This is a genomic window from Promicromonospora sp. NPDC050262, assembly GCF_040655935.1.
Taxonomy (GTDB): Bacteria; Actinomycetota; Actinomycetes; order Actinomycetales; family Cellulomonadaceae; genus Promicromonospora.
On record NZ_JBFAKX010000001.1, the window covers coordinates 1 to 57,020 of the forward strand.

Annotated in this window: 53 protein-coding genes (1 of these 53 running past the window's edge); 13 read left to right on the top strand and 40 right to left on the bottom strand. The window is 72.7% G+C overall.

The window, feature by feature from the left end; translation table 11 throughout:
* Positions 1-86 precede the first annotated feature (86 nt).
* The 5 genes from AB0I29_RS00005 to AB0I29_RS00025 form a co-directional block, all read right to left on the bottom strand.
* Positions 87-1,394: an alginate lyase family protein gene (locus tag AB0I29_RS00005; RefSeq protein WP_285102391.1), complete on the bottom strand. Its 1,308-nt coding sequence runs from the start codon at positions 1,392-1,394 to the stop codon at positions 87-89.
* Positions 1,394-2,725 (bottom strand): ricin-type beta-trefoil lectin domain protein, encoded by a 1,332-nt coding sequence (locus AB0I29_RS00010; RefSeq protein WP_357476510.1) that lies wholly within the window; start codon positions 2,723-2,725, stop codon positions 1,394-1,396. Before AB0I29_RS00010 ends, AB0I29_RS00005 begins: the two co-directional genes overlap by 1 nt.
* A 194-nt stretch (positions 2,726-2,919) precedes the next feature.
* Positions 2,920-3,933: a chitinase gene (locus AB0I29_RS00015; protein ID WP_357476514.1), complete on the bottom strand. Its 1,014-nt coding sequence runs from the start codon at positions 3,931-3,933 to the stop codon at positions 2,920-2,922.
* Positions 3,934-4,020: 87 nt separating this feature from the next.
* Entirely contained in the window at positions 4,021-5,691 is a 1,671-nt protein-coding gene (locus AB0I29_RS00020) for an ATP-binding cassette domain-containing protein (RefSeq protein WP_357476517.1), read from the bottom strand.
* Positions 5,692-5,925: 234 nt separating this feature from the next.
* The gene (locus AB0I29_RS00025) at positions 5,926-6,498 is read right to left on the bottom strand and encodes a TetR family transcriptional regulator (RefSeq protein ID WP_357476520.1); all 573 of its coding nucleotides are present in this window, start codon (positions 6,496-6,498) and stop codon (positions 5,926-5,928) included.
* Positions 6,499-6,602: 104 nt separating this feature from the next.
* Here AB0I29_RS00025 and AB0I29_RS00030 point away from each other — a divergent pair, with 104 nt between their 5' ends.
* Positions 6,603-8,009, top strand: a complete 1,407-nt coding sequence (locus AB0I29_RS00030; protein WP_357476524.1) for an FAD-dependent oxidoreductase — start codon at positions 6,603-6,605, stop codon at positions 8,007-8,009.
* 45 nt (positions 8,010-8,054) lie between these two features.
* Here AB0I29_RS00030 and AB0I29_RS00035 read toward each other — a convergent pair whose 3' ends face one another.
* From AB0I29_RS00035 to aspS, 6 genes are all read right to left on the bottom strand, one after another.
* Entirely contained in the window at positions 8,055-8,603 is a 549-nt protein-coding gene (locus AB0I29_RS00035; protein WP_357476527.1) for a DUF4190 domain-containing protein, read from the bottom strand.
* A 61-nt stretch (positions 8,604-8,664) separates the two neighbouring features.
* Positions 8,665-9,273, bottom strand: coding sequence for a DUF4190 domain-containing protein (locus tag AB0I29_RS00040; protein WP_357476530.1), 609 nt, complete (start codon positions 9,271-9,273; stop codon positions 8,665-8,667).
* A 124-nt stretch (positions 9,274-9,397) separates the two neighbouring features.
* The gene (locus AB0I29_RS00045) at positions 9,398-9,982 is read right to left on the bottom strand and encodes a DUF4190 domain-containing protein (protein WP_357476533.1); all 585 of its coding nucleotides are present in this window, start codon (positions 9,980-9,982) and stop codon (positions 9,398-9,400) included.
* A 131-nt stretch (positions 9,983-10,113) separates the two neighbouring features.
* Positions 10,114-10,737, bottom strand: coding sequence for a DUF4190 domain-containing protein (locus AB0I29_RS00050; RefSeq protein WP_357476536.1), 624 nt, complete (start codon positions 10,735-10,737; stop codon positions 10,114-10,116).
* Between the two features lie 103 nt (positions 10,738-10,840).
* Positions 10,841-11,620 carry a GNAT family N-acetyltransferase gene (locus AB0I29_RS00055; protein WP_357476539.1) on the bottom strand — a complete coding sequence of 260 codons (780 nt, stop codon included), beginning with the start codon at positions 11,618-11,620 and terminating at the stop codon, positions 10,841-10,843.
* A complete protein-coding gene (gene aspS, locus AB0I29_RS00060) occupies positions 11,617-13,416 on the bottom strand; it encodes an aspartate--tRNA ligase (RefSeq protein ID WP_357476542.1) in 1,800 nt (599 codons plus the stop codon). Before aspS ends, AB0I29_RS00055 begins: the two co-directional genes overlap by 4 nt.
* 109 nt (positions 13,417-13,525) lie before the next feature.
* Between aspS and AB0I29_RS00065 the strand changes: the two genes are divergently transcribed.
* A complete protein-coding gene (locus AB0I29_RS00065) occupies positions 13,526-13,996 on the top strand; it encodes a PPOX class F420-dependent oxidoreductase (protein WP_357476545.1) in 471 nt (156 codons plus the stop codon).
* A 22-nt stretch (positions 13,997-14,018) separates the two neighbouring features.
* Here the strand turns inward: AB0I29_RS00065 and AB0I29_RS00070 are convergent, their stop codons facing one another.
* From AB0I29_RS00070 to AB0I29_RS00080, 3 genes are all read right to left on the bottom strand, one after another.
* Positions 14,019-15,725: an insulinase family protein gene (locus tag AB0I29_RS00070; RefSeq protein WP_357476548.1), complete on the bottom strand. Its 1,707-nt coding sequence runs from the start codon at positions 15,723-15,725 to the stop codon at positions 14,019-14,021.
* 77 nt (positions 15,726-15,802) lie between these two features.
* Positions 15,803-17,512: a hypothetical protein gene (locus AB0I29_RS00075; RefSeq protein WP_357476551.1), complete on the bottom strand. Its 1,710-nt coding sequence runs from the start codon at positions 17,510-17,512 to the stop codon at positions 15,803-15,805.
* Entirely contained in the window at positions 17,509-18,495 is a 987-nt protein-coding gene (locus AB0I29_RS00080) for a hypothetical protein (RefSeq protein WP_357476554.1), read from the bottom strand. The genes AB0I29_RS00075 and AB0I29_RS00080 overlap by 4 nt, the downstream gene beginning before the upstream one ends.
* 191 nt (positions 18,496-18,686) lie before the next feature.
* On the opposite strand from AB0I29_RS00080, the gene AB0I29_RS00085 reads away from it, so the two are divergent.
* Positions 18,687-19,901, top strand: a complete 1,215-nt coding sequence (locus AB0I29_RS00085) for a pyridoxal phosphate-dependent aminotransferase (protein ID WP_357476557.1) — start codon at positions 18,687-18,689, stop codon at positions 19,899-19,901.
* Between the two features lie 102 nt (positions 19,902-20,003).
* Here AB0I29_RS00085 and AB0I29_RS00090 read toward each other — a convergent pair whose 3' ends face one another.
* From AB0I29_RS00090 to AB0I29_RS00105, 4 genes are all read right to left on the bottom strand, one after another.
* Complete coding sequence (locus AB0I29_RS00090; protein ID WP_357476560.1) at positions 20,004-20,603, bottom strand: GNAT family N-acetyltransferase; 600 nt, start codon at positions 20,601-20,603, stop codon at positions 20,004-20,006.
* Between the two features lie 86 nt (positions 20,604-20,689).
* Positions 20,690-21,706 (bottom strand): phosphotransferase, encoded by a 1,017-nt coding sequence (locus tag AB0I29_RS00095; RefSeq protein ID WP_357476563.1) that lies wholly within the window; start codon positions 21,704-21,706, stop codon positions 20,690-20,692.
* Positions 21,706-22,818, bottom strand: coding sequence for an Rv2578c family radical SAM protein (locus tag AB0I29_RS00100; protein ID WP_357476566.1), 1,113 nt, complete (start codon positions 22,816-22,818; stop codon positions 21,706-21,708). Before AB0I29_RS00100 ends, AB0I29_RS00095 begins: the two co-directional genes overlap by 1 nt.
* Before the next feature lie 78 nt (positions 22,819-22,896).
* Positions 22,897-23,535 (bottom strand): hypothetical protein, encoded by a 639-nt coding sequence (locus AB0I29_RS00105; protein WP_357476568.1) that lies wholly within the window; start codon positions 23,533-23,535, stop codon positions 22,897-22,899.
* Between the two features lie 270 nt (positions 23,536-23,805).
* Here AB0I29_RS00105 and AB0I29_RS00110 point away from each other — a divergent pair, with 270 nt between their 5' ends.
* A complete protein-coding gene (locus AB0I29_RS00110; RefSeq protein ID WP_357476571.1) occupies positions 23,806-24,957 on the top strand; it encodes an endonuclease in 1,152 nt (383 codons plus the stop codon).
* An 82-nt stretch (positions 24,958-25,039) separates the two neighbouring features.
* Here the strand turns inward: AB0I29_RS00110 and hisS are convergent, their stop codons facing one another.
* From hisS to AB0I29_RS00125, 3 genes are read right to left on the bottom strand one after another with little or no spacing between them, the layout of a single operon-like run.
* Positions 25,040-26,419, bottom strand: coding sequence for a histidine--tRNA ligase (gene hisS, locus AB0I29_RS00115; RefSeq protein ID WP_357476574.1), 1,380 nt, complete (start codon positions 26,417-26,419; stop codon positions 25,040-25,042).
* Between the two features lie 30 nt (positions 26,420-26,449).
* On the bottom strand, positions 26,450-26,596 hold the full coding sequence (locus AB0I29_RS00120; RefSeq protein ID WP_357476577.1) for a hypothetical protein: 147 nt from the start codon (positions 26,594-26,596) through the stop codon (positions 26,450-26,452).
* Entirely contained in the window at positions 26,593-27,255 is a 663-nt protein-coding gene (locus AB0I29_RS00125; RefSeq protein ID WP_357476579.1) for an MBL fold metallo-hydrolase, read from the bottom strand. The genes AB0I29_RS00120 and AB0I29_RS00125 overlap by 4 nt, the downstream gene beginning before the upstream one ends.
* A 204-nt stretch (positions 27,256-27,459) precedes the next feature.
* On the opposite strand from AB0I29_RS00125, the gene AB0I29_RS00130 reads away from it, so the two are divergent.
* The 4 genes from AB0I29_RS00130 to AB0I29_RS00145 all read left to right on the top strand — a co-directional run bounded on the left by AB0I29_RS00130 (position 27,460) and on the right by AB0I29_RS00145 (position 32,101).
* The gene (locus tag AB0I29_RS00130) at positions 27,460-28,236 is read left to right on the top strand and encodes a peptidylprolyl isomerase (protein ID WP_285102423.1); all 777 of its coding nucleotides are present in this window, start codon (positions 27,460-27,462) and stop codon (positions 28,234-28,236) included.
* Positions 28,233-30,308 carry a DUF349 domain-containing protein gene (locus AB0I29_RS00135; RefSeq protein ID WP_357476584.1) on the top strand — a complete coding sequence of 692 codons (2,076 nt, stop codon included), beginning with the start codon at positions 28,233-28,235 and terminating at the stop codon, positions 30,306-30,308. Before AB0I29_RS00130 ends, AB0I29_RS00135 begins: the two co-directional genes overlap by 4 nt.
* A 65-nt stretch (positions 30,309-30,373) precedes the next feature.
* The gene (locus tag AB0I29_RS00140; RefSeq protein ID WP_357476587.1) at positions 30,374-30,988 is read left to right on the top strand and encodes a hypothetical protein; all 615 of its coding nucleotides are present in this window, start codon (positions 30,374-30,376) and stop codon (positions 30,986-30,988) included.
* A gap of 9 nt (positions 30,989-30,997) precedes the next feature.
* Complete coding sequence (locus tag AB0I29_RS00145; RefSeq protein WP_357476590.1) at positions 30,998-32,101, top strand: DNA primase small subunit domain-containing protein; 1,104 nt, start codon at positions 30,998-31,000, stop codon at positions 32,099-32,101.
* Between the two features lie 33 nt (positions 32,102-32,134).
* On the opposite strand, the gene AB0I29_RS00150 is transcribed toward AB0I29_RS00145, so the two are convergent.
* The gene (locus AB0I29_RS00150) at positions 32,135-32,404 is read right to left on the bottom strand and encodes a Rho termination factor N-terminal domain-containing protein (protein ID WP_285102429.1); all 270 of its coding nucleotides are present in this window, start codon (positions 32,402-32,404) and stop codon (positions 32,135-32,137) included.
* A gap of 111 nt (positions 32,405-32,515) precedes the next feature.
* Here AB0I29_RS00150 and AB0I29_RS00155 point away from each other — a divergent pair, with 111 nt between their 5' ends.
* Positions 32,516-33,079, top strand: coding sequence for a dihydrofolate reductase family protein (locus AB0I29_RS00155; protein ID WP_357476594.1), 564 nt, complete (start codon positions 32,516-32,518; stop codon positions 33,077-33,079).
* Positions 33,080-33,094: 15 nt separating this feature from the next.
* Complete coding sequence (locus AB0I29_RS00160; RefSeq protein ID WP_357476597.1) at positions 33,095-34,255, top strand: ATP-dependent DNA ligase; 1,161 nt, start codon at positions 33,095-33,097, stop codon at positions 34,253-34,255.
* Between the two features lie 51 nt (positions 34,256-34,306).
* On the opposite strand, the gene AB0I29_RS00165 is transcribed toward AB0I29_RS00160, so the two are convergent.
* The 13 genes from AB0I29_RS00165 to hrpB form a co-directional block, all read right to left on the bottom strand.
* Positions 34,307-36,643 carry a bifunctional (p)ppGpp synthetase/guanosine-3',5'-bis(diphosphate) 3'-pyrophosphohydrolase gene (locus AB0I29_RS00165; protein ID WP_285102433.1) on the bottom strand — a complete coding sequence of 779 codons (2,337 nt, stop codon included), beginning with the start codon at positions 36,641-36,643 and terminating at the stop codon, positions 34,307-34,309.
* Between the two features lie 76 nt (positions 36,644-36,719).
* Positions 36,720-37,292 (bottom strand): adenine phosphoribosyltransferase, encoded by a 573-nt coding sequence (locus AB0I29_RS00170; RefSeq protein WP_357478075.1) that lies wholly within the window; start codon positions 37,290-37,292, stop codon positions 36,720-36,722.
* Between the two features lie 22 nt (positions 37,293-37,314).
* Complete coding sequence (gene secF / locus AB0I29_RS00175) at positions 37,315-38,406, bottom strand: protein translocase subunit SecF (RefSeq protein ID WP_285102434.1); 1,092 nt, start codon at positions 38,404-38,406, stop codon at positions 37,315-37,317.
* Positions 38,406-40,298 carry a protein translocase subunit SecD gene (gene secD, locus AB0I29_RS00180; RefSeq protein ID WP_350224560.1) on the bottom strand — a complete coding sequence of 631 codons (1,893 nt, stop codon included), beginning with the start codon at positions 40,296-40,298 and terminating at the stop codon, positions 38,406-38,408. Before secD ends, secF begins: the two co-directional genes overlap by 1 nt.
* Before the next feature lie 81 nt (positions 40,299-40,379).
* Positions 40,380-40,811, bottom strand: a complete 432-nt coding sequence (gene yajC, locus AB0I29_RS00185) for a preprotein translocase subunit YajC (protein ID WP_285102489.1) — start codon at positions 40,809-40,811, stop codon at positions 40,380-40,382.
* 139 nt (positions 40,812-40,950) lie between these two features.
* Complete coding sequence (gene ruvB, locus AB0I29_RS00190; RefSeq protein ID WP_357476603.1) at positions 40,951-42,030, bottom strand: Holliday junction branch migration DNA helicase RuvB; 1,080 nt, start codon at positions 42,028-42,030, stop codon at positions 40,951-40,953.
* Entirely contained in the window at positions 42,023-42,649 is a 627-nt protein-coding gene (gene ruvA, locus AB0I29_RS00195) for a Holliday junction branch migration protein RuvA (RefSeq protein WP_357476606.1), read from the bottom strand. The genes ruvB and ruvA overlap by 8 nt, the downstream gene beginning before the upstream one ends.
* A 102-nt stretch (positions 42,650-42,751) precedes the next feature.
* Positions 42,752-43,318, bottom strand: a complete 567-nt coding sequence (gene ruvC, locus AB0I29_RS00200) for a crossover junction endodeoxyribonuclease RuvC (protein ID WP_285102437.1) — start codon at positions 43,316-43,318, stop codon at positions 42,752-42,754.
* A gap of 61 nt (positions 43,319-43,379) precedes the next feature.
* Positions 43,380-44,141 (bottom strand): YebC/PmpR family DNA-binding transcriptional regulator, encoded by a 762-nt coding sequence (locus AB0I29_RS00205; protein ID WP_285102438.1) that lies wholly within the window; start codon positions 44,139-44,141, stop codon positions 43,380-43,382.
* Positions 44,142-44,209: 68 nt separating this feature from the next.
* A complete protein-coding gene (gene pdxT, locus AB0I29_RS00210; RefSeq protein ID WP_285102440.1) occupies positions 44,210-44,845 on the bottom strand; it encodes a pyridoxal 5'-phosphate synthase glutaminase subunit PdxT in 636 nt (211 codons plus the stop codon).
* 108 nt (positions 44,846-44,953) lie between these two features.
* Positions 44,954-45,862: an Abi family protein gene (locus AB0I29_RS00215; RefSeq protein ID WP_357476611.1), complete on the bottom strand. Its 909-nt coding sequence runs from the start codon at positions 45,860-45,862 to the stop codon at positions 44,954-44,956.
* A gap of 313 nt (positions 45,863-46,175) precedes the next feature.
* The gene (locus tag AB0I29_RS00220; protein ID WP_357476614.1) at positions 46,176-46,823 is read right to left on the bottom strand and encodes an NUDIX domain-containing protein; all 648 of its coding nucleotides are present in this window, start codon (positions 46,821-46,823) and stop codon (positions 46,176-46,178) included.
* Positions 46,824-47,011: 188 nt separating this feature from the next.
* Positions 47,012-49,546, bottom strand: coding sequence for an ATP-dependent helicase HrpB (hrpB, locus tag AB0I29_RS00225; protein WP_357476617.1), 2,535 nt, complete (start codon positions 49,544-49,546; stop codon positions 47,012-47,014).
* Between the two features lie 43 nt (positions 49,547-49,589).
* On the opposite strand from hrpB, the gene AB0I29_RS00230 reads away from it, so the two are divergent.
* Positions 49,590-50,480 carry a hypothetical protein gene (locus tag AB0I29_RS00230; RefSeq protein WP_357476620.1) on the top strand — a complete coding sequence of 297 codons (891 nt, stop codon included), beginning with the start codon at positions 49,590-49,592 and terminating at the stop codon, positions 50,478-50,480.
* Complete coding sequence (locus AB0I29_RS00235; protein WP_357476623.1) at positions 50,477-51,172, top strand: hypothetical protein; 696 nt, start codon at positions 50,477-50,479, stop codon at positions 51,170-51,172. Before AB0I29_RS00230 ends, AB0I29_RS00235 begins: the two co-directional genes overlap by 4 nt.
* A gap of 37 nt (positions 51,173-51,209) precedes the next feature.
* On the opposite strand, the gene AB0I29_RS00240 is transcribed toward AB0I29_RS00235, so the two are convergent.
* Positions 51,210-52,616: an FAD-dependent oxidoreductase gene (locus AB0I29_RS00240; protein WP_357476626.1), complete on the bottom strand. Its 1,407-nt coding sequence runs from the start codon at positions 52,614-52,616 to the stop codon at positions 51,210-51,212.
* A gap of 150 nt (positions 52,617-52,766) precedes the next feature.
* On the opposite strand from AB0I29_RS00240, the gene AB0I29_RS00245 reads away from it, so the two are divergent.
* Entirely contained in the window at positions 52,767-54,266 is a 1,500-nt protein-coding gene (locus tag AB0I29_RS00245; protein ID WP_285102449.1) for an SDR family NAD(P)-dependent oxidoreductase, read from the top strand.
* Positions 54,267-54,314: 48 nt separating this feature from the next.
* Here the strand turns inward: AB0I29_RS00245 and AB0I29_RS00250 are convergent, their stop codons facing one another.
* From AB0I29_RS00250 to AB0I29_RS00265, 4 genes are all read right to left on the bottom strand, one after another.
* On the bottom strand, positions 54,315-55,190 hold the full coding sequence (locus AB0I29_RS00250) for a S41 family peptidase (RefSeq protein WP_350224561.1): 876 nt from the start codon (positions 55,188-55,190) through the stop codon (positions 54,315-54,317).
* Positions 55,191-55,291: 101 nt separating this feature from the next.
* Entirely contained in the window at positions 55,292-56,194 is a 903-nt protein-coding gene (pdxS, locus tag AB0I29_RS00255) for a pyridoxal 5'-phosphate synthase lyase subunit PdxS (protein ID WP_199718178.1), read from the bottom strand.
* A 150-nt stretch (positions 56,195-56,344) separates the two neighbouring features.
* Positions 56,345-56,932 carry a hypothetical protein gene (locus tag AB0I29_RS00260; protein WP_285102451.1) on the bottom strand — a complete coding sequence of 196 codons (588 nt, stop codon included), beginning with the start codon at positions 56,930-56,932 and terminating at the stop codon, positions 56,345-56,347.
* Positions 56,929-57,020 carry the end of a glycosyltransferase family 4 protein gene (locus AB0I29_RS00265; protein ID WP_357478080.1) on the bottom strand. Its footprint extends 1,105 nt past the window's final position, so the window shows 92 of its 1,197 coding nt (coding positions 1,106-1,197); its start codon lies off the right edge, out of view; its stop codon occupies positions 56,929-56,931. The genes AB0I29_RS00260 and AB0I29_RS00265 overlap by 4 nt, the downstream gene beginning before the upstream one ends.

A 57,020-nucleotide genomic window follows, 5' to 3' on the forward strand; every position in this document is an offset into this window, starting at 1 on the left:
GAGATCGGCACAGGCCTGTGCCGATCTCGAAGCCGACTACCGAACTGGTGGGGCTGACTGCCTGACTGCCGGCCGGAAGACCGGCGTCAGGGCAGCACGTTCGGGTTGTTCGCGTGGGTCAGGGTCTCCCAGGCCACGAACAGGTTGTTGGTGCCGGCCGGGCGGGTGGACTCCGTCAGGGCCTGCGTGTTCGACATGGCGTGACCCTGCCGGTTGTGCAGGGCGTTGAACCCGACCTCGGTGACCGGGCCGAGGCCCAGGTGCACCGACCCGCCGCAGAGCCAGGACGGCACCGCGGTGCCCCGCTGGTAGGTCGAGTGGAACCCGAGCGCGTGCCGCAGCCGCTCCCCCACCTGCGGGTACAGGTCGTCGCCCTGGATCGCGGCGGTCTCGGCGACGTGCGAGATCGCCGAGATGCCGTAGCCGGTGTGCGTGAAGTCCCGGCAGGTCTCCTGGGACAGCCCGTTGACCAGGGTGCGCTGGTTGTGCCAGTAGGCGAAGATCTGGTCCGGGGTGTCCCGGCCGGAGCCGGGCACGGTGCGCGGCACCGACCCGTCGGAGGTCAGGTAGATGAACGCGGGCACCCGCACCAGGAACCGCTGCCGGGCGGACGCGTAGGCGGTGCGGTCGTCGAGGAAGATCGCGATGCCGACGGCGGCCTCCATCATCGACAGCTCCCAGTTGCCGTTGCTGTTGGACCCGTTGATCACCTCGGGCAGGTAGACGTTCCGCAGCATCGTCTCGAACCGGTCGACGTCGGCCGCGGCCCAGCCGGCGCCCGTGTACCGGATGATCTCCGCGGCCCGCGGCCACACGGACCCGGCCCACGCCGTCTGCAGCGGCGCGTTGGAGTTGGTGTGGTCCCGGATCACCGGCGACCACGCGTTCATGATCGAGATCGCCTTGTTCGCGTACCGCGTGTCCCGGGTGACCGACCAGGCCAGGGCGTGGGTGTACGCCGCGATCGCGTCCTCCCGCTCGTCGGTGCACCCGTAGTTCGGGTTGGAGTACGACCCGCACTCGACCACGGCCCGCGGGTGCGGCGTGTAGGACAGCGACGCGTACCGGCTGCCCATCATCGAGTCGTAGGCGCTGCGCCAGGGCTGGGCGCCGGCCTGCACCTGCTGCCGGATGTAGTCGAGCTGCGGCGCGCTGACGTGCACGCCCGGGTGCGTGAACGTCGCGGGCACGTCGGCGGGAGCGGCCACCGGCGCGGCACCAGGAGCGGCGTCCGGCACCGCGTCGGGTACAGCGGGCGCCTGCTGCCCGACGGCGGCGCGCGCCCCGGGCGCGGCGCTCGCCGTGCCCGCGGCGGCCGCGGGCAGGACGAGCCCCACGGCGACGGCGAGCACGACCAGGGTGCGGGCGGATGCCTTGCTGCTGCGGATCCCCATCAGAAGCCTCCCGTGATGCGCGTGAACTCGAACCCCGGCTGGTCCCGGTTGACGGACCAGAACGCCAGCCGGGTCAGCCCGTTGTTCCGCGCGTAGTCACGGATCTGCGTCCAGGCGGCGGTGGTCGTGATCTCGCCCTGGTCGGAGCTCCCGTTCATGCCGGAGATGCCCATGTGGGCGTACGCCTGGGCGTCCGTCCAGCCGCGGGCCGACTTGAGCTGGTTCTTCAGCCCCTCGGACGCGTTGATCGTGTCCTGCGCGATGTTCGAGGAGCCGAAGTTGAACGGCATGATCGTGTAGTTGTCGATCGGGACGCCCAGCTGCGCGGCCCGGTTGATCAACCGGGTGCCCGCACCCTCCGGGCCGCCGCGGCCCGTGCCGATCGTGACGGCGATCTTCACGTTCGGGTTGTTCTGCTTGACGATGGTCAGGCCCTGCAGGATGCGGTCCTGGACGGTGTAGTTCTCGAACTCGTCGGAGTTCTCGATGTCGAAGTCCACGACGTTGGGCTGGTGCGCGTTGATGACCTGCTGCACGGCCCCGGCGTACGCGGCGGGCGTCGAGCAGTTGGGGCCCAGCTTGTTGCCGGACCAGCCGCCGAACGAGATCTGCACCTGGCCGCCGGCGGCCTTGATCGCGTTGATGGTCTGCTGGTCGACGCCGCCGGTCAGCGGGCGGCTGCCGTCCCACGCGGGGTTGCAGCCCCCGGACGAGAGGATGAACGCCATGGTGAACGCCCGCACGCCCGTCTGGCTCATCACCGACGTGGCGCTCGGCGGGTTGCCCCAGCCCAGGTACAGGTAGGGCGCGCCCGGCATCTTCGCCGGGTTGGGCTCGGGGTTGCCGCCGCCGGACGGGAGCGTCCAGCGCTGGTTGGCGCCCGCGAAGCAGTCCCAGAGCTGCAGCGGCGTGCCGTCCGCGGAGCTCGGGCCGGTCGCGTCGAGACACTTGCCGAGCGCGCGCAGCGTGCCGTCAGCGCCCGCGGTCCAGGTCTGCGCGGCGCTGCCGTTGCAGTCCCAGAGCTGGATGCGGGTCCCGTTGGCGGTGCTCGCGTCCGCGACGTCGAGGCACTTGCCGAGCGCGCGGACCGTGCCGTCGGTGCGCACGTCCCAGCTCTGCGCGTTCGTGCCGTTGCAGCCGTAGAGCTGGATCTGCGTCCCGTTCGCGGAGCTCGCCGCCGCGACGTCGACGCACTTGCCGCCGTACCCGGTGATCGCCCCGGTCGCGGCCTGCGCGGGCAGGGCGCCCCCGCCGAGCGCGAGCGCGGTGGCGAGGGCCAGGGACAGTGTCGCGAGGCCGCCGAGGACACGGCGCCGTAGACGTGCTTGCATGGTCGTCCTCCTCATGAACTTTCAAGCCTGTAAGTGAGGAGAACGTACGACTTCCTTGCCACCCGCAACATTGGGGCTAACCCGTACAGGTACCACACAGGTTCGGCCGGCCGACGGCAGCGGGCACCGGCGGGACGACGTCGGGCACCGGCTCGCGGACCGCGAACCGGTGCCCGACCACTGCGCGGCGGGGGTCAGAACCCCGCGGTGATCCGCGTGAACTCGAGGTCCTGCTGCGCGATGCCGCTGCAGTTGGACGTCACGCCGCCGCCCTCGCAGCCCCGGTCCCGGTTGACCGCCCAGTACGCGAACCGGGACAGCCCCTGGGCGTTCGCCCAGTCGCGGATCTCGGTCCACTGCGCCGGCGTGGTGGTCTCGCCGACGTCGGACAGCCCGTTCATGCCGGAGATCCCGGAGTACGAGTGCGCCTCGGCGTCGGACCAGCCGTGCGCCGCCTTGAGCTGGTCCTTCAGGCCCTCGGCGGCGCTGATCGTGTCGGCCACCATGTCGGAGCCGCCGAAGTCGAACGTCATGATCGTGTAGTTGTCGATCGGCGTGCCCAGCTCGGCGGCCCGCGCGATCAGGCGCGAGCCGGCCCCGCCCGGGCCGGTCGTGGTGGTCGGGATCGTCACCACGGCCTTGACGCCGGGGTTGTTCTGCTTGACGATCGCGATGCCCTGCAGGATCCGGTCCTGGACGGCGTAGTCCTCGTACTCGTCGGTGTTCTCGATGTCGAAGTCCACGACGTCGGGTCCGTGCGCGTCGATCACCTGCTGCACGGCCCCGGCGAACGCCTCCGGGCTGGAGCAGTTCGGGCCCAGCTTGTTGCCCGAGTAGCCGCCGAAGGAGATCTGCACCTGGCCGCCGGCGGCCTGGATCGCGTCGATCGTCTGCTCGTCGACGCCGCCGGTCAGCGGACGCTGCCCGTCCCACGCCGGCGTGCAGCCGCCGGACGACAGCATGAACGCCATGGTGAACGCCGAGACCCCGGTCTCGCTCATCACCGAGGTGGCGTTCTGCGGGTCGCCCCAGCCCAGGTAGAGGTAGGGCGCGCCGGGCAGCTTCTCCGCGGCGGCCTGCGGCTCGGACTGCCCGGCGGCCCGGGCCCCGGCGACCTCCGTCGCGGCGGCGCCGACCATGCCGCCGGCCGCCAGGACCATCGCGGTCACGGAGCTGAGCAGGGCGAGGCGCCTCGGGTTGGTCTTCATCGTCGTCTCCCGAAGATGTCGGTCGGATGCGTACCGAGACCGTACACAGCGGGTGAAAAAGGGCGCATCAGGGTTAACCCGTACACGTCACCGGCGCACCTGCGTCAGGTTTCCCTCCGGATCCAGCCGGATCTCCGCGTCCAGGCCCAGCCGCTCCAGGAACGCGCCGTCGTGGCTCACCACGAGCAGCGCACCCCGGTAGGCGGACAGCGCGTCCACGAGCTGGTCCGTGCTCGCGATGTCGAGGTTGTTCGTCGGCTCGTCCAGCACCAGGAGCTGCGCCGGCGGGTCCGCCAGCAGCAGGCGCGCCAGCGCCACCCGGAACCGCTCGCCGCCCGACAGCGTCGCCACCGGCCGGTCCACCGCGGCGCCCCGCACCAGGAACCGCGCCAGCCGGTTGCGCAGCTCCCCCGGCGGCACGTGCGGCGCGCCCTCCCGCACGGCGTCCAGCACGGAGGACGCGTCCGGCAGCACGTCGACCCGCTGCGGCAGGTACGCCGCGCGCTCGGTCAGCAGCTCCCCGTCCGCGAACCCCTGCCCGTCCCGCCCAGCTCCTTGAGTGCTGGGTGTCTGCGGCCCCGAGGGGGTCTGGCCCGACACATACCCAGCACCCGACGGGGCAGGGGCGGGTATCGAGAGCAGGCGCTCCAGGAGGGTCGTCTTGCCGACGCCGTTCGGGCCCGTCAGCGCGATCCGCTCCGGACCCTGGATCACGACCTCCCGGCCGTCCGCGCCCCGCAGCACCGCCAGCCGCCGCCCGGCCGGCACCCCCGGGTCGGGCAGGTCCACGGAGATCCGGTCGTCGTCGCGCACCGCGCGCTCCGCCAGGTCGACGGCGGCCCGTGCGGCGTCCACCTTGTCGTCCAGCATCCCGCGCCGCGCACCTGCGGACTTCTCCGCGCTGTTGCGCCGGTCGTTGATCACGGCCTTGACGTACTTGCTGTTCGCGGCGTCCTTGCGGCCCTTGCGCTCGCTGTGCGCGATCCGCTCCTCGGCCTCGATCCGCTGCCGCTTCTCGCGGCGCAGCGTCTGCTCGGCCGCACGCAGCGTCTGCGCCGCCGCCTCCTGCTGCACCTGGAGCCACGCCCGGTACTCCGAGTACGGGCCGCCGAACGTCGTCAGCGACCCGGCACGCAGCTCGGCCGTGTCGTCCATCAGCTCGAGCAGGGCCAGGTCGTGCGAGACGACCACCAGCGCGCCCCGCCAGCCGCGGACCAGCTCGTACAGGCGCTCGCGGGCGGCGCCGTCGAGGTTGTTCGTCGGCTCGTCGAGCAGCGCGACGGCGGCGCTCCCGGTCGACTGGCGCAGCCGCACACCGGTGATCGCCGTCAGCATCGTCTCGCCGCCGGACAGGGTGGCGACCGACCGGTCGAGGCCGGTGGGCAGGCCGGTCGCCGCCAGCAGCGCGACGGCCCGCTCCTCGACGTCCCAGTCGTCGCCGACGACGTCGAAGTGCGCCTCGTCGACGTCGCCGGACTCGATGGCCCGCAGCGCGCGCACGACGGGCGTGATGCCCAGCAGGTCGGCGACCGTCGCGTGGACGTCGAGCGTGATGCGCTGCGGCAGGTAGTCGGCGGTGCCGCTCAGGGCGACCCGGCCGGAGGTGGGCGTGAGCAGGCCGGCGACGACGCGCAGCAGGGTGGACTTGCCGGCCCCGTTGAGACCGGTCAGGCCGGTGCGGCCGCGGCCGAAGGCGCCGGAGACGTGATCGAGCGCGACGGCGCCGTCGGGCCAGGCAAAAGTGACGTCGTGCAGCACGACAGAAGGGTTGGACAACACAGCAGGGACTCCCGGGAGGTGGCGTGGTGCCGACGCCCGGAGCCCTCGTGGAGGGCAGGCGTCAGCGCGAGGTGTTCTCGTACCGGGAGATGCCCGTCATCACAGTCCTTGTCCGTAGCTCCCTCACACGCGCGGCACACCCGCAGGAGCGCACACAGCCTGACATGGGACGACGCCGGGGCGCAACGTGAATCACGGCACCCCCGCCGCCCGTCACGGCCGCGGTGCCGTGAGGTACCGCTGCACGGTGGGCCCCAGCCAGGCGACGACGTCCGCCCTGGTCAGGTCCGCGGCGGGGCCGAACCGCAGCACGTACCGCACCAGCGCCATGCCGAGCACCTGCGAGGCGACCAGGGCGGCCCGCCGCGCCGCGTCCTCGCCGGCCCCGACGAACCGCTGCGCGAGCGGCAGGATCTGGCCGGAGAACACGTCGCGCATCCGCGCGGCCCCGGGCTCGTTCGTCACCCCCACGCGCAGCAGCGTCTGCAGCACGCTGTCGTGCTCCCAGAGGTCGAGGAAGTGCCCCACCAGCACCGCCCCGACGTCGTCCACCGGGATCGCGGCCAGGTCCGGGAGCACCAGCTCCACGTCGATGACCGCGGCGAACAGGCCCTCCTTGGAGCCGTAGTAGCGCATCACCATCGACGGGTCGATCCCCGCGTCCTGCGCGATGGCGCGCACCGTGGCGCGCTCGTAGCCGTCGGCCGCGAACCGCGCCCGGGCCGCGTCCAGGATCGACGCGCGGGTCACGTCGGAGCGGCGCCGCGGAGCATCGGTGTCTGTCATGCCAACAACTGTATGCCAACATCCGTTGACCTTCGCCCAGCCGGTCCGCTACGTGTGTCAACAAGCGTTGGCAAACACTCGTTGGCCCACCCCGGGAGGACACCATGGACACGGACGTCGTCGTCGTCGGGGCCGGCCCGACCGGCCTGCTGCTCGCCGGGGACCTCGCCACGGCCGGGGCGCACGTCACCGTGCTGGAGAAGCGGCCGGCCGGGCTGAGCAACCTGACCCGGGCGTTCGCCGTGCACGCGCGCAGCCTCGAGGTGCTCGACGCACGCGGCCTGGCGGACGAGCTGCTCACCCGCGGGCAGCAGGTCACCAGCCTCCGGCTCTTCCAGCGGCTCACCATCGACCTGGCGGACCTGCCGTCCCGGTTCCGGTACGTGCTCGTCGCGCCCCAGTACGAGGTGGAGCGGCTGCTGCGGCGCCGCGCCGAGGAGGCGGGCGCCGTCTTCCGGCACGACACCCGGGTCACGGCCCTGGCCCAGGACGACGACGGCGTCACGGTCACCACCGCCGACGGCCCGGACCTGCGCGCCCGGTACGTCGTCGGCACCGACGGCGCGCAGTCCACGGTGCGTGACGCCGTCGGCATCCCGTTTCCCGGCCGGGCCGTGATCCGCTCGATGGTCCTGGCCGACGTCCGGCTGGCGCGGCAGCCCGCCGACCTGCTCACGGTCGCCGCCGCGAACGACTCCCTCGGGTTCCTCGCCCCGTTCGGCGACGGCTGGTACCGGTTCATCGGCTGGCACGGCGACCGCGACGTGAGCGAGGACGAGCCGGTCGACCTCGACGAGGTGCGCACCATCGCCCGCGCCACGCTGCACGACGACTTCGGCATGACCGAGGCGCGCTTCCTGTCCCGCTTCCACGCCGACGAGCGGCAGGCGCCCGCCTACCGCGCGGGCCGCGTCCTCCTGGCCGGCGACGCCGCGCACGTGCACAGCCCCGCGGGCGGGCTCGGCATGAACACCGGCATGCAGGACGCCGCGAACCTCGGCTGGCGGCTCGCCGCCGCGCTGCGCCTGCCCGACGACGCGGCGGACGCCGTGCTCGACGGCTACGAGGCCGAACGGCACCCGGTGGGGCGGCAGGTGCTGCGCACCAGCGGCGGGATCCTGCGGGTCGCCACCCTGCCGGGGCCGCTGGTCGCGGCGGTACGGCGCGGCGTCGTCGGCCTGGTCTCCCGGGTCGCCCCGGTCCGCCGGCGGGCGGCGCTCACGGTGTCCGCGCTGGGCGTCGCCTACCCGCACCCCCGCGGAGCGCACCCGCTGGTCGGCACCAGGGCGCGAGACCTCCCGCTGGAGGGCGGGTCGCGCCTCGCCGAGGCCCTTCGCGCCGGGCGGTTCGTGCTGGTCGCCCCGGCGGGCGCGCCGGCTCCCGGCCTGCCGGCCGCGCCCGGCGAGGTCGACCCGGCCGAGCGCGTCGTCGTCCGCCGGTCCGACGGCGGCGCGACCGCCCTGCTGGTGCGCCCCGACGGCTACGTGGCCGGCGCGGTCGCGGGTGCGTGACCCGCGACCGCCGGCCGCATGCCGGTGGGCCTGGTGCGCGTCACCTCAGCCGCTCGACGTGGACTCGCTGAAGAAGCCCTCCCGGAACTCCGGGATGCTGAACAGGATGACGATCCCGACGACCAGGAGCAGGGTCAGCCCGATCGTCACCCAGCCCGTGATGATGCCGACCAGGCCCATGCCGCCGTTGTCGGCCTGGCCCTCCTTCTGCGCCCTGCGGCTCAGGTGCCCCGTGATGATCGCCGGGATCCCGGCCAGGAAGCCGCCGACACCGCAGGCGAACAGCAGGATGACGCTGAGGATGCCCAGCACGAGGGACCAGACCCCGAGCGAGTTCTTCTCCAGCGGTGCGGCGTAGCCGTAGTAGGGCGCGCCGTACGGGTAGGGCTGCTGCCCCGGGTACGGCTGGGGCGGGTAGGGCTGTCCCTGCTGGTCCCACTGCTGCTGCTGCTGATACGGCTGCTGGTAGGGGCTCGGCGGTCCGGCCTGGCCCGGCGCGGACCCTGGTCCGGGACCATAGGCCGGGCCGGGCTGCGGGGCGTCCGGCTGCTTCGGCGGGTCGTAGGGCGACTTCCACTCGTCGGGCTGGCTCATGCCTCCCCCTTCCACGGGGTGCGCGGGATGCTGCGTGCTGCCGCAGGCCGCCGGACCGCGGTCATACCTGGGTCACCGAGAATGCCGCCCCGAGGAGCCCGACCACCAGGAAGACGATCCAGACCAGCACCGCGGCGCCGGTCAGCGCCACGTTGATCCAGCCCAGGACCAGGCCCGCCGTCGCCGAACCGGGGTTGTTCGCCAGGCCCTCGCGGACTGCCTTGTGGCTGGCGTTCCCGGTGACGATGGCGACGATGCCCAGGACGAGCGGGCAGAGGATCCAGCTCAGGATGCCCGTCACCAGCGACCAGACGCCCAGGTCGTTCTTCGGGGGCGCGACCGGGTAGGCGTACTGCGGCGGAGGGCCGTACTGGTACGCGGCGGGGCCCTGCGGCGGGTACGGCTGCACCTGGCCGGAGGAGTACTGGCCGGACGGGTACTGACCCGAGGGATAAGGGCCGGGCTGACCCGGGTACGGGACCTGCTGGCCCGACGGGTGCTGCACGGGATACCCGTACGCGGGGCCCGCGGGCGGCGCCGGGGGCGTGGGCGCGACCGCCGTCTGCTCCCCGGTCGGCTGGTCCGGCGCCGTCTGCTCCACCGGCGGCTGCGGGCCGGCCGGCTGGTCGTTCGGGTCCCGCGGGCCGTGCCCGTCGTCGGGCTGGGTCATCGTGCTGCCTTCCATGCTCGGGCGCGCCAGGGGGCGCAGACGGGAGACGACGAGTCAGCCCGCCGCACGACCGAGGGAGTCTCACCTCGGGTGCGGCGGGCTGACCGGCTGCTGCGGAGCGGGCTCAGCTGTTCTCGAGCTCGTCCATGAGCTCCTGGAGCTCAGGGTCCATGGTCGCGCCGGAGTCGCCGAGCTCCTGCTCGTAGCTGTCCTGGAACTCCTGCTCGAAGCCCTCCTGGAACTCGGGCGACGTGACGAGGAAGCCGACGAACGCGATGTAGGCGATCACGCCGAGGGTGACCAGCACCGTCCCGATCCAGCCCAGGACGAGACCGGCGAGGCCCATGCCACCGTTGTCCGCGAGACCCTCGCGCTGCGCCTGCCGGCTCTTGGTACCGGTGATGATCGCGGCGATACCCGTGAGCAGACCGCAGCCGAGCACGGACAGGATGCCGAGCACGAGCGACCAGACGGCGAGGCTGTTCTTCGGCAGCGGCGCGCCGTAGGCGGGCTGACCGCCGTAGGCAGGCTGACCGCCCTGCGCGTAGACCGGCTGCTGCTGGTCGTACGGCTGCTGCGCGTACGGCGCCTGCTGGTACGGGGCGGGCTGGCCGGGGACCGAGCCCGGCGCCGGTGTCGCCGGCTGTCCCTGCTCGGGCGGCTGCTGCGGCGGGTCGTAGGGCGACTGGCCGCCGTCAGGCTGGGTCATCGTGCTACCTCTCTGCTTGCGGTGAGCCGGGGGACTGGACCGGCCCGGAGGTGCCAAACCTACAGGTAGGACGCCCCGCGCGGCAGGAAAACCGCGCGGGGAGTCCTACCCGTGTTCGCACGTGCGCGGGGTCAGTAGTTCCAGTCGTTGGGGTCCATGTCTTCCCATCCGTTCAGGCCGCCGGCGAACAGCCCGACCGCCAGCGCGATGACGAAGAACACGATGGCGAGCACGACCAGCACCACGTTGATCCAGCCCAGGATCAGACCCGCGGTGCCCATGCCGCGGTTGTTCGCCAGGCCCGCGTCGGCGGCCCGGCGGCTCATCGTGCCTGTGATGATCGCCGCGATCCCGAGCAGGAGCGGGCAGAACACATAGCTGAGGATGCCCGTGATCAGCGCCCACACACCCAGGTCGTTCTTGGGCGGCGTCTGCCCGTACCCGTACTGCGGTGCGGCCGGGGCGCCGGGCTGGCCGTAGGGCGTCGGGACGCCCTGCTGCCCGTAGGGTGCGCCCGCGTCGGGACCGGCCGGCGAGCCCGGGTACGGCTCCTGCGGGCCGGGCTGCTGTGGGCCGGGCTGCTGCGGTGTGGGCTGCTGTCCGGCGGGCTGCTGCTCCGCGCGGTACGGCTCGCCCGGAAGAGGCTGCGTGGGTGTCGGGTCCGAACCCTGCGAGGGGGTCGACCCGGGCAACGGCTGCGTAGGCGGCGTCTCCCGCTGGGGATCGCGCGGCGTACCGCCCTCGTTCTCGGTCATGAGGCTGCCTTCCCTTCCAGTTCAGGGAGCTGGGAGCACCGGGACCGATGCCCCTCCTCCACCTAACCAGGGATGACGCAGACCTGCGCGCGCGGCAGTGCCCTCACTCGCGCCGCCAGGTCTCCGCCTGGTGCGCCAGCACGAAGCCCAGGCGCTCGTAGACGCGGCGCGCGGGCGCGTTGTCGTCGTAGAGGCCGAGCGTCACCAGCCCGTGCTCCGCGACGCCGTCCGCCGTCATGCGAGCCGTCAGGGCGCTGCCCAGCCCCCGCCCGCGGCGCGTCGGGTCCGTCCCGATCGACCCCAGGTGGACGGACCCGCTCGGGGTCGGGGTCGCCGATCCCACGGCGACCAGCGCGCCGGCGCGCGCCCCGGGGGACGCAGATTGGGCACGCACCCCGTACCAGCGGGTCAGTCGTGCCCGGGGTCCCGACGCGCCGGAACGCGTGCGGGGGTTCGCCCGGGCGAGCAGGCCGACGATCTCGTCGGTGTGCCGGTCCAGGTCGAGCACCTCGACGGCCGGCGACCCGTCGCGCACGGGCGGCGCCACCTCCGTGACCATGCGGTCCCAGGTGGAGTCCGGCGCGAGGCCCCAGCCCGCGAGGGTCTCGCCGGCCAGGGCCCCGGTGCCGCGGGTCACCGTGGCGGCCACGACGTCGCCGTCGGGCACCACCGTGGTCATCAGGCGCGCCAGCCGGTCGGCCCGGCCGACGGCGTTGAGCCACCGGCCGGGCCGCTCCCCCGTCGGGTCGACGAGCTCGACGACGGCGGCCGCACCGGCGTCGTCCGGACTCGTCCGGTCCGTCCAGGTCCGCGTGACCTCGAAGAAGTCGGAACGCGCCCGGTGGAAGACGTGGTCGAGCCCGTGGCCGCCCAGCCGCGTCACGCCGTGGGGGCCGCCACGGGTGCGGCCTCGGGCGTGAAGTCGACGCCGGCCTCCTTGCGCTGCTCCGGCGTGATGGGCGCCGGCGCCGCCGTCAGCGGGTCGAACCCGCCGCCCGACTTCGGGAACGCGATGACGTCGCGGATCGAGGCCGACTTCGTCAGCAGGGACACGATGCGGTCCCAGCCGAACGCGATGCCGCCGTGCGGCGGGGCGCCGAACGCGAAGGCGTCGAGCAGGAAGCCGAACTTCTCCTGCGCCTCCTCGTGCCCGATGCCCATCACCTCGAAGACGCGCTCCTGCACGTCACGGCGGTGGATACGGATCGAGCCGCCGCCGATCTCGTTGCCGTTGCAGACGATGTCGTACGCGTAGGCCAGGGCCTCGCCCGGCTCCTTCTCGAACGAGTCGATCCATTCGGGCGTGGGCGACGTGAACGCGTGGTGCACGGCGGTCCAGGCGGACGAGCCGAGGTCGACGTCGTCGTCCTCGCCGGCCGGCTTGAACAGGGGCGCGTCCACGACCCACACGAAGGACCAGGCGTCATCCGTCTCAGGCGTGCCGATCTGTCCGAGCTTCCGTGCGATCTCCAGGCGGGCGGCGCCGAGCAGGGCCCGCGCCTCCGACGTCTTGCCCGCGGCGAAGAAGACGGCGTCGCCGGGCCGGGCGCCGGTCGCGGCCGCCAGGCCGGCGCGCTCGTCGTCGGACAGGTTCTTGGCGACGGGGCCGCCGAGCTCTCCCTCCTCCGTGAAGGTCACGTAGGCGAGGCCGCGGGCGCCGCGCTGCTTGGCCCACTCCTGCCAGGCGTCGAACTGGCGGCGCGGCTGGGCCGCCCCGCCGGTCATGACCACGGCGCCCACGTACTCGGCCTGGAACACGCGGAACGGCGTGGCCTTGAAGTAGTCGGTGAGCTCCGCGATCGGGTTCTCGAACCGCAGGTCCGGCTTGTCGGTGCCGTACAGGCGCATCGCCTCGTGGAACGTGATGCGCTGGATGGGCGTGGGGATCTTGACGTCGACCAGCGCCCAGAGCGCCTGGAGGATCTTCTCGCCGAGGGCGATCACGTCCTCCTGGTCCACGAAGCTCATCTCGACGTCGAGCTGCGTGAACTCCGGCTGGCGGTCGGCGCGGAAGTCCTCGTCGCGGTAGCAGCGCGCGATCTGGTAGTAGCGCTCCATGCCGCCCACCATGAGGAGCTGCTTGAAGAGCTGCGGCGACTGCGGCAGCGCGTACCAGGAGCCGGGCGCGAGGCGCGCCGGGACCAGGAAGTCGCGGGCACCCTCCGGGGTGGACCGGGTCAGGGTCGGCGTCTCGATCTCGACGAAGTCCTGCTCGTCGAGCACGCGGCGCGCGGCCTGGTTGGCCTTGGCACGGAGGCGCAGGGCGTGCGCGGGTGCCGGACGGCGCAGGTCGAGGTAGCGGTGCTTGAGACGCGCCTCCTCGCCGATCACCTCGGTGTCCGCGAGCGCCGTGGACACCTGGAACGGCAGCGGCGCGGACTCGTTGAGGGTGACGACCTCGGTGGCGACGACCTCGATCTCGCCGGTGGCGAGGTTGGCGTTGGCGTTGCCCTCGGGGCGGCGGCCGACCTCGCCGGTGACCTGCAGCACGAACTCGGCGCGCAGCGGGTGGGCGATCTCCTCGTCGCGGATGACGACCTGGGCGATGCCGGACGCGTCACGCAGGTCGATGAACGCCACTCCCCCGTGATCACGGCGGCGGTCGACCCAGCCCGTGAGGGTGACGGTCTGGCCGATGTGCTCGGCCCGCAGTGAGCCGGCCGTGTGGGTGCGGAGCACGAAGAAGTCCTTCCAGCGTGAGGTGAGGGTCGACGAGAATTCTAGTCACCGCCGGGGCTCCTTCGCGCCGCCGGCCGTGGTGGGCGCCGCTGCGCGTAGCCTGACGCCCATGGCCAGGACTATCGCGACCAACACGACCGTGTCCCGGGACGAGCTGCTGGAGTTCCTGCGCTCGCGCCGCAACGGGATCCTCGTGACGAGCAGGGCCGACGGCGCCCCGCAGCTCAGCCCCGTGACGTACGGCGTGGACCCGCAGGGCCGTGTCGTCGTCTCGACGTACCCGGAGCGGGCCAAGGTGCGGAACCTGAAGGCGCGGTCCGCGGCGTCGTTCCTGGCGCTCGGCGAGGACTTCGGGGGCGCCTGGGTGCAGGTGGACGGCACGGCCGAGGTGCTGGACGTCCCCGAGTCGGTGGAGCCGCTGGTCGACTACTTCCGCGCGGCGGCCGGCAAGGAGCACCCGGACTGGGACGAGTACCGCGCAGCGATGGTCGAGCAGGGCAAGTCGCTCGTGCGCATCACGATCGAGCGCTGGGGTCCGGTGGCGACGGGCGGGTTCCCGGCACGTCTCGCCGAGGACTGACCCGACTCGCCGCCACCGGGCGTCAGCCGGCGTCGTCCGCCTTGCCCTGGTCCTCGCCGCCCAGCCGGATGACCGCATTGTAGGTGAGCCAGGTGACGCCGGCGCAGGCCAGACCCGCGGGCACGACGACGGCGAGAGTCAGCCAGTCCCGCTCGCCGTCGAGCAGGCTGCCGATCCAGACCATGAGCAGCACGCCGGAGAAGAGCGTGCCGCCGACGGCGGCGAGGAGAACGAGGACCAGGGCGAGGATGCCGGCCAGCTTGCCGAGCTCGAGCACGGCTTTGCCGGTGCCTGCCACCGCGGCTCCGGCGGTGCGCAGGATCCCGTCCTCCTCGACCTCCCGGTCGGCGCGGGCCCGGCCCGCCTGCTTGATCCGTTCCTTGTCGGGACGCTCCGGTGCCGTCGCGCGGGGAACGGGCACGACCAGTTCCTCAGGCACGTGCCGGTCCACCAGCTCGGCGACGGTCGACGCGTCGAGGTCGTCGTGCAGGGTGGGCTCGAACGGGATCCGCGCCCCGTCAAGCGCGACCAGGAGGCGCCCGCCGTCGGGGTGAGCCAGCAGCGCGGCCGTCTCGGCGAACCGGACGGTCGTCCGGGTCCGCCCGTCCCGGAGCGTGGCGCCGTGGTCCCCGACGACGATCGTCGCGTCCACGTCGATGCGCTCGAAGGCGCGGCCGGTGACGGCCTCACCCGCACCCCGCCGCGCGACGGCGGTCCCGGCCCAACCGGACCCGACCGGCGCGACCAGCAGCCCGGTGTCCCAGGCGGCGCGCGCCAGGGAGACGACGTCGGCGGCGGTGACCTCGGCGATCGCCGCTCTCCGTTTGGCCGGCGACGGGACGGGCTGTCCCAGCAGCGTCAGCAGGGCCTCGTCGGGCAGCCACATCGCCTCCTGGTGGGGCTCGTCGAACGCCAGGAGCAGGTGCGCACGCGCTGCCGCGACATCGTCCTCGGCGACGAAGTACCGCAGCCGACCCAGGGTGTCCAGGAACTCGCCTGTGGCCTCGGCGGCCGTCTCCGGTCGCAGCCCCGCGGCGATCCGCAGCGTGGCCTCCCGCCCGTCGAGCACGCCGATCGCGGCGGAGACGTCGTACGTCCAGCCCTGGTCCTGGCGCATGCGCCGGAACAGCGTCCGACGGGCCACCTCGGCGAGCACCTGGAGCGCGGGCACGTCCGGGGCCACGACCTCCCACACGACGTTCGGGCCGCCGGCCGGAGCCTCGGCGGGGAGTGACAGCACCGGCTCCGGGACAGCCGGCGGCGGACAGGGTGCTGCGGCGAGCCCTCCGGCCGGCAACGCCAGGCCGAGGTCGGGCTCCTCGTCACCCGCGTACCACGCGACCGCGTTGGAGCTCGCGAACCGCTCGGCGGACCACGACCGGAGATCGGTGGCGGTCGCGCCGTGGAGTCCCACGTGCTGCCCCGGGCCCAGGCCGTACGACTGGAACCCGTACCGCCAGGCCATGACCCCGACTGCATCTGTCTGCCGCTCGTCGAGCGCACGTGTCTCGGTCTCGCGGTGCTGCACCGGCAGGTTCGCCAGGGCATGTGTCAGGTCCCGGAGCGTCGTTCGCACGCGCTCGGCGGAGCCGCTCACCCGCACGTGGGTCACGACAGGGCCGACCGAGGCAGTGATGTCCAGACCCGGCCGCTCGACCGAGCGCAGGGCGAGCGCCACCACCAGCGCGGTGATGCCGCTGGTGGCGAGCGTCTCGTCGGCAAGGCCCACGCGGAACACGAGACCTCCGGCGACACGGCCGGGGCGCCGAGCGAAAAGGGTCCGGGGAAGCTCGCGCATAACGCCGGTCATCGCTCCCCCTTCCCGTGCCGCTTGCGCAGGAGCTGGACAGTGGTCGCCACCAGGACGAGCAGGGGAAGGAAGCCGAGGCGCAGCTCGGCTCCGAAAAGCTCCCGCGCGATCAGCTCCGCGACGACGAACAGGACGAACACGCCGAACCAGAGCGCGATCAGACGCTCGATGGTCCCCCACACCGAGCGCGCGACCTTGCCCGCCTTCTTCGGCGGCACAGCAACCGGGATGTCCTGCGGGGCGCGTGCGGGATGGTGCACCACGACGTCCTCGGGCACGTGCCGGTCGACGGACGCGGCGATGTCAGCCACCGTGAGGGAGCGATAGAGCGTCGGCTCGATCACGACCCGGAACCCGTCGGCCCCGGTGAGCACTCGCGCGCCGTCGGGCACCGTCTCCATCAGCACGCAGTCGGCGAACAGGACCGTCACGACGCCGTCGGGCGAGGCACTCCCGACACCGTCAGGACCGATCACGAGCGAGACGTCCGGCACGTCGATGCGCGGGTAGGACCGCCCCTTCGCAAGTGCAGGTGACTGCTCCGGGGCGGGTGCCATCCCGGCCCAGTCCAGGGGTGCCGGCCCGTACCAGAGCGCGCTGCCCCATACCTCGCGCATCGTGCCGAGGACGTCGTTCGCCGACACCTGTTCCACGGCGGCGCGAGCCTGGTCCGAACCGTCGAGGTCTCGACCGGTCACCATGCGGTAGGCGAGCGACGGCAGCAGGTCGGCGGCAGGCGCTGCCGCAGCCTCCGCCATCTCCTCGAGCATCCCCTCGCGGGCCGCGGCCAGGTCGTCCTCGGTCACGTGGAACCGGAGGCCGCCCAGCGCGTCGGCCAGGCCACCGGCCGCAGCGTCCTGGCGCCCCTCGGCCGCCCGCACGACAACGGAGACCCGCGCGAGCTCATCGTCCAGGTGGTCGTAGGACACGCTCAAGGACTGTGCGATGTCGGCGCTACGGCGCAGGTCGCGGTGCAGCACCTCCCGGACCACCCCGGTCGCCAGGAGCGCCGGATATCCTCGCGGCACCAACGCGTCGAGGGACACGCCGTCCCGTAGCCCGGACAGATACGCGGGTGTGCCCTGGAGCACGTCGGTCACGGCGGGCGGGTACATGCGCTCACCCGACGGCAGGCTCAGGTCCAGGCCCGCGGGAAGCGCGTCGGCAGTGACCCAGGCGACCGCGTTCTCACGTGTGAACATCCGTGCCGCCCACTGCCGTACCTCGGCCGGCGTGATCCGGTCGAGGCCCCGCTCGCCGTACCCCGCCAGTCCGTAGCCGCGCGCCCCGTGCCGGTTGACACGCAGCGCGCCTCCGAAGCCCGGGTTCCTGCCCTCCGCCTCGGACCGCAGGATGTCCTTCTCGGTCTCGATCTGGTCGAGCGGCAGGTCCTGCAACGACGCGCAGACATCGTTCAGGTAGGACACGACGTCGTGGACCGATCCGGCCACATGGAACACCGTGACATCAGCGTGCGTCTGTCCGTTCAGGTGCGCCTCGCTGAGGACCTGCCCCCGCAGTGCGAGGTGCTCGACCAGGTGGGTGATGCCGGACGTCGCGAGGGTCTCGTGCGCGGTGCCGACGCGGAAGACGATCCCCGCGCCCAGGTTTCCCTCACGCGGAGCAAGGAGCACAGGGACCCCGTCGGACTCGGAAAGCGCGACACCAGGGAAGTCCGCCAGGTCCGGAAGCGCGGAGATCGTCATGCCGGCACGCCCGAACGAGCGGAGACCTTGGCTGCGGCCTTGGCGGCGTTGTCCCGCTGCACCTTGTAGGGCACCTCGGCCCGGACGTCGTAGTAGCCCCACATCCCCTCGACGGGCGAGTTCCCGAGGGCCTCGAAGTGCGGCCAGGCCTCGGCAGGCACCTTGGCGATCGTGAAGAACAACGCGAAGTTCGCGTGAGCCGTCGCCGTCGCCGCGGTACGGGAGTGGTCGGGATGCAGCACCGTGGCGGCGGCCGCCTCACGAACCCGGTCCACCATCGCGGACGGGACCTTCTTCTCGCCGTCGAGCCACCGTTCGATCGCGTGGTCGACCACGAGAGCCGGACCGAGGGCTCCAGGTGCGGCGTCGGCCGCGCACTCCTCGACGAACCGGGACGCCTCCTCCCACGACCCGCTCCACTTGGGCAGGATCTGCTGGTGGTACACCCGCTGCGCGGCGAAGAACTGCGGGTCGAGCGCCGCGAGCCGGTCGTACCGGCGTCGCGCCTCACCATGCCCGAGCTGCAGGCCACGAGCCGTCGTGATCCGGGGCTCCCAGGCCGGTAAGTAGCCGGGGTGCTCCGAGCACACGTCGAACAGGACGCGCTCGGCCCGCCGGAGCCAGTCGTGGAACTGCTCGAACTGACTCGCCGAGACGTGCTCCGCGCGCGCGTGCGACCGGATGGCCCAGCCCACCGTGACGTACCGGACCGCGCGCAGGGTACGCGCGAGCGGCGTGCCGTCGTCGGCGGCCTCGATCGCCGCCGTGAGGCGCTGCGCCTCGTCCGTGACACCGGCTGTCGTGTCCGCGATCTCCCACAGCGCGGCCGCGATGTCGTCGGGCACGGTGAGGCCGCGGACGACCGCGAGCGCCGCCGCCGGGTCGCCAGCGTCACGGGCCGCCCGCAGGGCGGCGCCGTCGGGCACGTGTGCCAGCGGGTCGAAGAAGGTCGCGGTCGGCGCCGCGTCGCGCGTGGTGGCCATCGGTTACCTGTCCGGGGGTGGTCGGGATCCTGGGGGCGTCGGTGCCCGACCGGAGATTACTGGCGCCGCCGGACCTGCCCGGGCGAAATCGGACCGCAGCCCGGGTGAACTTCCCAAAAGCACTCGGAACGGTCATCTCGACCCGGGGCGAGGGTGCACGGGCAGGGCACCGGACCTGCGACCATGAGCGGGTGCGAGAGATCAGGCAGAGCCGCAAGCTGAAGTCCGTCCGGTACGACGTCCGGGGTCCGATCCTGGAGGAGGCGTACCGCCTGGAGGCCGAGGGTCACAAGATCCTCAAGCTGAACATCGGCAACCCCGCGCCGTTCGGGTTCGAGGCGCCCGAGGCGATCCTGGCGGACATGATCCACCACCTGCCGCAGGCGCAGGGGTACAGCGACAGCCGCGGCATCTACTCGGCACGCACCGCCGTGGCGCACTACTACCAGTCGCACGGCATCGACACGCACGTGGACGACGTCTACATCGGCAACGGCGTCTCCGAGATGATCAGCATGGTGCTGCAGGCCCTGATCGACGACGGCGACGAGGTGCTCGTCCCGGCGCCGGACTACCCGCTGTGGACCGGGGCCGTGAGCCTGCAGGGCGGCACGCCCGTGCACTACCGCTGCGACGAGTCCAACGGGTGGAACCCGGACCTGGAGGACATCGAGTCCCGCATCACGCCCGCCACGAAGGCACTGGTGATCATCAACCCGAACAACCCGACGGGCGCGGTGTACAGCGAGTCGACCGTCAAGGGGCTGGCCGAGCTGGCGCGCAAGCACGACCTGGTGCTCCTGAGCGACGAGATCTACGAGAAGATCCTGTTCGACGGCGCCACCCACCATCACACCGCCACGTTCGCCGCCGACGACGTCCTGTGCATCACGTTCAGCGGCCTGTCCAAGGCGTACCGGATCTGCGGCTACCGGTCCGGCTGGGCCATGATCTCGGGCCCCAAGCACCGCGCCGGCGACTTCATCGAGGGGCTCACCCTCGTCTCGAACATGCGCATGTGCGCCAACGTGCCGGCGCAGCACGCCATCCAGACGGCGCTGGGCGGCTACCAGTCGATCGACCACCTGGTGCAGCCCGGCGGCCGGTTCTACGAGCAGGCCATCCTGGCGGACAAGCTGCTCAACGAGATCCCGGGCGTCACCTCGGTGCGCCCGCGCGGCGCTCTGTACTGCTTCCCGCGCCTGGACCCGGAGATGTACCCGATCAAGGACGACGAGGCCTTCGTGATCGGCCTGCTGCGCGCCAAGAAGATCCTGGTGACGCACGGAACGGGCTTCAACTGGCCCGAGCCCGACCACTTCCGCCTGGTGACGCTGCCCGACGTCGACGTGCTCACCGAGGCGATCGGCCGCATCGCGGAGTACCTGGAGGAAGTGCGGGCCTGACGCCTCCGATCGACCTCCCCTTGCGACCAACCTCACCTCGCGGCCGACCTCCCCTTTGAGGCCTAGGTTTCTTCGCTTTGCTGCCGCGCAAAGCGAAGAAACTCAGGCCTCAAGAGGGAGAGCGGCCGCGGCGTCGGCCAGCAGGGCGTGGACGTGCATGTCGTGGTGGCCGTCCGCGTGCCGCGCGGCCCCGCGACGGGTCCCCTCCGCGGTGAACCCGGCCTTCTCCGCGACGCGGCAGGACGCCGGGTTGAGCGTCGAGTGCTCCAGCTCCAGCCGCCGGAACCCGACGTCGAACGCCCAGGCGCTCGCCGCCGTGACCGCCTGCGGCGCCACGCCCTGGCCCCGGGCGGCCGGGACGGTCCAGTAGGCGACCTCGGCAACGCCGTCGAACAGCTCGAGGTCCTTCAGGGCGAGCCGCCCGAGCAGCGTCCCGTCCGCGGCGGCGACCGCCCACTCCAGACGCCGCTCCTGCGCCCACGCCCGCTGCCAGCCTGCGATCATCCCGCGTGCCTCGTCCGGGGAGTCGACCCGGCGCACGTGCCAGCGCTGGATGTCGGGGTCCGCGTAGGCGGCCTGGAGGGCGACGGCATCCGCGTCGCTCCAGGGCCGCAGCCGTGCGCCGTCCTGGAGCGGCAGCGTGGGTTGCGCCAGCTCCGCGAGGGTGCCCGGGGTGATCGTGTACGGGGCGAGCTCAGCCATGCCGACACGATAGGTCCCACCCGCCGGTGACGGTCTGCGATTCCAGCGACGAGGACCGGACCGCCGCGCCGGGACCGGCCCACCGGTCAGGGAGCGGCGTGGACGTCGCCCGTGCAGGTGATGGCGAGCAGGTGTGCCCGGGCCTGGCGCACCACCGGGTTGGCCACGGGTCGGGTGGCGAGCTCGATCAGTGCGACCAGGTCGGCGGACCGGGCGAGGTCGACGGCCCGACGCCGGTCGGTGGCGCCGGGGCCGATGGCGGGGGCACCGACGGCGGCGGACCAGCCGTCCAGGACGCCCTCGACAAAGGACGGTTCCCGGTCGAAGCGCAGCAGGTTGCCCAGGTCCGTGGCCGGGTGTCCCGCGTGCGCGAACTCCCAGTCGAGCACGCCGGTGACCTGGAACGTGGCGGGGTCGACCAGCACGTTCTTGGGGTTCAGGTCACTGTGCACCAGGCAGGTCGCGGCGCCCTCCAGGTCGACGGCGGCGCGCTCGGCGACCTTCCGCAGACCGGCTACCTCGCCGTCGGACCAGCCGGCCTCGGCCAGGCCCCGCGCGTGGGTGTCGACCCAGTCGGGCAGCCAGAGATCGAACGGTTCGATCCGCAGGTCCGCGCCGGCGAACAGGCCGGTCCGCGGCATCGGCGTCGCGGTGAGCGTTCCCGCGACCCGGCCGAGCGATCGGCCCAGCACGCCGAGATCGTCCTCGGTCCGGCGTCCCCACTCCGGCGGTCCGCCCTCCGGCCGCCCACGCTCCCTGCGCTCCCTCTGCTCCGCGACCAGGCGCGCCAGGACGAGGTCGCCCCGCTCCCCCGGCAGCAGCTCGGCCACGAGCAGCCCGGGCAGTACCCCGTCGCTGTCGTGCACCTCACGGACGACCGGGACCGGCAGGACGGCGCGGACCCGGTCGAGCAGCGCCGCCTGGATCCGAGCCGCCGCGGGGGCGTGCCGCGCGTCGGTGAAGAACCGGGCCACGAGCCGATCCCCGCCGCCCGACCCCGGCGACGGGACCGCGAGGAACGTCTCCCCCGACCACCCGCCCGTCAGTGGCTCCAGGAGGTACCCGGGCAGGCGCGGGTCGACGCGCGGGGTCGGGGGCTGCATCAGAAGAGGGTCTCGTTCCCGACGTCCGCGCCGACGGACGCCGCGCCGGCGCCGTCGGACCGTACGCCGGTGAACGCGCCACGCGGGTAGTCCCCCTCCGCGTGCTGCTCACCGCCGGCGGCGTCGACGCGGTGCATCGCAGCCCCGCCCAGCCCGCGCTCGCGGATCAGGGGACGCACCCGCTCCCAGAGCCAGTCGCGGTAGCCCCGGTGCGCGTAGGCGCCCCGCGCGTAGACGCGGCCGTAGCCCTCCACGAGGTGCGGGTGGTCTCGCCCGAGCCAGCCGAGGTACCACTCGCGGGCACCGGGTCGCAGGTGCAGCGGCAGCACGGTGACGCCGGTCGCGCCGGCCTCGACCAGGTTGTCGAGCAGCCGTTCGAGGTGCGCGAGCGAGTCGGTCAGCCAGGGCAGCACCGGCGCCACCATCACGCCGCACGGCAGGCCCGCCGCCCGGATCGCGCGGATCAGGTCGAGGCGGGCCTTCGGCGTGGGGGTGCCGGGCTCGACGGCCTGCTGCAGCTCCCTGCCCGACGGCGTGTCGGCGAACGCGAGCGAGACGCCGAGGCCGATGTCGACCTTCTGTGCGGCCTCGACGAGCAGCGGCAGGTCGCGCCGCAGCAGCGTGCCCTTGGTCAGGATCGAGAACGGCGTGCCCGAGTCCGCGAGCGCCGAGATGATGCCGGGCATGAGTCGGTAGCGTCCCTCGGCCCGCTGGTACGGGTCGGTGTTGGTGCCGAGCGCGACGGCCTCGTGGCTCCAGGTGCGCTTGGCCAGCTCGGCCCGGAGCACCTGGTCGGCGTTGACCTTGACGACCACCTGGGAGTCGAAGTCGTGTCCGGCGTCGAGGTCGAGATATTCGTGGGTATTTCGGGCAAAGCAGTAATAACAGGCATGACTGCATCCGCGGTACGGGTTCACTGTCCAGCGGAACGGCATCTGGGAGGCCGCCGGCACCTTCGACAGCGCGCTCTTGGCGAGCACCTCGTGGAACGTGACTCCCGCGAACTCGGGTGACCGGACGGTACGCAGCAGCCCGGCGCCGCGCAGCCCGGGCAGCTCGAGCCCGGGCAGCGCGCCGTCGTCGTTCGAGATCGCCTGACCTTGCCAACGCATGATCCGATTCGAACACTTGTTCGAGCAGACGTCAAGCTGTCCACAGGTCGCCGGGACGAGTTCGGGGGAACGGGCCCGTCAGGGCAGCGGCGCCTCGCACGTCGCCGCCGGGTCCCCGTCGGCCGACACCACGGCCGCGACGCGCCACTGCGCGCGTTCGGTCGCGGACAGGGCGCGTGGCGGCTCCACGGTCAGGACACCGTCGCCGGGGACGACGTCGCGGACGGTCGGGTAGGCGGCGCCGTCGGCGTCGGTGAAGGTCACCGCAACCACCGAGCCGGGCGGCGCCGTGACCGCGAGGTGGTCCCTCGGGTCGGGCAGGCGCAGGCCGAGGAGATCGCGGTACTGGTCCACCCAGTCGACGGACACGCCGGCCGGGCAGCCGAGCGCGACGCGCTCGGCCTCGACCGGGCCGAGCGCGAGCACCGCGGTGGACCCCGCGAGGCTCGCGCCGAGCACGATGGCGGGCACGGAGAACCGGCGGCGCGCCCGGCGCGGCGCGTGCAGCCGGTTGTCGTCCGCGGCGCCCGCGTGCTCGCGCACCGCGCGGTGCGGGTTCCGCGCCCACCGCGTCCGGACCAGCCTCCCGGCAGCCCGGATGCGACGTCGTCTCACGGGTGCCGCGGCCGGCGCACCAGCCGCGCCCGTCACCCCGACGAGCGACTGCTCCCAGTGCTCGCCGAGCACCCCGTCGTCGACGCGTCCCGAACCTGTCATCGGCTGTCCCCTCGGCCCGCCGCGGGCCCCGAGAGGCGGCCGGCGGCGTCGTTCACATACGGAGTCTCATCGACACCGATCGCGAGGCTAGCCGAAGGCGCCTTCGCGACTCCGGGCAAACCGGACAACGTGCTCCAGTTCACCCACCGGGTCACCCCCGGACCTGCGCACGGTGACGATCGAGGGCGACCTCTGACGCCCGAGTCGTTTTTTGCGCAGATTTTACCTATAAGCCATGACTGCCATCATTTACCCCGCTACGGTCGAGCAATGCAGAAAGTGACCGCGCGTTCGACGGCGCTCGCCCTGGTGTGCTTCGCCCTGACCCTGGTGCTGGTCACGGCAGCCCAGGTCCGCCTGGCCGCGTCCGGCCAGGCGGCCACCCCGATCACGGTCGCGTCGGCGATCGCCACCCAGAACGGCTCGTCCGCAACGGTGCGCGGGTATGTCGTCGGGCAGCCGACTGCCACCAGCACAGTCGTCACCAGCGGGTTCCCGAACGATTACGCGCTTGCCCTGGCCGACGCCCCTGGCGAGAGCAGCACCTCGCGCATGGTCTACGTCCAGATCCCCGCCGCATTCCGTAGCAGCTTCGGTCTCGCGTCGAACCCAGCCCTGATGGGCAGGCAGCTCGACGTCACGGGTGCCCTGACGTCGTACTTCGCCCACCCGGGGCTCAAGGACGGCACCACGTTCGCCGTCGTCGGCAACGGCGGGGGTGGCGGTGGCGGCGCGATCCCCACCGGCTACTACGACGCGGCGGCGGGCAGGACCGGCACAGCGCTGCGCTCGGCCCTGCACGGCATCATCGACGATCACACCGGCGTGAGCTACGCGACCGTCTGGACCGCGCTCCAGGAGACCGACGAGGACTCGGGCAACCCGGACAACGTCATCGAGTTCTACTCCGGCGAGTCGATCTCGAAGACGCTCAACGGCGGCGACCCCGACGACTGGAACCGAGAGCACACCTGGGCCCAGAGCCACGGCGACTTCGGCACGGCCACCGGCCCGGGCACCGACCTGCACCACCTGCGGCCCACTGACGTCACCGTGAACTCGACCCGGGGCAACAAGGACTTCGACAACGGCGGCTCGGCCGTCTCCGAGTGCCCGGACTGCTTCACCGACTCCAACTCGTTCGAACCCGCCGACCAGTTCAAGGGCGACGTCGCACGCGCGCTCTTCTACATGGCGATCAGGTACGAGGGCGATGACGGCTGGCCGAACCTGGAGCTGAACGAGTCGACCTCGAACGGCTCGGTGCCGTTGCACGGGAAGATCTCCGTACTGCTCGCCTGGCACGCCGCCGATCCCGTATCAGCAGCGGAGATCCGTCGCAACGACATCATCTACGGCGACTGGCAGCACAACCGGAACCCGTTCATCGACCACCCGGAGTGGGCCGAGTCGATCTGGTGACCGGCGGGTGCGCACCCGCCTCGTCATCCGAGGCGGGTGCGCAAGGTTCAGGTCGGCCGGCGGGGCACCGGCCGGCCGGCGGTCAGCCCTGCGGGACCACCCGCGGCCAGCGGTCCTCGGCCGGCGGGGCCCACGTCGCGGCGTCGGCGTCGACCTGGTCGCCGGAGCGGATGTCCTTGACCTGGTCGGCGCCCACGACGCCGTCCTCCCCCGCGGAACCCGGGAACCAGACGAACGGGATACCGCGCCGGTCGGCGTACTTGATCTGCTTGCCGAACCTGGCGGCGCTCGGCGCGACCTCCACCGGGATGTCCCGGGCGCGCAGCGCGGCGGCCACGGCGTCGGACGTCGCGCGCTCCTCCTCGGACGCCACCGCGACCAGCACGGCGGACGGCACCGAACGCGTCGCTTCCACCAGGCCGGCGGACAGCAGCCGCGAGACGAGGCGCGAGACGCCGATCGACAGGCCGACACCCGGGTAGGTGTTCTTGCCGTCGGACGCGAGCGTGTCGTACCGGCCGCCCGAGCAGACCGAACCGAGCTGCTCGTGCCCCACCAGCACCGTCTCGTACACCGAGCCGGTGTAGTAGTCGAGGCCGCGCGCGATCTTCAGGTCGGCCACGACCACGCCCGGCGCGCGCTGCGCCGCCGCGGCGATCAGCGCGCCCAGCTCGGCGAGGCCCGTCTCCAGGAGCTCGGTCACGGCGCCGTAGGACTCGGCCAGCGCCCGCACCTCGTCGATCACGCCGACGTCGGACCCCGAGATCGACGCGAGCGCGAGGCAGGCCTTGGCCTGGTCGTCGGTGGCACCGCACTCGGTGACCAGCAGCTCGGAGACCTTCTCCGGGCCGATCTTGTCGAGCTTGTCGATCTGGCGCAGCACGCCCTCGACGTCGTCCAGCCCGACGCCGCGGTAGAAGCCCTCCGCCACCCGGCGGTTGTTCACCAGGATGCGGACCGGCGGCAGGCCGATCTCGCCCAGTGCGCCGAGTGCCTCGGCCATGACCAGCGGTGCCTCGACCTCGAAGTGGTAGGGCAGCTCGCCCGCGCCCACGATGTCGATGTCGGCCTGGACGAACTCGCGGAAGCGGCCGTCCTGCGGGCGCTCGCCGCGCCACACCTTCTGGATCTGGTAGCGACGGAACGGGAACGCGATGCGGCCGGCGTTCTCCAGCACGTAGCGGGCGAACGGGACGGTCAGGTCGAAGTGGAGACCGAGCTGCTTCTCGGAGCCGGAGCGGGCGGCGCCGTCCTCCTCCTGGAGGCGGGACAGGATGTAGACCTCCTTGGAGGTCTCACCCTTGCGCAGGAGCTGGTCCAGCGGCTCGACGGCCCGCGTCTCGATCCCGGCGAACCCGTGCAGCTCGAAGGTGTGGCGCAGCGTGTCGAGGACGTGCTGCTCGACGATGCGACCGTCAGGGAGCCATTCAGGGAAACCGGAGAGAGGAGTGGGCTTTGCCATGCCTCAGATCTTCCCACGAGCGGCGACCCGTCAGCCCGGGTTTTCCACAGCCTGGTCGACCAGCCCGGCGAGCACGTCCAGCTCGCCGCGCTCGTGCCACGCCAGCCGGCGCAGCACCTTCACGCCGGTCCAGCTCCCGTGCTCGGGCCAGACCCGGGACAGGTCCGGCGCCCTCACGTGCCGTCCCCGGCGAGGAACGGGTTGGTCGCCAGCTCGCGGGCCACTGTGGTGGCGGGCCCGTGCCCCGGGACGACGGCGAGCGCCGTGTCGAGCCCGCGCACGACGTCGCGCAGCGTCGCGCCCATCACCCGGTCCGAGCCACCGTGCAGGTCGGTGCGGCCGACGGAGCCCGCGAACAGGACGTCGCCGGTCAGGACCACCTCGCCGTCGAGGCGGTAGAGCGTGGACCCCTCGGTGTGGCCCGGCGCGTGCACGGCGTGCAGCGTGACGTCGCCGAACGTGAGCTCGGCGGACCCGCCGGGCGTGGCGAACGGCTCGACCAGGTCGGGCGCCCGGTAGTCGTCGCGGTGCAGCCCGAGCGCGGTCTCCAGCGCGGGGCTGAGCGTGCCGAACGGGTCGGCGAGGCGGTAGGCGTCGGCCTCGTGCAGGCGCATCGGGATCCCGTACCGCGCGCACAGTGCCCCGGCGTCCCAGGTGTGGTCGGCGTGGCCGTGCGTCGCGAGGACGGCGCGCGGCGTCAGGCCGGTGTCGTCGAGCAGGCGCCCGACGGCGTCGGCGACCCCCGCGCCGGCGTCCACCACCACGCAGTCCGCGCCCGCGGACACGACACAGCAGTTGGTGCCGAAGACCGGCGCGACCACGACACGAAGCTCCACGGGGCCCACGCTAACGGCTCGCGTCGGCCCTGGCAGAGGCTTCTTCACCCGTCGCCGGCGGCGCTCAGACAGTATGACCTGGCATCCGATGCCTACACTGTCCCCGCACGGGGTGATTCGCCCCGGATCCATCAGGTGAATCGGTCCAGCGTGACCGCGCCCCGGGTCGGGGCGAGCACGAGAGAGCACGGGGAAGGGAACGCGGTGGCTTCCACCAAGCAGCGGCAGCGCGCGCAGCAGGCCAGGCAGGCCGACAAGCGGGCGCAGCGGCAGGCGGCCAAGCGCGCGCAGAAGCAGCGCCTGTGGACCCTGGTCGCACTGTTCACGGTGCTGGCGCTCGTCGGCGCCTTCGTGATCGCCGCGCTGATCAACTCGGGTGCGCCCGAGGCGGGCGGGGGCACCGCCGACTGCCCGGCCGGCGTCGAGGAGGCACGGGACACCTACGAGCTCGCCGACCCGTCGGTGGCCGAGGACCGCACCTGGACCGTCACGCTGCAGGCCTGCTCGGGCGACACGACCGCCGACATCGTGCTCGAGCTCGACGGCGCGGCCGCGCCGCAGGCCGTCGCCAGCTTCGTCACGCTCGCCCAGGGCGGCTACTTCGACGGGACCGGCTGCCACCGCCTCACGACGCAGGGCATCTTCGTGCTCCAGTGCGGCGACCCGACCTTCACGGGCTCCGGCAGCCCGGGCTACTCCTTCGGCCCCGTCGAGAACGCCCCGGAGGACGACGTCTACCCCGCGGGCACCGTCGCGATGGCGCGGCGCGGCGACGACGCAGAGTCCATGGGCTCCCAGTTCTTCCTCGTCTACGAGGATTCGACCATCCCCTCCGACACAGCCGGCGGGTACACGGTCTTCGGCACGATCACATCCGGCCTGGACTTTGTCCAAGCAGTCGCTGACACGGGCGCGGTAGACGGTGCACCAGACGGTGAGCCTGCCACCCCGGTCACCATCGAAGGAGTTGAGACCCAGTGAGCGAACCCACTTCTCGCTCGACCGAGCCCGTCCAGCAGGACGCGCCCGTCGAGCCCGTGGCCGAGACTCCGACCGCAGCCGAGGCACCCGCCGAGGCGGTCAGCGAGGCGCCCGAGGCGGCCGCCGAGGAGGACGCCGCCGAGGCGACCCCCGAGGCCCCCGCGACGGAGCCGGCCGCCGAGGAAGCTCCCGAGGCCGAGGCCGAGGCTCCCGCGGAGGACGCTCCCGCCGAGGAGGCGCCCGCCGCGGTCACCGAGGCTCCCGCCGAGGACGCCGCTGCGACCGAGGCTGCCGTCGAGGAGACTCCTGCCGCCGAGGCAGAGGCCCCCGCCGAGGAGGAGGCCGTCGAGGAGGCCGCCGCGGACGAGACTCCCGCGACCGAGGCCGCTGTGACCGAGGCACCCGCCGAGGAGGTACCTGCCGAGGAGGCACCGGCGGCGGAGGCACCGGCCGCCGAGGCCGAGACTCCTGCCGAGGAGGCTCCGGCAGCGGAGCCGGCGGCCGAGGAGCCTGCGGCCGAGGAGGCCCCGGCCCCCGAGGCCGAGGCTCCCGCCGAGGAGGCTCCCGCCGAGGAGACCCCCGCCGAGGAGACCCCCGCCGAGGAGGCACCGGCAGCGGAGGCACCGGCAGCGGAGGCCCCCGCCGCCGCCCCCGCTCCGAAGCCCGCCACCCCGAAGCCGTCGGCGATCCCCTCGCCGGCCGCGCTCGCCCGGCCGCGTGCGCCCAAGCCGGGCACACCGTCGGCCCCCGTGGCGCAGGCCGCCCCGGCGACGGCGCCCACACCCGTGGTGCCCGCGGCCGCGGACGCCGTCGCGCACGCCGAGGCGGAGAAGTTCGGCCGTGTCGACGACGAGGGCAACGTCTACGTCAACGACGGCGACGGCGAGCGCGTCGTGGGCCAGTTCCCCGGTGTCACGACCGAGGAAGCGCTTGCCCTGTACGTGCGGCGTTACCTCGACCTGAGCGCGAAGGTCGGCCTGTTCGAGGCCCGGCTGGAGAGCGCGGACCTGTCGGTGCGCGAGATCGACCAGACGCTGCAGAAGCTCGGCGAGGAGACCGCCGAGCCCGCCGCCGTCGGCGACCTGGCGGGCCTGCGGACCCGGGTCGAGGCCCTGCGGGGCCGCGCCGCGGAGCGCCGCGCCGCCCTGGAGCAGGCACGCTCCGCCGCCAAGGCGGAGGCCGTCGCGTCGCGCACCTCGATCGTGGAGGCCGCCGAGAAGATCGCGGCGACCGACCCGGGCAAGATGCAGTGGCGCCCGGCGGGCGAGGAGCTGCGCGCGCTGCTGGACCGCTGGAAGGACGCCCAGCGCTCCGGGCCGCGTATCGACCGCCCCACGGAGGAGTCGCTCTGGAAGCGGTTCAGCCACGCCCGCACGGCGTTCGACCGTGAGCGCCGGCACTTCTTCGCCGACCTGGAGCAGCGCAACAGCGCCGCGAAGACGGAGAAGGAGAAGCTGGTCTCCGAGGCGGAGGCGCTGTCGAACAGCACCGACTGGGGCTACACCGCGGGTGCGTACCGCGACCTGATGACGCGCTGGAAGGCGGCGGGCCGGGCGTCCCGCAAGGACGACGACGCGCTGTGGGCCCGGTTCCGGGCCGCGCAGGACCGGTTCTTCCAGGCCCGGGACGCCGAGAACGCCGTCATCGACGCGGAGTACGGCGAGAACCTGAAGGTCAAGGAGGTCCTGCTGGAGGAGGCGGAGGCGCTGCTCCCGGTCAAGGACCTGAACAAGGCCAAGGCCGCCCTGCGCAGCCTCCAGGAGCGCTGGGAGGAGGCCGGCAAGGTCCCCCGCGGCGACATCCAGCGCATCGAGGCCCGCCTGCGCGCGGTCGAGACCGCGGTCCGCGACGCCGACCAGGCGCAGTGGAAGCGCACCAACCCGGAGACGCGTGCGCGCGCCGAGGGTGCGGCGGCGCAGCTCGAGTCCGCGATCGCGGCCCTCGAGGCGGACCTCGCGGAGGCGCAGGCCAAGGGCGACAAGCGCAAGGTCTCCGAGCTGGAGGCCGCCGTGGCGGCCCGCCGCTCGTGGCTGGAGCAGGTCGTCAAGGCCGCGGAGGACTCCCGGGGCTGATGCTTGTCCACAGCGGGCCCGTTCGCGCTCTGCGCGACCGGGCCCGCTGCGCGTAGGTTCTGCGCATGCCGTTCCCGTCCCTCGCCGCGCTGCTCGACCCCGAGCCGACGGCGCCGCCGCTCGTCGTGACCCCGGCGCACGTCGGCGGACCGGTGGCGTGGACCGAGCTGCGCCGTGCGGGCGCGCTGGTCGAGCTGCACGACGGCGCGGCGGTCGCCGCAGGTTCCGTGGTGGGCCCGGCGCACCGCGCACTGGCGCTCGCACCCGAGGTGCCCGCTCGATGCGTCCTGGGCGCCGCCACCGCGGCGTGGGTCCACACGGGCCTGTACGACGGCGTCGTGGCGCCCGCCTGGCCGGCCGGAGCCCCGGTCGAGCTGGCCTACTCCCCCGACACCCATCGTCCCGTCCCGCGCCCGGGGCAGGTCGCGCGCCGCGCGCCGGGTCTCGGGCGGGACACCGAGCACCTCGCGGGAGTACCGGTGACCCGGCGGGTGCGGACCGCCGTCGACGTCGCCTGCACCGCCCCGCAGGAGGCCGCCGTGCCCGTCCTGGTGGCCCTCGCGCGGGCCGGGGCGGACCTCCGGGAGGCCACCGCCCTGCTGGACCGCCGGGCCCGTGTGGTCGGCCGCCCGGCGGCGCACCGGGCGCTTTCTGCGGCGCGGGAGCTGCTGGCGGGCTAGGTTCGGTCCATGGCCGGATCCAAGACACCCGCAGTGGAGCTCGACGTCGCGGGCCGCACCGTGCGCGTGACGAGCCCGGACCGCGTCGTCTTCCCCCGAGGCATCACCAAGCTCCAGGTCGTCGAGTACTTCGTCGCCGTCGCCGACGGCATCACCGGCGCCCTGCTCCACCGCCCCACCACGCTGGAGCGGTGGCCCAAGGGGTGGCACGAGGGCGCGCACCTCGCCACGCGCATGCCCAAGCCGGACGACCCGAAGGGGGACGGCTTCTACCAGAAGCGCATCCCGAAGGGCGCCCCGGGCTACGTGGAGACCGCGACCATCGCGTTCCCGTCGGGCCGCACGGCGGACGAGGTCTGCCCCACGGAGCCCGCCGTGGTCGCCTGGGCGGCCAACATGGGCACGCTCACGTTCCACCCCTGGCCGGTGCGGCGGGACGACGTCGAGGCGGTGGACCAGCTCCGCATCGACCTGGACCCGCAGCCGGGCACGGACTTCTCCGACGCCGCCGCCGTGGCGCCGCACCTGCGGGAGCTGCTCGGCGAGCTGGACCTGCGGGGCTACCCCAAGACGTCGGGCGGCCGCGGGCTGCACGTGTTCGTGCCGCTGGAGCCGCGGTGGACGTTCATCGAGGCGCGGCGGGCGACCATCGCGATCGGGCGCGAGCTGGAGCGCCGGCTGCCCGGCAAGGTCACCACGCGCTGGTGGAAGGAGGAGCGCGGCGAGGCGATCTTCGTGGACTACAACCAGATGGCCCGCGATCGCACCATCGCCTCCGCGTGGTCGATCCGGGCCAACGGCCGGGCGACGGTGTCGATGCCGCTGGACTGGGACGAGGTGCCCCACGTGCACCCCGACGACTTCGACGTGCTCACCGCGCCGGGCCGGTTCGCCGAGCGGGGCGACCTGTTCGCCGCCCTGCGCGCCGACCGGGACCCGGCCCTGGACTGCTCGCTCGACGCCGCGCTCGACCTGGCGGCGCGCGACGAGGCCGACGGCCTGGAGGACCTGCCCTACCCGCCGGAGTACCCGAAGATGCCGGGCGAGCCCAAGCGGGTCCAGCCCAGCCGCGACAAGGACCGCGACCGGAGCAAGGACGCCGCGGCGGAGTGACCCGCCCGCGGCAGCGCCACGGCCGGTGAACCGTCAGTGCGACCGGAGCGCCTTGATCAGGTCGCCCTTGCGCATCGAGGAACGTCCCTCGATGCCGATCTCGGCGGCCCGCTTGCGCAGCTTCTCGACCGTCCAGTCGTCGTAGTCGCCCGCCTTGCCGCCCGTGCGGCCGACGCTCTTGCGCGACGTGTTCGCCGCCGCGTTCGCGATGCGGGCGGACTTCTCCTTGGAGCTGCCCTCGTCACGGAGCTTCTCGTACAGCTCCTTGTCCTTGACGCTCGGCCCAGGGTCACGCTTCGGCATGGTCACTCCTCCCGACGGTGCTGGACGCTCACCGTCCACCATCACCCGATCTCACCCCGCTCGCACGCCCGCCAACCGATGAGTCCGGCGCCCGCCCGGCGTCGGACGGGCATGGGAACGCTGCGCTACACCGCGAACATGTCCGCCGACGGGTACACCGTCGACGCGGAGGGAAGCTTCGACTTCACGCGGCCGACCGACGAGGTGCTCGCGTTCATCAACGAGAACGAGTCGGACGTCGCCGTCTACGTCCTCGGTCGGCGCATGTACGAGACGATGGTCTACTGGGAGACCCACGACTCCCGGTCCGACCCGAACCCGCACACGGACCGCTACGCGGCGATCTGGCACGGCGTCGACAAGGTCGTCGCGTCGTCGTCCCTGCCACAGGACGCCGTGACGTCGGCCCGGACCCGGCTCGTGCGTGACCTGCAGCCGGGCGAGCTGCGGCGCATCGTGAACTGCGCGCCCGGCGTCGTCTCCATCGGCGGGCCCACCGTGGCCGAGGAGTTCATCCGGCAGGGCCTCGTGGACGACTTCCGCTTCCTGGTCTACCCCGAGGTGGTGGGCGGCGGGCTGCCGGCCCTCCCCCGGGACGCCCGGCTGCGGCTGCGGCTGGTGGACTCCCGGACCTTCGACAGCGGGTCCGTCTACCTGCGCTACGCGCCGCGCTGAGGCAGGCTCGTATCCGTGACCACACTCAACCTGCCCGTGCAGCCCCCGGTCCGGCCGATGCTCGCCAAGAGCGTGCCCTCGGTGCCCGCCCAGCCCGCCGGCGACGACGCCGGCCCCGCGTACGTCTACGAGCCCAAGTGGGACGGGTTCCGCGCCATCGTCTACCGCGACGGCGACGAGGTACGCATCGACTCCCGCAACGCCAAGCCGATGGAGCGCTACTTCCCGGACGTCGTCGCCGCCGTCCGCGACGCCCTGCCGGAGCGGTGCGTGGTCGACGGCGAGATCGTCATCGCCCAGCGGCCCGGCCACGGCGCCGCGCACCTGAACTTCGAGCTGCTGTCCCAGCGCATCCATCCCGCGGAGTCCCGCGTGAACATGCTCGCCGAGACCACCCCGGCCGCGCTCGTGGTGTTCGACGTGCTCGCCCTGGGCGACGACTCGTTCATGGACCGGCCGCTGACCGAGCGGATCGCGGCCCTGGACGGCCTCGGTCTCACGGGTCCCCTCGTGTTCGCGACGCCCCGCACCCTCGATGCCGCCGAGGCGAAGGAGTGGTTCGGCTCGTTCGAGGGCGCGGGCCTGGACGGCGTCGTCGCCAAGCCCGCGGACGGGCCGTACGCGCCCAACAAGCGCAGCATGCTCAAGATCAAGCACACCCGCACCGCCGACGTCGTGCTGGCGGGCTACCGGCTGCACAAGACCTCGACGCCCGAGCAGCCGCTGCTCGGCTCGCTGCTGCTGGGCCTGTGGGACGAGACCGACGACGGGCCGCGCCTGCAGTTCGTGGGCGTCGCTGCGTCGTTCTCGGCCACCCGGCGCGCCGAGCTGATCGCGGAGCTCACCCCGCTGGTCGTGGAGCCCGGGACGCCCGCGGCAGAGGAGCACCCGTGGCAGGGGTGGACCGACCCCACGAAGGCCGAGGCGGGCGACCGGCTGCCCGGCGCGCAGTCGCGCTGGAGCTCCGGCAAGGACCTGTCGTTCACCCCCCTGCGGCCCGAACGCGTGCTCGAGGTGGGCTACGACCACATGGAGGGCTCCAGGTTCCGGCACACGTCCCAGTTCAAGCGCTGGCGCCCGGACCGCGAGCCGGCGTCCTGCACGTACGAGCAGCTCGAGGAGCCGGTCAGCTTCGACCTGGGCGAGCTGCTCCCGGGGGCTCCGGGGACGTCCTGACGTGTCAGACGTACAGGTCACCCGAGTGACCTGTACGTCTGACAGGACGGTTCAGACCGGCAGCTGCGGCCGCTCGACCGGCTTGGTGCCGGTGATGCGGTGCACGTCGAACACGCCCTCGACCTTGCGCACCGCCGACAGGACGGTCGCGAGGTGTGCGGGCTCGGCCATCTCGAAGATGAACCGGGAGACCGCCAGCCGGTCGTCCGACGTCGAGACGAACGCCGACAGGATGTTCACGTGGTTCTCGGACAGCACGCGGGTCACGTCCGACAGGAGCCGCGAGCGGTCGAGCGCCTCGACCTGGATCTGCACGAGGAACATCGTGTTCGCGCCCTGCGTCCACTCCACCTCGACCAGGCGCTCGGGCTGCTTGCGCAGCCCGTCCAGGTTCACGCAGTCCGTGCGGTGCACGCTCACGCCCTGGCCGCGGGTCACGAAGCCCACGATGTCGTCGCCCGGCACCGGGGTGCAGCACTTGGCCAGCTTGACCCAGACGTCGGCCGACTCGGAGCCCTTGAGCATGACGCCCGGGTCGCCCGACCGTACGCGCCGGGCGGTGAGCCCGCCGGGCCGGGCCGCCTCGGCGACGTCCTCCTCCGCGCCGTCCGCGCCACCCAGGGCCTTGACGAGCTTCTCGACCACGTGGGCCGAGGAGATCTGGCCCTCGCCGACGGCCGCGTACAGCGCGGACACGTCCTGGTAGTTCATCTCGTCCGCGACCCCGACCAGGGTCTCGTGCGACATGAGGCGCTGGATCGGCAGGCCCTGCTTGCGCATCGCCTTCGCGATCGAGTCCTTGCCGGTCTCGACGGCCTCCTCGCGGCGCTCCTTGGTGAACCACTGCCTGATCTTGTTGCGCGCGCGCGGCGACTTCACGAACCCGAGCCAGTCGCGGCTCGGGCCGGCCGTCTCCGACTTCGAGGTGAGGATGTCGACGACGTCGCCGTTCTCCAGCGGCGAGTCCAGCGGCACCAGGCGGCCGTTCACGCGGGCGCCCATGGTGCGGTGGCCCACCTCGGTGTGCACGGCGTACGCGAAGTCGACGGGCGTGGCGCCGCCGGGCAGCGCCATGGCCGAACCCTTCGGCGTGAAGACGTAGACCTCGTCGCCGCCGATCTCGAACCGCAGCGAGTCGAGGAACTCGGCCGGGTCGGCGGTCTCCCGCTGCCAGTCCACGAGCTGGCGCAGCCAGGCCATGTCCTGGTTCTTCGGGTCGTTGCCGCCCGCCGCCGGCGTCTTCTCCTTGTACTTCCAGTGCGCCGCGACGCCGTACTCGGCGCGCCGGTGCATGTCGTGCGTCCGGATCTGGATCTCCACGGGCTTGCCGCCCGGGCCGATCACCGTCGTGTGCAGCGACTGGTACATGTTGAACTTCGGCATAGCGATGTAGTCCTTGAACCGGCCGGGGACCGGGTTCCACCGCGCGTGCATGGCGCCGAGCGCCGCATAGCAGTCGCGCACGGTGTCCACCAGGACGCGCGTGCCGACCAGGTCGTAGATCTCCGCGAAGTCGTGACCGCGCACGATCATCTTCTGGTAGATCGAGTAGTAGTGCTTGGGCCGGCCGGTCACGGTGGCCTTGATCTTGGCGCTGCGCAGGTCCGACTCGATCTGCCCGCGCACCACGCCGAGGTACTCCTCGCGGGCGGGGGCGCGCTCGGCCACCAGGTGCACGATCTCGTCGTACACCTTGGGGTACAGGGTCTGGAAGGAGAGGTCCTCCAGCTCCCACTTGATCGTGTTCATGCCCAGCCGGTGGGCCAGCGGCGCGTAGATCTCGACGGTCTCGCGCGCCTTGCGCTCCGCCGACTTGGACGGCACGTACTTCCAGGTGCGGGCGTTGTGCAGGCGGTCGGCCAGCTTGATGACCAGCACGCGGATGTCCTTGGCCATGGCCACGACCATCTTGCGCACGGTCTCGGCCTGCGCCGCGTCGCCGTACTTCACCTTGTCGAGCTTGGTCACGCCGTCCACGAGCAGCGCGACGTCGTCGCCGAACTCGCCGCGCAGCGTGTCCAGCGAGTAGTCGGTGTCCTCCACCGTGTCGTGCAGCAGCGCGGCCGCGATCGTGGTGCCCTCGAAGCCGAGCTCCGCGAGGATCGTGGAGACGGCGACCGGGTGCGTGATGTACGGGTCTCCGCTCTTGCGCATCTGCCCGCGGTGGGCCTTCTCGGCCACCACGTAGGCGCGCTCGATGAGGGCGACGTCGGCCTTGGGGTGGTTGCTGCGGATCGCCTGCAGCAGCGGCTCGATCGCCGCGGGGGTGCCGCCACCGATGCTGCGCACGCCCAGGCGCACCAGCCGGTTGCGCATCCGGTTGCCACCCGGAGGGGTGGGCGGGTTCTTCTCGGGCACCGGAGCGCGTGACACCGTGTTCTCCGCCATGTACGCGCCTCCTTCCCCGGGATGAAACCCGGAGTCGCCAGTCTAGCCCTGGACCTCTATTCGCCGTCCGACCGGATCAATCACCGGACGGGGTGTCCACCCGCAGGAGAGTATCGACGTTGTGGCCGTGGAGCCTGTCGCGCCCGTGAAGCGCCTCCAGCTCGATCAGGAAGGCGAGCCCGGAGACGACTCCACCGCACTGCTCCACCAGCTCTGCTGCGGCCGCCGCGGTACCGCCCGTGGCGAGAACGTCGTCGATGATGAGAACGCGCGCACCGGGGGTGAGTGTTCCCGAGCGCAGCTCGATGGACGCGGAGCCGTACTCCAGGTCGTACGAGACGCTGTGCGTGGGCGGCGGGAGCTTGCCCGCCTTGCGCAGGGGCAGGAAGCCCAGGCCGAGCGCGTGGGCCACGGGCGCGCCGAGCAGGAAGCCGCGGGCCTCCATGCCGGCCACGACGTCCACGCCGTCGGCCAGCGCGAGGCGGGTGAACGCCTCCACCACGTCGGCCAGGCCCTCGGCGTCGGCCAGCAGGGGCGTGATGTCCTTGAAGAGGACACCGGGAGAGGGAAAGTTCGGGACGTCCGCGATCAGGTCGCGAACGCGCGTCGCCCTCTCCGGCGCCAGGCCGGAGAGGGCGACGTCGGTCATGTCGTCTGCCACGAGGCGGAGCCTACCGGCGACGCCTGGGCTGAGCCGCCTGTCCCTGGTGGTGACCCGGGACGAGCTGGGCCGAACCGGACGCGGCAGCGGCCAGCATGCCCTCGTCCGCACCCTCGGCCACGAGACCCGCGCGCAGGTCCATGACCTTCTTGGTGTGGGCCGCGATCTTGGGCTCGCGCTCACGCAGCGTCACGTCCAGCGGCGTCGCGAAGAAGAGCGACGACAGCGCACCCGCCGCGATACCGACGAACAGCGACAGCGAGATGTCCTTCAGCGTGCCGGCGCCCAGCAGGAAGCCACCCACGAAGAGGATGCCCGCGACGGGCAGCAGCGCCACCACGGAGGTGTTGATGGACCGGACCAGGGTCTGGTTCACCGCGAGGTTGGCCCGCTCGGCGTAGGTGCTGCGGGTCTGCTCGGTCACCGAGGCGGTGTTCTCGCGCACCTTGTCGAAGACGACCATCTTGTCGTACAGCGAGAAGCCCAGGATGGTCAGGAAGCCGATGATCGTGGACGGCGTGACCTCCCAGCCGATCACCGCGTACACGCCGGCCGAGACCAGCACGTCGGTGAGCATGGCCACGATGGCCGCGACCGACATGCGCCAGGCGCGGAAGTAGACCGCCATGAAGACCGCCGCCGCGAGCACGAACGCCACGGTGCCCCACAGCGCCCGCAGGCTCACGGACTGGCCCCAGGTCGGGCCGATGAAGTTCGACGTGACCTCGTCGACGCTCACGCCGTAGGCGCTGGCCAGCGCCTCGCCGACCTGGTCGGTCTGCTCGCTGTCGAGCTCCGAGACCTGCACGCGGACGGCGTTCGCGCCGACCTGGCTGACGTGCGGCTCCTCGCCGGGAGCGACGGTCGCGACCGCGTCGATCGCGACGTCCTCGTCCGTGGTGGAGACACCCGAGACGGTGAACTCGGAGCCGCCGCGGAAGTCGATACCGAGGTTCAGGCCCTGGAAGACGAGCACGAGGATCGACGCCGCCGAGAAGAGCGCGACGATCGAGTACCAGAGCCGCCGCCGCTGGACGATCGGGTACGACCTACGACCGGTGTAGAGGTCGTTACCCCACTGAGCAAAGCCACCCCGCGCCATCAGCTGTTCTCCTCGTTCTGAGCCGGCTGGGTCGTCTCTGCGGACCCTGCGGCAGCCTTGCGCTCGGCGGCACGCCGCTCCGCGATCGTCATCCTGCGGCCGTCCTCGGCGGTGCGCGGCGCCGGGGTCACGGACTGCGCCGTGACCAGCTCCCGGTCGGGCTCGGCGGTGCCGAGGTCGGGTGCGTCGGTCGTCGCGTCCGGCCGCGCGCCGGAGAGCTGGCCGGCGCCCCGGTACCGCGGCGTCACCTCGATCCGGTCGGCCGAGAGCCCCGACCACTTGTGGCCGTCGCGGAAGAACGGCACCTTGGCGAGCAGCTCCATCATCGGGTGCGTGAACCAGATGACCACCATGACGTCGATGATCGTGGTCAGACCCAGGGTGAACGCGAAGCCGCGCACGCCGCCGACGGTCATGAAGTACAGGATGACCGCGGACAGCAGGTTCACGGCCTTCGCGGCGTAGATCGTGCGGCGCGCACGGACCCAGCCGCGCTGGACCGCGAGTCGCAGCGACCTGCCGTCGCGCAGCTCGTCACGGATACGTTCGAAGTACACGATGAACGAGTCCGCGGTGAAGCCGATGGCCACGATCAGACCTGCGACACCCGGCAGGGACAGGCGGTAGCCGATGCCCCAGCTCAGGAGCGCGATCACCACGTAGGTCATGGCGGCCGCGACCACCAGCGAGGCGACCGTCAGCAGGCCCAGCGCGCGGTACTGGAACAGCGAGTACACGACGACGAGCGCGAGGCCGATCAGACCGGCGATCAGGCCGCGCTGGAGCTGCTCGGAGCCGAGCGTGGCGGAGATCGTGTTCTGCCCGTCGACCTGGAAGGTCAGCGGCAGTGAGCCGAAGCTGAGCTGGTTGGCCAGCGTGGCGGCCGACTCCTGCGTGAAGGAGCCCGAGATCTGCGCCTGACCGTTGGTGATCGCGACGTTCGTGCTCGGCGCCGAGACGACCAGGCCGTCCAGCACGATGGCGAACTGGTTGCGCGGCTGCTCCAGGTTCACCAGGCGCTCCGTGGTCTCACGGAACTCCTTGGTGCCCTCGGTGTTGAAGTCGAGGTTGACGCCCCACTCGTTGGTGACCGTCCCGTTCGCGCCCGGCATGAGGCCCGACGACGCGCTGGTCAGGTTGGTGCCGTCCACCTCGACGGGGCCCAGGATGTACTTGGCCGCGCCGGTCTGGTCGCACGTGACGAGCAGGCGGTCCGGGTTGTCCCCGCCGCCGCCCTCGAGGTTCTTGGGGTCGGTGCAGTCCAGCGCGTCGTACGCGGCCTGGACCGACGGCGTGATCTGCGCCAGGTCCGAGGGGTCGGTCGCCGCCTTGATCGCCTTGTCCTGCTCGGCGAGGTCCTCCTTGGTCGGCTCGGCCGCCGCGGCCGCGTCGCCGCCGTCGGCCTGGGCGTCGTCGCCCGTGCCGTCCGCGGACGCCGACGGGCTCGCCGAGGGCTGCGTCGTCGGGACCGGGTTGCCGATGGCCAGGACCGGGCGGAACTTCATCTGCGCGGCCTTCGAGATCAGCGCGACGGTCTCGTCGTCCACCTCTCCCGGGATCTCGACCACGATCTGGTTCGACCCCTGGGCAGCGATCTCCGCCTCGGTCACGCCGTTGGCGTCCACCCGCTGCCGGATCACGCCGATGGCCTCTTCCATCGCCTCGGGGGTGATCTCGGAGCCGTCGGAGGTCACCGCCTTCAGGATGACCTGGGTGCCGCCCTGGAGGTCGAGGGCCAGACCGGGTGCCAGGCTCGCGCCGTCCGGATTGTCGCTCGACTTTCCGTCGAGCTGCCAACCTGCCAAGAGGGCGCCGAAGGGCAGCAGGATCGTCAGGATCGTCAGGAGCACGATCGTGCGAACCGGCCGCGAGCGCCGGGTGTCAGTCGCCAACGTCTGTCTCTTCTCGTGTGCGCGCCGGGGTACGTCCGGCGCGGGTTCGGCGCCGTCCGGGGTCACCGGACGGCGCGGCCGTCACTTGCCGTCTGCGTCGGCGTCCCGTCGCTGCTGCTCCCGGTACTCGCGCTGGGCGGTGTCGAGGCCAGACAGATCGTCGGGGACGTCGGTCGCGTCGGGGCTGATCGTACTTCCCGTTTCGCTCTTTGCTGTGACGTCGACCTCATCTGCCGTGTTGTCGGTGTCCGCGTCGTCGGCGACGGGCTCCTCGACCTGCTTGGAGATGGCGGCGCGGAGCCAGGTGGTCTGGCTGCCGGGGACGGACTCGATGGTCACCTGGTCGTTCGCGTCGTCCACCTCGACGACGGTCCCGATCATCCCGGAGGCGGTCATGACCTTGGCCCCGACCGTGAGGTTGTTCCGGAACTCCGCCGCCGCGCGCTGCTGCTTGCGGGTGCGGGAGGACATGAAGAACATCGCCACGAGGAGGATCGCGACGAGAATGAGCATTTCCACGGTGAGGTCCCTGTTCGATTGCTGTGTCGGATGTGCTGCGCACGTTCGTGGCGCACGACGAGGATCCCAACCAGTGTAGTGCTCGGGCGTGGATCCCCGGGCTGCCCGCGGTGGGGGCGCCACAACGACAACGTCAGGGGTCGAGCAAAGTTCCCGGGCCGGTGCTGCCGGTCGTGGCGCCGGCCGCCTGCGCGGGCGGCGTGAGGCCCAGGTGCTCCCAGGCCGCGAGGGTCGCGACACGGCCGCGCGGGGTGCGCCCGACCAGCCCCTCGCGGACGAGGTAGGGCTCGGCGACGGTCTCGACGGTCTCGGCCTCCTCCCCCACGGTCATGGCGAGCGTGGACAGGCCGACGGGCCCGCCGCCGAACCGGGTGCACAGGGCGGTGAGCACCGCGCGGTCGAGGCGGTCGAGGCCGATGAGGTCGACCTCGTAGACCTCCAGTGCCGCCCGCGCGGCGTTCAGGTCGAGGCGGCCGTCGCCGCGCACCTGCGCCCAGTCGCGGACGCGGCGCAGCAGCCGGTTCGCGATGCGGGGGGTGCCGCGGGAGCGGCCGGCGATCTCGTGCGCGGCGGCGTGGTCGAGGTGCACGCCGAGCAGTCCGGCGGAGCGCAGGATGACCCGCTCCAGCTCCTGGGGCGTGTAGTAGTCCATGTGCCCGGTGAACCCGAAGCGGTCACGCAGCGGGGCGGGCAGCAGGCCGGAGCGGGTGGTGGCGCCGACCACGGTGAACCGGGGCAGCGCGAGCGGGATGGCGGACGCACCGGCACCCTTGCCAACCACGACGTCGACCCGGAAGTCCTCCATGGCGACGTACAGCAGCTCCTCGGCGGGGCGGGCCAGGCGGTGGATCTCGTCGATGAACAGCACGTCGCCCTCCTCCAGGGAGGACAGGACGGCGGCGAGGTCGCCCGCGTGCTGGATGGCGGGTCCGCTGGTCAGGCGCAGGTGCGACTCGAGCTCGCCGGCGATGATCATGGCCAGCGTGGTCTTGCCGAGCCCGGGCGGGCCGGACAGGAGCACGTGGTCGGGCGGGTTGCCGCGCGCGATCGCGGCCTGCAGCACCAGGGAGAGCTGGTCGCGCACGACGCGCTGGCCCACGAAGTCGTCGAGCCGCTTGGGGCGCAGCGCGGCCTCGGCGGCGCGCTCGATCTCGTCGGCGCTCGGGGCGACGATCCGGCCGCCGCCCTCCGTCTCGGTCGAGACCTCAGCCACGGTGGCCTCCCAGCACGCGCAGGGCCGCGCGCAGCGTCGAGGCGACCTCGTCGGCCGCCACGGAGTCGGCGCCCGCCTCGGCGAGCACCTTCGCCACGGCGTCGTCGGCCTGCTTGGCGGGCCAGCCCAGGCCCGCGAGGGCCTCCACGACCCGCTCGGAGTGGTCGGTGGCGCCCGCGGCGGCGCTGGGCGCGGCCTCGGCCGGCGCGAGGCCGGACGGCGGCCCCAGCCGGTCGCCGAGCTCCAGGACGATGCGCTGGGCGCCCTTGCGTCCGATGCCCGGCACGCGGGTCAGCGCGGCGAGGTCCTCGCCGGCGACGGCGCGGCGCAGGGCGTCCGGGGTGTGCACCGCGAGCATCGCGAGCGCCAGGCGCGGCCCGACGCCGGAGACGGTCTGCACCACCTCGAACACGTCCCGCTCGTCCGGGTCGCCGAACCCGTAGAGCGTCATCGAGTCCTCGCGGACCACCATGCTCGTGGCGACACCGGCGGTCTCGCCGACGCGCAGCCCGGCCAGGGTGGCGGGGGTGGCGTGCACCAGGTAGCCGACGCCGCCGACGTCGACCACCGCGCGGTCCAGACCCACGTGGGCCACGGTCCCCGTCAGCGAGGCGATCACGGGCTCCCCCTCCTTGCCTGCTGGTCCGGCTCGCCGAACCAGTATCGAACGTCAGTGCGAGGAGCCTAACAAGCGGAGGGAGGTCTCCGGGGAGGCACGCCGTCAGCGGCGGGGGCGCTGCTTGGCGGCCTGCTCGGCCGCGGCCCAGGCGCGCTGCGCGGGCGTGAGCTCGTGCCGGTCGCCGCCCTGCAGGGCCCCGGCGGGGCGCCACAGGTGGCAGACGGCGAGCGCGAGCGCGTCGGCGGCGTCGGCGGGCCGCGGCGCCTCGTCGAGGTCGAGGATCCGGGTGATCATCGTCGTCACCTGCGCCTTGTCGGCGCGCCCCGAACCGGTCACGGCTGCCTTGACCTCCGACGGGGTGTGCAGCGCGACGGGCACGCCACGGCGGGCCGCGGCCACCATGGCCAGGCCCGCCGCCTGGGCAGTCCCCATCACCGTGCCGACGTTGTGCTGCGCGAAGACGCGCTCGACCGCCACCACGTCCGGGACGTGCTCGTCGAGCCAGCGCTCCAGGCCCTCCGCGATCCGCAGCAGGCGCAGGTCCGTGGACAGGTCCACGTCCGAGCGGATCACGCCGACGGCCACCATCCGGGCCCGCCGCCCGGGCAGGGAGTCGACGACGCCGACGCCGCACCTGGTCAGACCGGGATCAACACCGAGAACGCGCACGGAGAAACCCTCTCACGTGCGGGTTCCTTCCCTGCGCGGACACGGCCGGGGGGGGTGAGTGCTACTCCTCCTCGTCGAGCGCCGCCATGACCTCGTCGCTCGCGTCGAAGTTGGCGTAGACGTTCTGCACGTCGTCGCTGTCCTCGAGCGCGTCGATGAGGCGCATGATCTTGCGGGCGCCCTCGACGTCCACCTCGACCTGCATGGACGGGTGGAAGATCACGTCGGCCGAGTCGTACTCGATGCCGGCCTCCTGGATGGCCGTGCGCACGGGCACCAGGTCGGTCGCCTCGGTGAGGACCTCGATGACCTCGCCCTGGTCGGTGACGTCCTCGGCGCCGGCGTCGAGCGCGGCGAGCATGACCTCGTCCTCGCCCACCCCGTCGGCCTTCGGCACCACGATCAGGCCCTTGCGGGAGAACAGGTACGACACCGATCCCGGGTCGGCGAGGTTGCCGCCGTTGCGGGAGAACGCCAGACGGACCTCGGAGGCCGCCCGGTTCTTGTTGTCGGTGAGGCACTCGACCAGGACGGCGATGCCGTTGGTGCCGTAGCCCTCGTACATGATCGTCTGGTAGTCGACGGCGTCGGCGCCCTCGCCGGAACCGCGCTTCAGCGCACGGTCGATGTTGTCGTTCGGGACCGACGACTTCTTCGCCTTCTGGACCGCGTCGAACAGCGTCGGGTTACCGGCGAGGTCGCCGCCGCCCGTCCGCGCCGCGACCTCGATGTTCTTGATCAGCTTCGCGAAGAGCTTGCCGCGCTTGGCGTCGATCGCGGCCTTCTTGTGCTTGGTCGTGGCCCACTTGGAGTGACCTGACATGCCTCTACCTGACTCCTTGCATTTCGATGGCTCTTATCAATGGCTGACGAACGGCGAGGGGAACCCGCTCAGCCGCCCGCGACCATGCTGACGAACAGCCCGTGCACGCGCGCGTCCCCCGTGATCTCGGGGTGGAAGGCGGTGGCGAGCAGCGACCCCTGCCGTGCTGCGACAATCCTACCGGCGGCCGCCACAGGACGGCCTTGCGTATCCACAGCCGGGATGCGGGACAGCACCTCGACCTCGGGCCCGGCCTCCTCGATCCAGGGGGCGCGGATGAACGCGGTACGCACCGGGCCGCCGTCGCCGACGTCGGAGATCCCCGCGAAGTCGAGGTCGGTCTCGAACGAGTCGACCTGCCGCCCGAACGCGTTGCGCCGGACGACGACGTCCATGCCGCCGACGGTCTGCTGGTCGGCGGTCCCGTCCAGGATCCGGTCGGCGAGCAGGATCATCCCCGCGCACGAGCCGTACACCGGCAGACCCTCCTTGATGCGAGCCTGCAGCAGGTCGCGGAGCTCGAAGATGCGCAGCAGCTTGTCGATCGTCGTCGACTCGCCGCCGGGCAGCACGAGCCCGTCGACCGCCGCCAGCTCCCCCGGCCGACGCACGGTCACGCCGTGCGCCCCCGCGGACTCGAGGGCGGCCAGGTGCTCGCGGACGTCACCCTGCAGGGCCAGGACGCCGATGGTCGGGTTGCTCACAACCGTCCATCTTACGGCGGTGGCCGACCGACCTGGGACGTCACCGGCTGTGCCCCCGCAGGGGAAACAGCGGCAGACGAGCGGCCCATGACCTGTTGGCCCGCTGCTCTACGACATCAGATCAGCCCACTCGGCCGGGAATCCCATGTCGGCGAGACTGACCACCCCGTCCGCAGGGAAGTCGGAGAGCAGGCGCACCAGCTCGGCCTTCCAGTCGCCGTCCATCGAGACCTTCTCCATCAGGAAGCACAGCACCATCAGCGCCGGGTAGAACCGGGCACGATCGCGGTGCTCAAGCCCGGCGAGATGCTTGAGCCCCTTGATCCCCTGCAGCGCCGACACACGCACGGTGTCCGTGAAGTGCCGGTTCCAGAGCCGCGCGTGGTGCGCGCACGTGTTCCGGGCGATGTTCAAGGTTCTGAGCCAGTTGGCGAGGACCGCCCCGTCGCCGGCGCCCGTCCGGTCGACGACGTCGAGCCGGCGGGCGATCTCGTCACGGTCGCGCCGCTTGAGCCGCTGGAAGAGCACCGAGAGCGCGCCGAAGTCCACGACCTCCAGAGCTGCCCAGATCGGCAGGTCGCCTCCGTACTTCCGGCCGTAGTGCGCCACGTACTCCTCGGACGACCGGGCTTGGTGTGCGCGAAGCTTGTGCACCCAGCTCGCGTGCCGCGACGGCCGGCCCTGACCGGACGTGGAGAAGCGCGTCTCGAGGTGCCCGGGATCGAGGTGTGCGAACGGTCCGCGACGGCCCAGGACATCGGTCACCTTCACCCGGATCGCCACCTCGATCCGCTCGATGGCGTCCATCGTCAGAAGCTTGAGCCGACGATCGAACTCGTACACCCGCAGCACCTGGTTCAGGTCCGTGCCCGGGCCTACGTCGGCAGTGCGCACAGGGCGGCCGTGGAGGGACGAAGCGGCCTGGTCGATGACACGGTAGGGATACCAGTAGCCGCTGAGGCGGTGATAGCCGATCTGGCCCAGCGCGAACACGCAGGACGCGTCGTCGAGCCGCATGCCGCGTCGTCTCAGCAGGGCTTCCTGCTGCAGGATCGACAGGTGCGGCTTCAGGTACCGGGACATGGCGCTTCCTCGAGATTGCGGCCGGTTGAGGCTTGGGCAGTCGCAGGGACGTCGAAGGTCCCGCTCACTGGCTTCTCGAGGATAGGAGTGCTTCCGCAAATCCTCTAGGCGAAAGCGTGATGGCCGAGGACGGAGACACATGAAGACCGGCCCGTGATCGCTGGGCGATCAGAGGGACCGGTCGTGTTACTTCAATTCTACGGGGAGCTCCGGCGTGACGCAACGGACGCACCGCGGCTCGGCGGGCTCAGTCGTCGTGCTGCTCACCCAGGTGGCGGACCTCGCCGTCCCAGCCGGCCACCAGGTGGTCGATGACCTCCGGCAGCTCCGGCGGGAACACCTCCAGCGGCTGCGCCCGCAGCTCCGCCGCCGTCAGCCAGGCCATCTCGTCGAGCAGCTCGCGCTCGGCGTCGGTCCAGCCGTCGGCGGTGACCTCGATGGCGTCCGGGATGCGGGCGAGGTAGAAGACCTCGTACTGCCGGCACGTCTCGGCGAAGAAGTCGAAGATGCCCGTCCGCGTGAGCACGGGCCCCACCAGTGCTCCGTCAGGGAGGTCGATGCCCACCTCCTCGCGGGTCTCGCGCTGTGCAGCCTGGACCGGCGTCTCCCCCGCGTCGATGCCGCCGCCCACCGTGAACCACCAGGACCGTTCCGGCTGGTTGACGTCGTGCCCGCGCATGACGAGCACCTGGCCGGTGTCGTCCATGAGCAGGACGCGCGCCGCCGAGCGCTCGCGGACGCCGTCCGGCCCAGGCACCCAGTCGTCCCCGAGGGACGTGGTGCCGGGCCCGACGGCCGACGGCGCGACGGCCGTCGGCGCGACTACTGACGGCCCAGGCGCTGACGGCGCGGCAGGCCGGTGCTGGTCGGAGGTCTCCGGCGGGTGACCCGTCATGCGGTGTGCTCCTCGTGCTGAGCGTCTGAGTGCTGGCGATTCGGGGGGCCGGACGTCCCCTGCGGACGGTCCGGTGCCCACAACGTACCGTCCGCGACCCGCCCGGCGTCCGCCCTGCCACGCTCGTCGGCCCGGCGCCGTCACGGCAGGCTGCCCGCGGGTGCCGCCGCGCGGCGCAGAGGAGGTACTCACCGGCGCGGCTTCACCCGCCCGGTCGGCGCCGCGGTCAGCGGGTCCTCCGGCCACGGATGCCGTGGGTACCGGGCACGGAGGTCGGCCCGGACCTGGGGGTAGCCCTGCTTCCAGAAGGAGGCGAGGTCGCTCGTGATCGCAGCCGGGCGTCCCGCGGGCGACAGCAGGTGCAGGACGACCGGGACGCGGCCGTCCGCGACGGCCGGAGTGGCGGTCCAGCCGAACACCTCCTGCAGCTTCACCGCGAGGACCGGCGGCTCGACGCCGTCGTACGCGAGCCGGACCTGCGAGCCCGACGGGACCCGGAGCCGTTCCGGTGCGAGCTCGTCGAACCGGGCCGCCGCGGGCCAGGGCAGCAGTCGCCGGAGCGCCGACGCGACGTCGATGCGGTCGAGATCGCGCGACCCGCGCACCGCGGCGAGCTCGGTGCCCAGCCATCCGTCGAGACCGGCCAGCAGCGCGTCGTCGTCGACCGCGGGCCACGGGGCGCCGAGGTGGGCGTGGCAGAACGCCAGCCGCTCGCGCAGGGCGAGCGCGGCCTCCGACCAGCGCAGCACGGACAGGCCGCTGCGCCGGATGCCGTCGCGGACCGCCACCTGGACCAGCAGCGGGTCGGGCTTCGCCAGCGGGACGTCGCCCAGCACGATCGCGCCGAGCGTCTCGACGCGTCGCGTCACGATCCGGCCGTCGTCCCAGCGGATCTGGTCGGTGGTCGAGACGAGGTGGCCCGCGACGTCGCGGGCGGTCTGCTCATCGATCGGCACCGCGGACCGGATCCTCGCGTCGGCGCGACCGGGCGCCCGGTCGGCGACCGCGATCGCCAGCCAGGTCGTGGACCGCAGCGGCGACTGCGGGTCCAGTGCGGCACCCGTACCACCTGACATCTGGTAAGTCGCCGAGCCGGATCCCCGGACCCGCGCGATCCGCTCCGGGTACGCCAGCCCCACCACGATCCCCATCGCGAGATCGTCCGGTACCCCGCGCGTCGCCGGGCCGGCCGCACCGCCGCCGGTCGTCGCACCGCCGCCGGTCGCCGTGCCCCGGCCGAGGCGCTTCGCCTCCTCCCGCCAGCGGGCCGTGGCTCCCCGGTCCTCGCCACGGCGCAGGGCTCGCCAACGGGCCGGCAGGTCGTCGCCGAGGCCGCGTCCGGAGTCGTCCGAGAGCAGCGCGACGACCTCGCGTGCCCGGTCGGCGCCGACCCGCGGCGTCCCGTCGAGCAACGCACGAGCCAGGCGAGGGTGCGCGCCGATCGCCGCCATCCGCCGGCCCCGATCGGTGATCCGGCCGTCGTCGTCCACGGCGCCGACACGGCGCAGCAGCTCGGTGGCCGCGGTCATCGCCGGCGTGGGCGGCGCGTCGAGCAGGGTCAGACCGGCGCCGCCGGGTGCGCCCCACGCGGCGAGGTCCAGGGCGAAGGAGGCCAGGTCGGCGATCGCGATCTCCGGCGCCGGATGGTCGTCGAGCCGCGCGTGGTCGGTGGCGGACCAGCACCGGTAGACCCGCCCGGGCGCCTCGCGCCCGGCGCGGCCCGCCCGCTGGTCGGCCGACGACCGCGAGACCCGGCAGGTGACCAGCGCACCGAGGCCACGGGACTGGTCGGTCCGCGGCTCCCGGGCCAGACCCGAGTCGACCACGACCCTGACCCCGGGCACGGTCAGCGAGCTCTCCGCGACCGACGTCGTGACCACGATCCGGCGCGTGGCGGACGGCGCCAGCGCGCGGTCCTGCTCGGCCCGGGACTGGCGGCCGAACAACGGCAGCACGTTCTCGCCGGCCAGCCGGCGCGTCACGCCGTTGATCTCGGCCTCCCCCGGGACGAACACGAGCACGTCGCCCTCGTTCTCGGTCAGCGCGCGCCGGACGACGGCCGCGACGTGGTCCAGCAGGCGCGGGTCGACCCGTCCACCGGGCAGCAGCGGCGCGGGGACCGGCGGCGGGCTCCACTCGACCGCCACGTCGAACAGCGCGGCGGACGCGGTGACCACCGGCGCCGGGTCGTCCGTGCCCAGCGCGCGGCTCAGCCGGACCGTGTCCGCCGTGGCCGAGGTCGCGACGATCGCCAGGTCCTCCCGAAGGTTGGCCCGGACGTCGACGCAGAGCGCGAGCAGCAGGTCGGCGTCGAGGTGCCGCTCGTGGCACTCGTCGATCACGATCGCGGCGACCCCCGGTAGCTCCGGGTCCCGCTGCAGACGCCGCACGAGGAGCCCCGTCGTCACGACCTCGACCCGCAGTCCGTCGCCGCCGCTGCGCTCACCGCGCATCGCGTAGCCGATCCGCCGCCCGAGCGGTTCGCCGACGAGCGTCGCCAGCCGGGCCGCCGCCGCGCGGGTCGCCATCCTGCGTGGCTCGGCGACGACGACCGTGCCCCCGAGCGCGTCGGCCAGCGCGAGCGGCAGCAGCGAGGTCTTCCCCGATCCGGGCGGCGCGACCAGCACCGCGGTTCCGCGCGACCGCACGGCGTCGACCGTCGCGGGCAGGACCGCCCGGACGGGCAGGTCCGCCCCCGGCGTCGACAGATCAGGCAGCAGCACGCCCCGACCGTAACCGACGGACCGCCTGCAACAATGCGTTCTCGTGAACCATCGGCTGGACCTCGGGTCCCGGAAGTTCTGGCGGCTGGTCGGCAGGCCCGTCGACCTCGCCGGCGAACACTCCTGGCTGCGCGCCCCGGTGAGTCGTTCCTCCACCGTCGGGGACGGCTGGCTCGCCGCCGAGGCCGCGCACCACGGCGGCACGGTCGACGACGACGTGACCACCGATCCTTCGACCGGCCCGGCATCCCGTCCCGCACCCGGCCTGCTCCCGGCGATGACGGTGCTCGACGGTCCCGGGTTCGACGCCTCCCGGCTGGATCCACGGATCCGCGACTTCTACGAGCACACCGCCGCCTGGCACATGGACGTGTGGAGCGGATGGTCACCGCTCTTCTGGCCGGCCGGCGAGCTGATCGCGCGGCTGTTCGCCCGCCGGATCGAGCAGCTCTCCCTCCCGATGCGCCCGCTCGACGTCGCGCACGGGATGGACAGCCGGGTCCGCGTGATCCGCGACCGGGACGGCGCGCAGGTGGGCGCCGCGTGGCTGCGGACGCTCCGGCCGTCGGGCCGCTACGTGTTCAGCGGCTGCTACTCGGCACGTCGGCTCCCCGGCAGCGCGCAGCCGAGCGTCCACGTCGCGTTCCCGCTCGAGTCCGGCAACGTCCAGGTGTTCCTGCGCCCGGCCGTCAGCGCCGAGGGCGGGCTCGTCCTGGAGTCGCCCCCGGGACGCTTCGGACAGGACGGCGCGTACGTCGTCGTGCACGACGGCGGACGGGACTTCGCCGCGCGCGTCCCGCTGCACGAGACCTTCCGCCTGTACACCGACCCGTACGGTGTGCTCCGCACCGACCACGAGCTGCGGATGTGGAGCACCTGGATGATGCGCCTGCACTACAAGATGGACCGCGAGAAGACGGGGCGCGCCCGATGATGCACACCTTCCACCTCGCCGAGCTGCCGGCCGCCGTGACGGCACGCGCGCTGCTGCGAGCGCCGTCGGGCACCACCACGCCCGGGCTGGACCACGCCGAGTGCCTCGCCCTCATGCGCCTGGGGGCGCCCACCGTCTCCCCGGACCGGCTGCAGCTGCGGCGGATCGCGGTCTTCGCGCAGTGGCGCGACGAGGACGCCCTGGACCGCTTCCTGTCCGACGACGCACTCGGCCGGCACCTGGCGACCGGCTGGCACGTGCGGATGGAGTACCTGCGCCGCTGGTCCCGGCTGGCGGCCCTGCCCGGCCTGCCCGCCCGGACCGGCGGCTGGGACCAGGACGAACCCGTGGTCGCGGTGACCGTCGCGCGGATGCGGCTGCCCGAGGTGCCCCGGTTCCTGCGGGTGGGCAAGCCCGTCGAACGTCAGGTGCGCGACCACCCCGGCACCACGCTCGCCCTCGCCGCCTTCCGGCCGCCGCGCACCATCTCCACGTTCTCCGTGTGGCGCACCGTGCGCGAGATGGAGTCGATGGTGCACGGCCGCTCCGACCCCGCGGACCGACGGCACGTGGACGCCATGGTCGAACGGCGGCGCCGTGACTTCCACCACGAGTTCGCGACGTTCCGCTTCCGGCCGCTCGCGGAGCACGGCAGCTGGGAGGGTCGGACCGGGATCGTCCCGGTGGGCTGATCCGGCCCTGGATCGTCCTCGGGCGCCACCGATCCGATCAGGCGGCGGCGACCCGCGGCAGCAACGTCTCGGTGAACTGCCAGATCAGGGACGAGTCGTGCGTGTGGAAGGCCGCCCCCGAGTAGTAGGTGCGGTTGCGGCCCTGGAGCGTGGCGAGCCGGCGGTAGAAGCCCGCGCGGACGGCGGCGGCCGGCACCGTCAGCTCGAACGGGGTGTGGCTGGCGAAGGTGGCGAAGTCGGGGCGCGTGGTCGGTACGGTGCCGGCCTCGTGCAGGCGGCGGACGCTCGCCCGGATCTCGGCCTGCACCGCCTGGTCCGACAGTGCGACGGGGCTGCCGAACTTGACGTTGTGCAGACCGGGAAGGCCGGTCGGTGAGATGACGTAGACGCCCGGGAGCTGGGGCACGTTGTACGGGGTGTCCAGGCCGATGTTGCGCACCGACACGTTGTCGGGGATGCCGGAGTCGCGCAGCACCCCCGTGTAGTAGGCGCTGTGGCGGAACTGGCCGAAGAGCTGGCGCTCCAGGCCGTCGAGGTCGAACCCGTCCAGGTTGCCGAGCAGGGGCGGGATCGTCACCAGGACCTTCCGAGCACGGATGGTCCGGCGTCCGGCGGGCGTGTCGACGCGGACCGAGGCGTACCGCCCTCCGTCACACTCGGTGGAGACGACCCGGCTGTGCAACAGGACGTCGTCGCCCAGCTCGGCGAGCGCCTTCTCGTAGAGCTCGCTGTTGTTCCGGCGCTCGGTGCTGAGGAAGCCGGTCTGGAGGTTGCGCAGGATGTCCGAGCCGAAGTTCTTCATCACGTACAGGGTCGGCTGGCGCAGCAGGTCTCCGAGGCCCTGGCCGAACTGGACGACCGTCGGCACCACCTCGTCGAGGCCGTACCGGCGCACGAAGTCGCCGAACGGCAGGAGCAGGTCCGCCGGCACCGGGTCGGGCAGCTCGAAGCCGTGCTCCAGGTACGGGAACCTGGCGAGCTGCTCGCCGTACAGGGCCAGGGCAGCGGCGGGGTTCGGCGGCGCATAGCCCTGGACCTCGCGGCCCGTGCGGTAGTCGGCGTAGACGGTCTCCCCGCCGCCGAACGACGCCTTCCGCAGCGGGATGTCGAAGCGCTCGAACCACTGCCGCACCAGCGGCTGGTCGTGCCAGACGACGACGCCGATGTCGAGGGTGCTGCCCGTGGCGGGATCGGTGTACGTCTGCGTGTGCCCGCCGAGCCGCCCGTCGCGTTCGACCACGACGACGCTCTGCCCCAGCTCCCGGAGCCGGATCGCCGCGTACGTCCCGGCCGCGCCGCCACCGATCACGGCGACGTCGCGCACGATGTCGCGGGGGCCGCCCGGTTCCGAGCCGGCCACGGGGCTCGTCGCCACGGACCCGAGCGCCACCGCCCCGGCGCCCGTCCCGATCAGTCTCAGCATCTCTTTACGGCTCAGGTTCATGGCGAGTTCCTCTCGGAGGGCAGCGCGGCATCGCGGCAGGTGCGAGCTCGTAGATCTTCGTCACATCGGGGGTACCTATTTGTCCCAAACGTCCGGTGCACCATAGCAACGGGTGGTCGTGCCGCACAGGGCGACAGTTATCCTTCGGCGGTGCCAACGAAAGCGGGGATCGACCCGGACGAGCTCGCCACCACCCTGCGGGTGCTGGGCCAGCTCCATGACCTCGAGCCCGACCATCCCGACGTCCAGACGGTCAAACGGGCGACCGGTTACATGTGGAAGCTGCTCAAGAAGTCCCGCAAGGCCGCGGTCCGCGAGGAGATCCAGGCGCACGACCGGAGCATCATCGAGCGGACGGCGACCGGTTCGGCGGCGCGGATCGACGACGAGACCGCGGGCATCCCGCTGGTCTCCTCCGTGCCGGGGGCGTTCGCCGGGGAGCTGCGCACCGCCCGCGGCTGCTACATCTGCAAGACGGACTACGTGCTGGTCGACTCCTTCTACCACTGGCTGTGCCCGGACTGTGCCGCGAAGAGCCACGCGCGGCGCGACCAGCGCACGGACCTGACCGGCCGCCGCGCCCTGCTCACCGGGGGCCGGGCGAAGATCGGCATGTACATCGCGCTGCGCCTGCTGCGCGACGGCGCCCACCTCACCATCACCACCCGCTTCCCGAAGGACGCGGTGCGCCGCTTCTCGGCGATGCCCGACGCCGCCGACTGGCTGCACCGGCTCAAGGTCGTCGGGATCGACCTGCGCGACCCTACCCAGGTGATCGCCCTGGCCGACGACGTCGCCGCGGCGGGACCGCTCGACATCCTGGTCAACAACGCCTGCCAGACGGTCCGCCGGTCCCCGGGGGCCTACTCGCAGCTCGTCACGGGCGAGTCGGCGCCGGTCGCCCCGCTTCCCCACGGGCTCCAGCCGCCGGAGATGGTCACGTTCGACCGCGTCTCGGAGGCGCACCCCGCAGCGATCGCGGGGGCGCTGGCCGCCCTGTCGGTCGCCCACCACGAGGGCGAGTCGGAGCGCGACGCCGTCGCGACGCACACCGCGGCGTCCCTGACGGCGCTGGCGCTCCGGGCGGGCTCGGCCTCCCTGGACGCCCACCTGGCCGGCACGGCGGTCGACGCCGGCGGGCTGCTCCCCGACGTGCAGAAGAACAACTCGTGGACCCAGGTCGTGGACGAGGTCGACCCGCTGGAGCTCCTGGAGGTCCAGCTCTGCAACGCGATCGCGCCGTTCCTGCTCATCTCACGGCTGCGGCCCGCGATGCGGGCCGCGACGGCCACGTCGCGACGCGGGTACGTCGTCAACGTCTCGGCGATGGAGGGGCAGTTCTCCCGCCGGTACAAGGGCGCGGGGCACCCGCACACCAACATGGCCAAGGCCGCCCTGAACATGTTGACCCGGACCTCGGCCGGGGAGATGTTCGAGAAGGACCGCGTCCTGATGACCGCGGTGGACACCGGGTGGATCACGGACGAGCGCCCGCACCAGGAGAAGCTGCGGATCGCGGCCGAGGGCTGGCACGCGCCCCTCGACCTGGTGGACGGCGCCGCCCGCGTCTACGACCCGATCGTCCAGGGCGAGGCCGGGACCGACCTGTACGGCTGCTTCCTCAAGGACTACGAGCCGTCGCCCTGGTAGGGACGTAGCCACAGCAACGCGCCGGGGAGCCATGGCTCCCCGGCGCGATCACAGCGCGAGTGCGACGTCGACCGCCTGCTCGGCGGGACAGGAGTGGTCGGGAACGACCCCGACGCCCTCCCAGTTGGTGCCGGTGACGGCGTGCACCGACCGCGCGATCGGCACGTGGAGCTGCAGGTTGGGGGTGAGGTCGAACGCCTCCCGGGGATGGGCCCCGCCCACCGTCGTCTCCCCCACGACGACCGCACGGCCGAGGGCCTGCAGGTCGTAGGCGAGCTCCTCACCGCCGCTGAACGTGCGGCTGCTGGTGAGGACGACCACCGGGACGTCGGGCAGCCTCGGGGCTACGTCCGGCGTGGTGAACGACGGTTCGACGGCGCCGTCACGGTGGACGAGGTCCAGGAGGTGCACCGGCTCGTCGCCGAGCAGGTGGCTCACCAGCAGGGCGACGGACTCGGGCACGCCGCCCACGCACCCGCGCAGGTCGACCACGAGACGGCCCACGCCCTGCAGCAGCGTGAACGCCGCCGACGCGCCCGGGCGGACGTACTCCGGCGGCAGGATCAGCGGGCCGATCGTCAGCAGGCCCACGTTGCCGTCGAGGCGGCGCACCTCGCTGATGGCGGGGCCGTGCTCCCGGGCCAGCGCGGCGAAGTAGGCGCGCACCTCCTCCTCGTCCTGCTCGGGAGGCACGCCCTCCGGGTAGTGCCGGACCCGCAGGTGCCGGTCGCCGTTGACCGACTGCAGCACGGTGGTGGCAGCCTCGGCGAACGTCGGCTCGTCGACCGCATCGACGGTGAGCTCGTCGAGCGCGTCTGCGACGCTCCGTGCCACGTCGGGAAAGACGTAGTGGGTTCTCACGAGGTCCTGGACCTGGGCGATCAGCATGCGCGGAGTCAACCGAACGGCCTGACGAGGCGTCAACGGGTTTGCGAGGCGGCCCCGCGGACGGCGGCGTCCTGGAGGAAGAGCGGAGGGGCCCCGCGGACACGAAGTCCGCGGAGCCCCTCCGACGACGGTTCAGCTCACCAGCCGCGCTCGGCCAGCCGGTGCGGCTCCGGGATCTCGTCCACGTTGATGCCGACCATGGCCTCGCCCAGACCGCGGGAGACCTTGGCGATCACGTCGGCGTCGTCGAAGAACGTGGTCGCCTTGACGATGGCCTCGGCGCGCTGCGCCGGGTTGCCCGACTTGAAGATGCCCGAGCCGACGAAGACGCCCTCGGCGCCGAGCTGCATCATCATCGCGGCGTCCGCCGGGGTGGCGATACCGCCCGCGGTGAACAGCACGACGGGCAGCTTGCCGGTGGTCGCGATCTCCTTGACCAGCTCGTACGGCGCCTGCAGCTCCTTGGCGGCCACGTACAGCTCGTCCTCGGGCAGCGACGTGAGGTGGCGGATCTGCTGGCGGATCTGGCGCATGTGCGTGGTCGCGTTCGAGACGTCGCCGGTGCCGGCCTCGCCCTTCGACCGGATCATCGCGGCACCCTCGGTGATGCGGCGCAGCGCCTCGCCCAGGTTGGTCGCACCGCACACGAACGGCACGGTGAAGTTCCACTTCTCGATGTGGTTCGTGTAGTCCGCCGGCGTCAGCACCTCGGACTCGTCGATGTAGTCGACGCCGAGCGACTGCAGCACCTGCGCCTCGACGAAGTGCCCGATGCGCGCCTTCGCCATCACGGGGATCGAGACGGCCTCGATGATGCCGTCGATCATGTCGGGGTCGCTCATGCGCGACACGCCGCCCTGCGCACGGATGTCCGCGGGCACCCGCTCGAGCGCCATGACGGCCACCGCGCCCGCGTCCTCGGCGATCTTCGCCTGGTCGGGCGTGACGACGTCCATGATGACGCCGCCCTTGAGCATCTCGGCCATGCCGCGCTTCACGCGCGCGGTGCCGACCGTGCCCACGGTGTTCTCGCCGGTCACGGATTCAGTCACGGTTACCTCGCATAGTTCTCGCCGGTGGGATCGACGCCGGTCGTTCCGGGCGCGGTCGGCGCCCTGCCTCGATCTTATCGCCCGGTCTGCCGCGTCCCTGCCGCCGCCCGCAGAACGGTCATCTGCCGGACAGCACGGTCACCCGGCGGCCGGCTCCAGCCCGGGCGGCAGGGCGTCGTCGAGCTCGACCGTGCGCGGCATCGGCGCCCGGCCGGCCAGGTGGAACAGCCGTACGTACCAGAGCCTGCGCACCCGCCGGGCCTGCGCCACGGCCTCGTTGTGGAAGCGGCGGGCGAGCGTCACGCGGTACCAGGCGGCCGCCAGGCCCACCACGACCTCGCCCGCCGGGCCTGCCCGCAGGTCCCGCACCGCCTCGGGCGAGCCCAGCGCCTCCCGGAGCGTCGCCGTGAGCCCGGACTCGGCCCGTTCGCGGGCCGAGCCCAGCCCGTCCATCTTCAGCGCGGCGGCGGGCGAGGTGACCGGTCCGGCGTCCGACGCCGTGTACGCGGCGTCGGCCACCAGCACCGAGCTGGCCGGGTCCAGCGCGCCCGACGCCGCCAGCTCCACCGCCGCCGAGGCCCGCCGCACGAGCTGCGCGTCCAGGGCGATGCGTGACGCCGCGACCTTGCGGTGCAGCCGGTCGAGCCGGGAGGCGCCCTGCCAGGCGAACACCAGGCCGACGACGACGGCCGCCAGCGCGACGAGCGCGATCTCCGACCAGGTCACGCGTCACCCCCGACCCGCCGCGGGAACAGCCCCATGAAGCGGCCCACGACGTCGCCGGCGATCGCGTGGTCGGCGTCGAGCGTCATCT

Bases quoted from the DNA above. Each gene is read 5' to 3' on its own strand.
- AB0I29_RS00005 (WP_285102391.1), bottom strand. From the start codon at position 1,394: ATGGGGATCCGCAGCAGCAAGGCATCCGCCCGCACCCTGGTCGTGCTC.
- AB0I29_RS00010 (WP_357476510.1), bottom strand. From the start codon at position 2,725: ATGCAAGCACGTCTACGGCGCCGTGTCCTCGGCGGCCTCGCGACACTG.
- AB0I29_RS00015 (WP_357476514.1), bottom strand. From the start codon at position 3,933: ATGAAGACCAACCCGAGGCGCCTCGCCCTGCTCAGCTCCGTGACCGCG.
- AB0I29_RS00025 (WP_357476520.1), bottom strand. From the start codon at position 6,498: ATGACAGACACCGATGCTCCGCGGCGCCGCTCCGACGTGACCCGCGCG.
- AB0I29_RS00030 (WP_357476524.1), top strand. From the start codon at position 6,603: ATGGACACGGACGTCGTCGTCGTCGGGGCCGGCCCGACCGGCCTGCTG.
- AB0I29_RS00035 (WP_357476527.1), bottom strand. From the start codon at position 8,603: ATGAGCCAGCCCGACGAGTGGAAGTCGCCCTACGACCCGCCGAAGCAG.
- AB0I29_RS00040 (WP_357476530.1), bottom strand. From the start codon at position 9,273: ATGACCCAGCCCGACGACGGGCACGGCCCGCGGGACCCGAACGACCAG.
- AB0I29_RS00045 (WP_357476533.1), bottom strand. From the start codon at position 9,982: ATGACCCAGCCTGACGGCGGCCAGTCGCCCTACGACCCGCCGCAGCAG.
- AB0I29_RS00050 (WP_357476536.1), bottom strand. From the start codon at position 10,737: ATGACCGAGAACGAGGGCGGTACGCCGCGCGATCCCCAGCGGGAGACG.
- AB0I29_RS00065 (WP_357476545.1), top strand. From the start codon at position 13,526: ATGGCCAGGACTATCGCGACCAACACGACCGTGTCCCGGGACGAGCTG.
- AB0I29_RS00075 (WP_357476551.1), bottom strand. From the start codon at position 17,512: ATGACGATCTCCGCGCTTCCGGACCTGGCGGACTTCCCTGGTGTCGCG.
- AB0I29_RS00080 (WP_357476554.1), bottom strand. From the start codon at position 18,495: ATGGCCACCACGCGCGACGCGGCGCCGACCGCGACCTTCTTCGACCCG.
- AB0I29_RS00090 (WP_357476560.1), bottom strand. From the start codon at position 20,603: ATGGCTGAGCTCGCCCCGTACACGATCACCCCGGGCACCCTCGCGGAG.
- AB0I29_RS00095 (WP_357476563.1), bottom strand. From the start codon at position 21,706: ATGCAGCCCCCGACCCCGCGCGTCGACCCGCGCCTGCCCGGGTACCTC.
- AB0I29_RS00100 (WP_357476566.1), bottom strand. From the start codon at position 22,818: ATGCGTTGGCAAGGTCAGGCGATCTCGAACGACGACGGCGCGCTGCCC.
- AB0I29_RS00105 (WP_357476568.1), bottom strand. From the start codon at position 23,535: ATGACAGGTTCGGGACGCGTCGACGACGGGGTGCTCGGCGAGCACTGG.
- AB0I29_RS00110 (WP_357476571.1), top strand. From the start codon at position 23,806: ATGCAGAAAGTGACCGCGCGTTCGACGGCGCTCGCCCTGGTGTGCTTC.
- hisS (WP_357476574.1), bottom strand. From the start codon at position 26,419: ATGGCAAAGCCCACTCCTCTCTCCGGTTTCCCTGAATGGCTCCCTGAC.
- AB0I29_RS00140 (WP_357476587.1), top strand. From the start codon at position 30,374: ATGCCGTTCCCGTCCCTCGCCGCGCTGCTCGACCCCGAGCCGACGGCG.
- AB0I29_RS00145 (WP_357476590.1), top strand. From the start codon at position 30,998: ATGGCCGGATCCAAGACACCCGCAGTGGAGCTCGACGTCGCGGGCCGC.
- AB0I29_RS00150 (WP_285102429.1), bottom strand. From the start codon at position 32,404: ATGCCGAAGCGTGACCCTGGGCCGAGCGTCAAGGACAAGGAGCTGTAC.
- AB0I29_RS00155 (WP_357476594.1), top strand. From the start codon at position 32,516: ATGGGAACGCTGCGCTACACCGCGAACATGTCCGCCGACGGGTACACC.
- AB0I29_RS00165 (WP_285102433.1), bottom strand. From the start codon at position 36,643: ATGGCGGAGAACACGGTGTCACGCGCTCCGGTGCCCGAGAAGAACCCG.
- AB0I29_RS00170 (WP_357478075.1), bottom strand. From the start codon at position 37,292: ATGACCGACGTCGCCCTCTCCGGCCTGGCGCCGGAGAGGGCGACGCGC.
- secF (WP_285102434.1), bottom strand. From the start codon at position 38,406: ATGGCGCGGGGTGGCTTTGCTCAGTGGGGTAACGACCTCTACACCGGT.
- yajC (WP_285102489.1), bottom strand. From the start codon at position 40,811: ATGCTCATTCTCGTCGCGATCCTCCTCGTGGCGATGTTCTTCATGTCC.
- AB0I29_RS00205 (WP_285102438.1), bottom strand. From the start codon at position 44,141: ATGTCAGGTCACTCCAAGTGGGCCACGACCAAGCACAAGAAGGCCGCG.
- AB0I29_RS00215 (WP_357476611.1), bottom strand. From the start codon at position 45,862: ATGCGGCTCGACGACGCGTCCTGCGTGTTCGCGCTGGGCCAGATCGGC.
- AB0I29_RS00220 (WP_357476614.1), bottom strand. From the start codon at position 46,823: ATGACGGGTCACCCGCCGGAGACCTCCGACCAGCACCGGCCTGCCGCG.
- AB0I29_RS00235 (WP_357476623.1), top strand. From the start codon at position 50,477: ATGATGCACACCTTCCACCTCGCCGAGCTGCCGGCCGCCGTGACGGCA.
- AB0I29_RS00240 (WP_357476626.1), bottom strand. From the start codon at position 52,616: ATGAACCTGAGCCGTAAAGAGATGCTGAGACTGATCGGGACGGGCGCC.